At 67.8% G+C, this 56,938-nt stretch carries 47 protein-coding genes and 1 pseudogene (2 of these 48 cut by a window edge); 31 read left to right on the top strand and 17 right to left on the bottom strand.

Annotation, left to right across the window (positions count from 1 at the left end; genetic code table 11):
- From CDO44_RS16420 to CDO44_RS16410, 3 genes are all read right to left on the bottom strand, one after another.
- Positions 1-865, bottom strand: partial view of a benzoate-CoA ligase family protein gene (locus CDO44_RS16420; protein WP_233146220.1) — the 5' portion only. It extends 731 nt beyond the left edge of the window; only the first 865 of its 1,596 coding nucleotides appear in the window; its start codon is at positions 863-865; its stop codon lies beyond the left edge, outside the window.
- Positions 866-958: 93 nt separating this feature from the next.
- A complete protein-coding gene (locus tag CDO44_RS16415; RefSeq protein WP_087781336.1) occupies positions 959-2,518 on the bottom strand; it encodes a 3,4-dehydroadipyl-CoA semialdehyde dehydrogenase in 1,560 nt (519 codons plus the stop codon).
- Positions 2,515-2,979 (bottom strand): DUF4863 family protein, encoded by a 465-nt coding sequence (locus CDO44_RS16410; protein ID WP_087781335.1) that lies wholly within the window; start codon positions 2,977-2,979, stop codon positions 2,515-2,517. The genes CDO44_RS16415 and CDO44_RS16410 overlap by 4 nt, the downstream gene beginning before the upstream one ends.
- Positions 2,980-3,151: 172 nt before the next feature.
- Here CDO44_RS16410 and CDO44_RS16405 point away from each other — a divergent pair, with 172 nt between their 5' ends.
- The 7 genes from CDO44_RS16405 to CDO44_RS16375 all read left to right on the top strand — a co-directional run bounded on the left by CDO44_RS16405 (position 3,152) and on the right by CDO44_RS16375 (position 11,146).
- Positions 3,152-4,081 (top strand): helix-turn-helix transcriptional regulator, encoded by a 930-nt coding sequence (locus CDO44_RS16405; RefSeq protein ID WP_087781334.1) that lies wholly within the window; start codon positions 3,152-3,154, stop codon positions 4,079-4,081.
- A 416-nt stretch (positions 4,082-4,497) separates the two neighbouring features.
- Positions 4,498-6,177, top strand: coding sequence for a 2,3-epoxybenzoyl-CoA dihydrolase (boxC, locus tag CDO44_RS16400; protein ID WP_087781333.1), 1,680 nt, complete (start codon positions 4,498-4,500; stop codon positions 6,175-6,177).
- A gap of 30 nt (positions 6,178-6,207) precedes the next feature.
- Positions 6,208-7,635, top strand: a complete 1,428-nt coding sequence (gene boxB / locus CDO44_RS16395; protein ID WP_087781332.1) for a benzoyl-CoA 2,3-epoxidase subunit BoxB — start codon at positions 6,208-6,210, stop codon at positions 7,633-7,635.
- A gap of 14 nt (positions 7,636-7,649) precedes the next feature.
- Entirely contained in the window at positions 7,650-8,936 is a 1,287-nt protein-coding gene (boxA, locus tag CDO44_RS16390) for a benzoyl-CoA 2,3-epoxidase subunit BoxA (protein WP_087781331.1), read from the top strand.
- An 11-nt stretch (positions 8,937-8,947) separates the two neighbouring features.
- Positions 8,948-9,733, top strand: coding sequence for an enoyl-CoA hydratase-related protein (locus CDO44_RS16385; protein WP_087781330.1), 786 nt, complete (start codon positions 8,948-8,950; stop codon positions 9,731-9,733).
- A gap of 125 nt (positions 9,734-9,858) precedes the next feature.
- A complete protein-coding gene (locus CDO44_RS16380) occupies positions 9,859-10,659 on the top strand; it encodes an enoyl-CoA hydratase/isomerase family protein (protein ID WP_087781329.1) in 801 nt (266 codons plus the stop codon).
- 43 nt (positions 10,660-10,702) lie between these two features.
- The gene (locus CDO44_RS16375) at positions 10,703-11,146 is read left to right on the top strand and encodes a MaoC family dehydratase (protein WP_087781328.1); all 444 of its coding nucleotides are present in this window, start codon (positions 10,703-10,705) and stop codon (positions 11,144-11,146) included.
- 57 nt (positions 11,147-11,203) lie between these two features.
- Here the strand turns inward: CDO44_RS16375 and CDO44_RS16370 are convergent, their stop codons facing one another.
- Genes CDO44_RS16370 through CDO44_RS16360 form a run of 3 tightly spaced genes read right to left on the bottom strand, consistent with a single transcriptional unit; the run spans position 11,204 to position 13,594 of the window.
- Positions 11,204-11,482 (bottom strand): DUF6587 family protein, encoded by a 279-nt coding sequence (locus tag CDO44_RS16370; RefSeq protein WP_087781327.1) that lies wholly within the window; start codon positions 11,480-11,482, stop codon positions 11,204-11,206.
- 17 nt (positions 11,483-11,499) lie between these two features.
- A complete protein-coding gene (gene feoB, locus CDO44_RS16365; protein ID WP_087781326.1) occupies positions 11,500-13,347 on the bottom strand; it encodes a ferrous iron transport protein B in 1,848 nt (615 codons plus the stop codon).
- A 4-nt stretch (positions 13,348-13,351) separates the two neighbouring features.
- Positions 13,352-13,594, bottom strand: coding sequence for a FeoA family protein (locus CDO44_RS16360; protein WP_087781462.1), 243 nt, complete (start codon positions 13,592-13,594; stop codon positions 13,352-13,354).
- A 224-nt stretch (positions 13,595-13,818) separates the two neighbouring features.
- Between CDO44_RS16360 and CDO44_RS16355 the strand changes: the two genes are divergently transcribed.
- Positions 13,819-14,037 carry a hypothetical protein gene (locus CDO44_RS16355; RefSeq protein ID WP_087781325.1) on the top strand — a complete coding sequence of 73 codons (219 nt, stop codon included), beginning with the start codon at positions 13,819-13,821 and terminating at the stop codon, positions 14,035-14,037.
- Positions 14,038-14,139: 102 nt separating this feature from the next.
- Here the strand turns inward: CDO44_RS16355 and CDO44_RS16350 are convergent.
- From CDO44_RS16350 to CDO44_RS16330, 5 genes and pseudogenes are all read right to left on the bottom strand, one after another.
- Positions 14,140-14,983 (bottom strand): annotated as a pseudogene (locus CDO44_RS16350) (UDP-2,3-diacylglucosamine diphosphatase); the annotation flags it as partial.
- Positions 14,984-15,061: 78 nt separating this feature from the next.
- Positions 15,062-15,973: a triacylglycerol lipase gene (locus CDO44_RS16345; RefSeq protein ID WP_158213310.1), complete on the bottom strand. Its 912-nt coding sequence runs from the start codon at positions 15,971-15,973 to the stop codon at positions 15,062-15,064.
- Positions 15,974-15,984: 11 nt separating this feature from the next.
- Positions 15,985-16,758, bottom strand: coding sequence for a tetratricopeptide repeat protein (locus tag CDO44_RS16340; protein WP_087781322.1), 774 nt, complete (start codon positions 16,756-16,758; stop codon positions 15,985-15,987).
- Positions 16,759-16,950: 192 nt separating this feature from the next.
- A complete protein-coding gene (locus tag CDO44_RS16335) occupies positions 16,951-19,215 on the bottom strand; it encodes a TonB-dependent receptor (protein ID WP_369824685.1) in 2,265 nt (754 codons plus the stop codon).
- Positions 19,216-19,557: 342 nt separating this feature from the next.
- On the bottom strand, positions 19,558-19,995 hold the full coding sequence (locus CDO44_RS16330) for an RDD family protein (protein ID WP_087781320.1): 438 nt from the start codon (positions 19,993-19,995) through the stop codon (positions 19,558-19,560).
- A 462-nt stretch (positions 19,996-20,457) separates the two neighbouring features.
- On the opposite strand from CDO44_RS16330, the gene CDO44_RS16325 reads away from it, so the two are divergent.
- The 6 genes from CDO44_RS16325 to gfa all read left to right on the top strand — a co-directional run bounded on the left by CDO44_RS16325 (position 20,458) and on the right by gfa (position 26,177).
- Positions 20,458-22,179 carry an acetolactate synthase 3 catalytic subunit gene (locus tag CDO44_RS16325; RefSeq protein WP_087781461.1) on the top strand — a complete coding sequence of 574 codons (1,722 nt, stop codon included), beginning with the start codon at positions 20,458-20,460 and terminating at the stop codon, positions 22,177-22,179.
- Positions 22,180-22,188: 9 nt separating this feature from the next.
- The gene (ilvN, locus tag CDO44_RS16320) at positions 22,189-22,680 is read left to right on the top strand and encodes an acetolactate synthase small subunit (protein WP_087781319.1); all 492 of its coding nucleotides are present in this window, start codon (positions 22,189-22,191) and stop codon (positions 22,678-22,680) included.
- 187 nt (positions 22,681-22,867) lie between these two features.
- Positions 22,868-23,884 (top strand): ketol-acid reductoisomerase, encoded by a 1,017-nt coding sequence (ilvC, locus tag CDO44_RS16315; protein ID WP_087781318.1) that lies wholly within the window; start codon positions 22,868-22,870, stop codon positions 23,882-23,884.
- Positions 23,885-24,096: 212 nt separating this feature from the next.
- Positions 24,097-24,372 carry a formaldehyde-responsive transcriptional repressor FrmR gene (gene frmR, locus CDO44_RS16310; RefSeq protein ID WP_087781317.1) on the top strand — a complete coding sequence of 92 codons (276 nt, stop codon included), beginning with the start codon at positions 24,097-24,099 and terminating at the stop codon, positions 24,370-24,372.
- Between the two features lie 47 nt (positions 24,373-24,419).
- Positions 24,420-25,529 carry an S-(hydroxymethyl)glutathione dehydrogenase/class III alcohol dehydrogenase gene (locus tag CDO44_RS16305; protein ID WP_087781316.1) on the top strand — a complete coding sequence of 370 codons (1,110 nt, stop codon included), beginning with the start codon at positions 24,420-24,422 and terminating at the stop codon, positions 25,527-25,529.
- Positions 25,530-25,598: 69 nt separating this feature from the next.
- On the top strand, positions 25,599-26,177 hold the full coding sequence (gene gfa / locus CDO44_RS16300; protein WP_087781315.1) for an S-(hydroxymethyl)glutathione synthase: 579 nt from the start codon (positions 25,599-25,601) through the stop codon (positions 26,175-26,177).
- On the opposite strand, the gene CDO44_RS16295 is transcribed toward gfa, so the two are convergent.
- Complete coding sequence (locus CDO44_RS16295) at positions 26,178-27,107, bottom strand: LysR family transcriptional regulator (RefSeq protein WP_087781314.1); 930 nt, start codon at positions 27,105-27,107, stop codon at positions 26,178-26,180. It abuts the gene before it with no gap.
- A gap of 101 nt (positions 27,108-27,208) precedes the next feature.
- Here CDO44_RS16295 and CDO44_RS16290 point away from each other — a divergent pair, with 101 nt between their 5' ends.
- Genes CDO44_RS16290 through CDO44_RS16280 form a run of 3 tightly spaced genes read left to right on the top strand, consistent with a single transcriptional unit; the run spans position 27,209 to position 29,608 of the window.
- Positions 27,209-27,811, top strand: coding sequence for an amino acid synthesis family protein (locus tag CDO44_RS16290; protein WP_087781313.1), 603 nt, complete (start codon positions 27,209-27,211; stop codon positions 27,809-27,811).
- On the top strand, positions 27,808-28,599 hold the full coding sequence (locus tag CDO44_RS16285) for an alpha/beta fold hydrolase (RefSeq protein ID WP_087781312.1): 792 nt from the start codon (positions 27,808-27,810) through the stop codon (positions 28,597-28,599). The genes CDO44_RS16290 and CDO44_RS16285 overlap by 4 nt, the downstream gene beginning before the upstream one ends.
- A gap of 37 nt (positions 28,600-28,636) precedes the next feature.
- Positions 28,637-29,608: a tripartite tricarboxylate transporter substrate binding protein gene (locus CDO44_RS16280; protein WP_087781311.1), complete on the top strand. Its 972-nt coding sequence runs from the start codon at positions 28,637-28,639 to the stop codon at positions 29,606-29,608.
- 93 nt (positions 29,609-29,701) lie between these two features.
- Here the strand turns inward: CDO44_RS16280 and CDO44_RS16275 are convergent, their stop codons facing one another.
- Positions 29,702-30,349 (bottom strand): TetR/AcrR family transcriptional regulator, encoded by a 648-nt coding sequence (locus CDO44_RS16275; RefSeq protein ID WP_158213309.1) that lies wholly within the window; start codon positions 30,347-30,349, stop codon positions 29,702-29,704.
- A 125-nt stretch (positions 30,350-30,474) separates the two neighbouring features.
- On the opposite strand from CDO44_RS16275, the gene CDO44_RS16270 reads away from it, so the two are divergent.
- Positions 30,475-31,737 carry an ABA4-like family protein gene (locus tag CDO44_RS16270; protein ID WP_087781309.1) on the top strand — a complete coding sequence of 421 codons (1,263 nt, stop codon included), beginning with the start codon at positions 30,475-30,477 and terminating at the stop codon, positions 31,735-31,737.
- Positions 31,738-31,795: 58 nt separating this feature from the next.
- On the opposite strand, the gene CDO44_RS16265 is transcribed toward CDO44_RS16270, so the two are convergent.
- Positions 31,796-32,758: a LysR substrate-binding domain-containing protein gene (locus CDO44_RS16265; RefSeq protein WP_087781308.1), complete on the bottom strand. Its 963-nt coding sequence runs from the start codon at positions 32,756-32,758 to the stop codon at positions 31,796-31,798.
- A gap of 55 nt (positions 32,759-32,813) precedes the next feature.
- On the opposite strand from CDO44_RS16265, the gene CDO44_RS16260 reads away from it, so the two are divergent.
- Together CDO44_RS16260 and CDO44_RS16255 are read left to right on the top strand one after the other, a co-directional pair.
- Entirely contained in the window at positions 32,814-33,935 is a 1,122-nt protein-coding gene (locus CDO44_RS16260) for a D-serine ammonia-lyase (RefSeq protein WP_087781307.1), read from the top strand.
- Positions 33,932-34,903 (top strand): tripartite tricarboxylate transporter substrate binding protein, encoded by a 972-nt coding sequence (locus tag CDO44_RS16255; protein ID WP_087781306.1) that lies wholly within the window; start codon positions 33,932-33,934, stop codon positions 34,901-34,903. The genes CDO44_RS16260 and CDO44_RS16255 overlap by 4 nt, the downstream gene beginning before the upstream one ends.
- A 52-nt stretch (positions 34,904-34,955) precedes the next feature.
- Here CDO44_RS16255 and CDO44_RS28405 read toward each other — a convergent pair whose 3' ends face one another.
- On the bottom strand, positions 34,956-35,195 hold the full coding sequence (locus CDO44_RS28405) for a hypothetical protein (protein ID WP_144389539.1): 240 nt from the start codon (positions 35,193-35,195) through the stop codon (positions 34,956-34,958).
- A gap of 113 nt (positions 35,196-35,308) precedes the next feature.
- Here CDO44_RS28405 and CDO44_RS28400 point away from each other — a divergent pair, with 113 nt between their 5' ends.
- On the top strand, positions 35,309-35,593 hold the full coding sequence (locus CDO44_RS28400) for a membrane dipeptidase (RefSeq protein ID WP_144389538.1): 285 nt from the start codon (positions 35,309-35,311) through the stop codon (positions 35,591-35,593).
- A gap of 33 nt (positions 35,594-35,626) precedes the next feature.
- On the opposite strand, the gene CDO44_RS16245 is transcribed toward CDO44_RS28400, so the two are convergent.
- A complete protein-coding gene (locus CDO44_RS16245; protein ID WP_087781304.1) occupies positions 35,627-36,595 on the bottom strand; it encodes a tripartite tricarboxylate transporter substrate binding protein in 969 nt (322 codons plus the stop codon).
- A 4-nt stretch (positions 36,596-36,599) separates the two neighbouring features.
- Positions 36,600-37,514, bottom strand: coding sequence for an alpha/beta hydrolase (locus tag CDO44_RS16240; protein WP_087781303.1), 915 nt, complete (start codon positions 37,512-37,514; stop codon positions 36,600-36,602).
- 454 nt (positions 37,515-37,968) lie between these two features.
- Here CDO44_RS16240 and pssA point away from each other — a divergent pair, with 454 nt between their 5' ends.
- From pssA to CDO44_RS16190, 10 genes are all read left to right on the top strand, one after another.
- A complete protein-coding gene (gene pssA / locus CDO44_RS16235; protein ID WP_087781302.1) occupies positions 37,969-38,727 on the top strand; it encodes a CDP-diacylglycerol--serine O-phosphatidyltransferase in 759 nt (252 codons plus the stop codon).
- A 20-nt stretch (positions 38,728-38,747) separates the two neighbouring features.
- Complete coding sequence (locus CDO44_RS16230; RefSeq protein WP_087781301.1) at positions 38,748-40,289, top strand: 2-isopropylmalate synthase; 1,542 nt, start codon at positions 38,748-38,750, stop codon at positions 40,287-40,289.
- A gap of 2 nt (positions 40,290-40,291) precedes the next feature.
- Positions 40,292-40,810, top strand: a complete 519-nt coding sequence (locus CDO44_RS16225; RefSeq protein WP_233146218.1) for a GNAT family N-acetyltransferase — start codon at positions 40,292-40,294, stop codon at positions 40,808-40,810.
- Between the two features lie 222 nt (positions 40,811-41,032).
- Entirely contained in the window at positions 41,033-41,776 is a 744-nt protein-coding gene (locus CDO44_RS16220; protein ID WP_158213308.1) for a serine protease, read from the top strand.
- Between the two features lie 33 nt (positions 41,777-41,809).
- A complete protein-coding gene (locus tag CDO44_RS16215; protein ID WP_087781299.1) occupies positions 41,810-42,307 on the top strand; it encodes a hypothetical protein in 498 nt (165 codons plus the stop codon).
- Between the two features lie 52 nt (positions 42,308-42,359).
- Positions 42,360-43,700, top strand: coding sequence for a Do family serine endopeptidase (locus CDO44_RS16210; protein WP_198951376.1), 1,341 nt, complete (start codon positions 42,360-42,362; stop codon positions 43,698-43,700).
- A gap of 387 nt (positions 43,701-44,087) precedes the next feature.
- Positions 44,088-44,753: an STN domain-containing protein gene (locus tag CDO44_RS16205; RefSeq protein WP_087781298.1), complete on the top strand. Its 666-nt coding sequence runs from the start codon at positions 44,088-44,090 to the stop codon at positions 44,751-44,753.
- The gene (locus CDO44_RS16200) at positions 44,750-45,346 is read left to right on the top strand and encodes an RNA polymerase sigma factor (protein WP_087781297.1); all 597 of its coding nucleotides are present in this window, start codon (positions 44,750-44,752) and stop codon (positions 45,344-45,346) included. The genes CDO44_RS16205 and CDO44_RS16200 overlap by 4 nt, the downstream gene beginning before the upstream one ends.
- Positions 45,347-45,404: 58 nt before the next feature.
- On the top strand, positions 45,405-46,361 hold the full coding sequence (locus tag CDO44_RS16195) for a FecR domain-containing protein (protein WP_233146216.1): 957 nt from the start codon (positions 45,405-45,407) through the stop codon (positions 46,359-46,361).
- Positions 46,362-46,716: 355 nt separating this feature from the next.
- Positions 46,717-56,938, top strand: partial view of a filamentous haemagglutinin family protein gene (locus CDO44_RS16190; RefSeq protein WP_087781296.1) — the 5' portion only. Its footprint extends 3,242 nt past the window's final position; only the first 10,222 of its 13,464 coding nucleotides appear in the window; it begins with the start codon at positions 46,717-46,719; its stop codon lies off the right edge, out of view.

Here is a 56,938-nt window from a genome sequence, read left to right as displayed (position 1 = left end):
CGGCCCGCGCCGGCAGCGCGGGGCTGGCGAGCATGCCGGCATAGCCGGTGGGGGCGCCGCAGAAGATGGTCGGGCGCAACCGGGTCAGCCGCGCGAAACAGGCTTCCGGCGTGGGACGCTCGGCCATCAGCACGACCGAGGCGCCGACGCTGAGCGGGAAGGTCAGCGCATTGCCCAACCCATAGGCGAAGAAGAGCTTGGCTGCCGAGAATACCGTGTCGCTTTCGCACATGCCCAGGACCGGCTTGGCGTAGAGCTCGGCGGTCCAATAGGGATTGGCGTGGGTGTGCACGGTGCCCTTGGGCTTGCCGGTGGAGCCCGACGAGTACAGCCAGAAAGCGGGCTCGTCCGCGAGCGTCGCCGCCGGGGCCGCCAAGGGCTCGCGCCCTGCCAGCCACTCGTCGAAGTCCAGGGTGCCGCCCAGGTCGGCGTCGGCGCCGTCGCGCGACACGATGATGTGCTGCACGCAGTGCCGGCACGTGCCGAGCGCGGCCGAGACCTTGGCCAGGAGGGCGCGCGAAACCAGTACCGCGCGAGCGCGGCTGTGTTCGAGCATGTAGGCGTAGTCGGCAGGCGTGAGCAGCGTATTGACCGCCACCGGCACGACGCCCGCATAGAGCGCCCCCAGGAAGGTGACGGGCCAGTCGGTGCAGTCGTTCATCAACAGCAGCACGCGATCCTCGGGCCGGATGCCCAGGCCCAGCAGGGCGGCGGCGGCGCGGCGGACCTTCTCGTCGAGTTCGCCGTAGGTCAATCGGCCGCGGTCGTCGATGTAGGCGGTCTTGGCGGCGCGGTCCGCATTGATCGCCAGCAGGTGGCCGGCGAAATTGAAATCCGCCGGCGGGGCGGCACAATCGGCAGGCATGGTCGTCTCCTCGTTCATCCAATCAGTGCTTGGCTCCCGGCGGCCTCTTGGCGGACCTTGCGCCGGATGCGCTCCAGATCTTGCCTCGCGGCGCTAGGCGCCGCCGCTCGGGTTCAGCCCGTCCAGCACGGCGCCGGCGCCCTGGATCGCGGCGCGGCGGTGGTAGAACTGGAGCGCCCGCAGGCCCCCCAGCTCTTCGCCGCCGCCGGCCCTGCCTGGACCCCCGTGCAGCGACATGGGCATGACATTGCCGTGGCCGCTGTGCGTGGCGCCCACCTCGGGGGTGACCACGTGCAGGCGGCCGTGGCTATCGGCCAGGTCCAGGGCGGTCCGCGCGGCGAGCCCGGCATCGCCGGTGTAGAGCGATGCCACCAGCGAACCCTGCCCCAGCCGTACCTGGCGCATCGCGTCCGGCAGGTCACCGTAGGGCAGCAGCGTGGCCACCGGCCCGAACACTTCGACATCGTGGACGGCGCTTGCAGTGCCGTCCGCCGCGCCGAGCAAGGTGGGCCCGACGCAGGCGGCCACCGCCGGGTCGGCATCCACCAAGGGCGTCGCCGCGCCGTCGTGGAGCACCTCGGCATGGCGGCGCAGTTCGGCGATGCCGGCGCGCACGCTTTCCCATTGTTGGCGGCTGGCGAGGGCGCCCATCCGCACCGCCTCGTTGCGCGGGTTGCCGACCGTGACCTGGGCAAGCCGCGCGGCAATGGCCTGGCCGGCCGCGGCGTAGCTGGCGGCCGGCACGAAGACGCGCCGGATGGCCGTGCACTTCTGGCCCGACTTGACCGTCATCTCGCGCACGACCTCGTCGACCAGCAGGTCGAACGCGGGCGAGCCGGGCTGCGCATCGGGGAGCAGCAGGGCGCTGTTGAGGCTGTCGGCCTCGATATTCACGCGCACCGAGCGCCGGACGACGGCGTCGTGCGAACGGATCGTGGCGGCAGTATCGGCCGAGCCCGTGAACGACACCACATCGAAGGGCTGCAGCGGCGAGAGCAGGCCCTGGGCGCTGCCGCAGACGATGGACAGGGCGCCGGACGGGAGGACGCCGGCGGCGATCACGTCGGCCACCATGGCTTGCGCCAGCCACGCCGTGGCGGTGGCCGGCTTGGCGATGACCGGCACGCCCGAGAGCAGCGCCGGCGCGGCTTTTTCCCACAAGCCCCAGGCCGGGAAATTGAAGGCGTTGATGAAAAGGGCGAGGCCGCGGGTGGGCACCAGCACGTGCCGGCTGCGGAATGAACCGTCCTTGGCCAGCGGGACGGCCTCGCCATCGACCATCCAGCGGGCATCGCCCAGCGCCGCGCCCCACCGGGCGTACTGGCCCAGGGTGAACAGGGCGCCGTCTATGTCGACGGCGGAATCGCGCCGGGTGGTGCCGGAGTTGGCCAGCGCGATGTCGAAGTAGCGGTCGCGGTTGGCCTTGAGCACGTCGGCCACCGCGGCCAGCAGGCCGGCTCGCTGGGCGTAGGTCAGCGCGCGCAGGGCGGCGCCGCCTTGCTCGCGAGCGTGGGCATAAGCGGCCTCCAGGTCCAGGCCGGCGCTGGAGACGCGCGCCAGCTCGGTACCCAATACCGGGTCGAGCAGCGGCGTGCCCGGCCCGGTGCCTGCCTGCCAACGGCCGGCGACATAGTTAGGTAGCAATTCGCTCATGATCGGGTGAACTCGATGGCGCCCTCGGGCAGCAGATAAAGGACCAGTGCACGTCCCCCCGCCACGGTGGGACGGTGGGCGCTGCCGGGCGGATAGACCTTCCAGCCCGCCGGGGTGCCATCGAAGCGGGCATCCGGGGTCTGGGGCATGACCATGTCGATCTCGCCGTTCGGGTGCACGTGATGCGGGCCGGCCAAATCGGCCATGTCGACCACGTCGACCGAAAAGCCGGCGGATTCGGGGCCGGGCTTGACGATGCGTCCATAGCGCACCCCGCCTGCTTCGCGGTTGCAGAGCCAGCCCTCGCGCACGCCGGTCTCACAGGCGCGGGTCATGTCCCGGAACCAGTCCGAGCCGGGACCGTGGTGCCGGTTGAGGTAGTCTTCGAGCGTGCCGTCCACGGGGCGGCCGGCAATGGACTGCGTTATCGTCCGGACCAGGGATTCAAATGAATCGCGCATGAATTCGTCTCCTCAGGCATACTGGATTTCATGTTGTGTGATCACGGTTCATGAAGTATCGTGCATGTCTGCGTGTCGAGACAATACGCGGCATGGTCGGGTCATGTCAAAAAGAAAACTGCATCCTGCGGGTAAATCCCAGGGGCGCGCATCATCTTGCGAGTGAGTTTCGATGAACGAAGAGGCGGTTTCCGAAGCAGGCCGCGTCGCCGCCAACGACGCGCCGGCCAAAGAGCCTTTCCTGGTCACCCTGGGCGAACGCATCCGTACGCTGCGGGCGCGGCGCGGCCTGACGCGCAAGGCCACGGCCTCGGCGGCAGGCATTTCCGAGCGCCATCTCGCCAACCTCGAGCTGGGTACGGGCAACGCATCCATCCTCATCCTGCAGCAGGTGGCCCAGGCCCTGCAGTGTTCGCTGGCGGAAATCCTGGGCGACGTCACCACCACGAGCCCCGAATGGCTGCTGATACGCGAATTGCTGGAGGGAAGGTCCGAAGCCGACCTGCACCGTGCCCGCAATGCGCTGACCGAGATGTTCGGCTCGCGCCGTGACAGCAGTTCGCGCCTGTCGCGCATCGCGCTGGTGGGGTTGCGCGGCGCCGGCAAGTCCACCCTGGGCCGGATGCTGGCCGAGGACCTGGGCTATACCTTCATCGAGCTCAGCCGGGAAATCGAAAAGGTGGCCGGCTGCAGCATCGTCGAAATCCATTCCCTCTACGGGGCCAACGCCTACCGGCGCTACGAGCGGCGCGCGCTCGAAGAGACCGTGCAGATCCATCCCGAGGTCGTGATCGCCACGCCGGGCGGGCTCGTGTCAGACGTTTCGACCTTCAACCTGCTGCTCACCCATTGCTACACGATCTGGCTGCAGGCCGATCCCGAGGACCACATGCGCCGCGTCGTGGCCCAGGGCGATTTCCGTCCGATGTCGGGCAGCCGCGAGGCGATGGAGGACCTCAAGCGCATTCTGTCCGGCCGCGCCGCGTTCTACGCCAAGGCCGACGCCCGCTACAACACCAGTGGCCATTCTCTGGACGAGGCCTTCGCGGGCCTGCGCACCCTGGTACGCAATGCGGCGGGGTTGATGGATTGGAGTATGTGATGGAGCCCCCCCCTACGCGCTGACGCGCGCCCCCCAGGGGGCGGCACTGGCGGACCGGCGGAGCCGGATCCGCTGTGCCCTGGGTCTGGGAGAGTTTCTCGGCGTGGAGCGTCGGGCTCTTGCCGAATCCGGGTCTGGGGGACCTCTGCTGGCGGACCGGCGGAGCCGGATCCGCTGTGCCCTGGGGGGTAGAGCTAGGCTGTTGTGGGGCGGCGTTCTTGGGGCGCCGTTTTTTCGTGCTGGCTTCCGGCGGGGGCTTGTCCCGTTTTGTTTTGAGATGGCGCGTGCTAAGAAGGGAGCGGGCCGCTCAGGGTTGATCCTGAGTGGATGGCTATTGACGCACCTGTTTTCATGAACTATCGTTCATAAAACAGTTGGGTAATGCATTAATTTGCATAACGCGTCGAGGAGATGTCATGAACGCTGCCGTTTTGGCCGATCAGGCCCCGGGCAAGGTGGATTACCGCACCGATCCCTCCCAGTACCGGCACTGGAAGCTGAGTTTCGATGGCCCGGTCGCCACTCTTGGCATGGACATCGCCGAGGACGGCGGTTTGCGGCCCGGGTACAAGCTCAAGCTCAATTCCTATGACCTGGGCGTCGACATCGAGCTGCACGATGCGCTGAACCGCATCCGCTTCGAGCATCCCGAAGTGCGCACGGTGGTCGTCACCAGCATGAAAGAGCGCATCTTCTGTTCCGGCGCGAATATCTTCATGCTGGGGTTGTCCTCCCACGCGTGGAAGGTGAACTTCTGCAAGTTCACCAACGAAACCCGCAACGGCATCGAGGATTCCAGCCGCCATTCCGGCCTGAAATTCCTCGCCGCCATCAACGGCGCCTGCGCCGGTGGCGGCTATGAGCTGGCGCTGGCGTGCGACGACCTCGTGCTGATCGATGACAAGTCCTCCTCGGTCTCGCTGCCCGAGGTGCCGCTGCTGGGCGTGCTGCCTGGCACCGGCGGCCTGACCCGGGTAACCGACAAGCGCCACGTGCGCCACGATCTCGCCGACATCTTCTGCACCACCAGCGAAGGCGTGCGCGGCCAGCGCGCGGTGGAATGGCGCCTGGTCGATTGCGCGCCCAAGCCCTCGCAGTTCGCCCAAGTGGTCCAGGAGCGCGCGCGGCGCCTGGCCGAGGGCAGCGATCGCCCGGCCGACGGCAAGGGCATTGCGCTCGTGCGGATCGAGCGGACGGAAGAGGCCGACGCGGTGCGCTACCGCCACGTGGAAATCCGGATCGATCGCGCCAACCGCAGCGCCGTCTTCACCGTCAAGGCGCCCGATGCCGCGCAGCCGGAAGACCTGGACGGTATCGTCGCCGCCGGCGCCGCATGGTGGCCGATGGCGATGGCCCGCGAATTGGACGATGCGATCCTGCACATGCGGACCAACGAACTGGACATCGGCACCTGGATCTTCAAGACCGAGGGCGATGCCGGCCGCGTGCTGGCCTGCGACGCCGCATTGCGGCGCCACGCCGGGCACTGGTTCGTGCGTGAAGTCACGGGCCTCCTGCGTCGAACGCTGGCGCGGCTGGACGTGTCCTCGCGGACCTTGTTCGCGCTCGTCGAGCCCGGTTCGTGCTTTGCCGGCACGCTGGCCGAACTGGCTTTCGCCGCCGACCGCACTTATATGCTAGCCCTGCCGGACGAGCCCGAGCGCGCGCCCCGGCTGACGCTGTCCGAACTCAACTTCGGCTCTTATCCGATGGTCAACGGGCAATCGCGCCTGGCGCGCCGGTTCTATGAAGAGACCGAGCCGCTGGAGGCCGCGCGCGCGCAGGTCGGCAAGGCGCTCGACGCCGACGCGGCCTACGGCCTGGGCCTGGTCACCGCGGCGCCCGACGATATCGACTGGAACGACGAAATCCGCCTGGCGATCGAGGAACGCGCCGCCATGTCGCCCGACGCGCTGACCGGACTGGAGGCCAACCTGCGCTTCGCCGGCAAGGAAACCATGGAGACCCGGGTTTTCGGCCGCCTGAGCGCATGGCAGAACTGGATCTTCAACCGTCCGAACGCGGTGGGAGAAAAGGGCGCTTTGAAGGTGTACGGCAAAGGCGAGAAAGCCGCCTTCGATCTGAACCGAGTCTAACCATCGCAGTCCGCACCACGGAGTCGAGACATGTCGAGCATCAACTACAGCGAGAAGATCCCCAACAACGTCAACCTGTCGGAAGACCGCACCCTGCAGCGCGCACTGGAGCAGTGGCAGCCGAACTTCCTGAGCTGGTGGGGCGACGTGGGGCCGGAAGGCAGCACCAACTACGACGTCTACCTGCGCACGGCCATCAGCGTCGATCCCCAGGGTTGGGCCCAGTTCGGCCACGTGAAGATGCCGGACTACCGCTGGGGCATCTTCCTGAATCCGGCCGAAAAAGACCGCAAGATCCACTTCGGCGACCACATGGGCGAGCCCGCCTGGCAGGAGGTGCCGGGCGAGCATCGCGCGAACCTGCGCCGCATCATCGTCACCCAGGGCGATACGGAGCCCGCGTCGGTCGAGCAGCAGCGTCACCTGGGCTTGACCGCGCCGTCGATGTACGACCTGCGCAACCTGTTCCAGGTCAACGTCGAGGAAGGGCGCCACCTGTGGGCCATGGTCTACCTGCTGCACCGCTACTTCGGCCGGGACGGACGCGAAGAGGCCGAGGCGCTGCTCGACCGCCGCTCCGGCGACGAGGACAATCCTCGCATCCTGGGCGCCTTCAACGAGAGGACGCCGGACTGGCTGTCCTTTTTCATGTTCACCTATTTCACCGATCGCGACGGCAAGTTCCAGCTGAGCGCGCTGGCCGAGTCGGGGTTCGATCCGCTCGCCCGCACCACCAAGTTCATGCTGACCGAGGAAGCCCACCACATGTTCGTCGGCGAATCGGGCGTCTCGCGCGTGATCCAGCGTACCTGCGAGGTCATGAACCAGCTCAAGACCGATGATCCCGCGCGCATCCGCGCCGCCGGGGTGATCGACTTCGGCACCATCCAGCGCTACCTGAACTTCCACTACAGCGTGACGATCGACCTCTTCGGCGCCGACGAATCGTCCAACGCGGCGGCCTTCTACAGCTCCGGCCTGAAGGGGCGCTACGAGGAAGGCAAGCGCACGGACGATCATCGGCTGCGCAACGAGAACTACAAGGTGCTGGAGGTGCGCGACGGCAAGCTGGTCGAAAAAGACGTGCCCATGCTCAACGGCCTGAACGAGGTCCTGCGCGACGACTACATCAAGGACTCGATGGCGGGCGTGGGCCGCTGGAACAAGGTGATCGAGAAGGCGGGCATTCCCGTGCGCCTGACCGTCCCGCACAAGGCCTTCAATCGCCAGATCGGTTCGCTGTCCGGCGTGCGCGTCTCGCCCGAGGGGCAGGTCGTGTCGCAGGCGGAATGGGACGCGAAGAAAGACGACTGGCTGCCTACGGCCGAGGACCGCGCCTTCGTCGCTTCGCTCATGGGCCGCGTGGTCGAACCCGGCAAGTTCGCCAACTGGATCGCGCCGCCCGTCATGGGCATCAATCGCCAGCCGGTGGACTTCGAGTACATCCGGTTCAACTGAGCAGCGGCTTCATCATGGATACGCCAGTTCAAACGGTCGTCATCAAGCAGCACCTGATCGACCCGGAAATCTGCATACGCTGCAACACCTGCGAAGCGACGTGCCCGGTCGGCGCCATCACGCACGACGACAGCAACTACGTCGTGCGGGCCGACGTGTGCAACGGGTGCATGGCCTGTGTGCCGCCGTGCCCCACCGGCGCGATCGACAACTGGCGGTCCGTGCCCAAGGCTGCGGCCTACGGCATCGAAGAGCAGTTCACCTGGGACACGCTGCCCGACGAGCTGACTCCCGAGCAGCTCGCGGCGGCCGGCGCCGAAGCGATCGACGAGCTGCCGGCCACGGCCGAAGCCGAGCCGGCCGCCGGTGCGCCGGATGACGCCTCCGCCGGCGAGGCGCCGTTCAACTCCGCGGCCTACGGCGCCACCACGCCGCCGTGGTCCGCCGCCCATGCCTATACGAACCTCTACGGACCCCGCAATCCGATCACCGCCACGGTGGTCGGCAACGTGCGGGTCAACGAGCCAGGTACCCAGAACGAGACGCATCACATCGTGCTCGATTTCGGCTCCATGCCGTTCCCGGTGCTGGAGGGCCAGTCCATAGGCATCGTGCCGCCCGGCGCCGACGCCCAGGGGCGCGCGCACCACGCGCGCCAGTACTCCATCGCCAGTCCGCGCAACGGCGAGCGGCCCGGCTACAACAACGTGTCGCTGACGGTCAAGCGGGTGACCGCCGACCACCAGGGCAACCCGGTGCAGGGGCTTTGCTCCAACTACGTGTGCGACCTCAAGGTGGGCGACAAGGTCCAGGTCATCGGGCCGTTCGGCGCATCTTTCCTGATGCCCAATCATCCGCGATCGCACATCGTCATGATCTGTACCGGCACCGGCAGCGCGCCGATGCGGGCGATGACCGAATGGCGCCGCAGGCTGCGCGGCAAGGGCCGTTTCGAAGGCGGCAAGCTGATGCTCTTCTTCGGCGCGCGCACGAAGGAAGAACTGCCGTATTTCGGCCCGCTGATGAGCCTGCCCAAGGATTTCATCGATATCAATCTCGCGTTCTCGCGGGCGCCCGGCGCGCCCAAGCGCTACGTTCAGGACCTGATGCGCGAACGCGCGGCCGACCTGGTCGAACTGCTGCAGGACGCCAACGCCCATTTCTACGTGTGCGGCCTCAAGAGCATGGAGGAGGGCGTCGTCCTCGCACTGCGCGACGTGGCGCTGCAGGCCGGCCTGAACTGGGAGGCGATCGCCGCCGTGCTCAAGCGCGAAGGACGCCTGCATCTGGAAACCTACTGAAGCATCGCAACATGGAAACCCTGCAGATAACGAAAAACGAAGCGGGCGTGGTGCGGGTGGAGATGGCACGGCCCGAGGTCTTCAACGCTTTCGATGAGCGGATGATCGGCGAGCTGGCGCAAGCCTTCACCGAGCTCGGGGCGGACCCGGCGGCCCGGGTCATCGTCCTGTCCGGACGCGGCAAGGCCTTCAGCGCGGGCGCGGATCTGCAGTGGATGCAGCGCGCCAGCCAGGCGAGCGAAGAATGGAACCTGGAGGATGCGCGCCGCTTCGCGGCGATGCTCGACGCCATCGCCTCCTGTCCCAGGCCGACCATTGCGCGCGTGCACGGCGTGGCGCTGGGGGGCGGCGTGGGACTGGCCTGCGCCTGCGACATGGCAGTGGCCAGCGGCGACGCGCGCTTTGCCGCCAGCGAGGCCCGCTTCGGGATTCTTCCCGCTGTCATCAGCCCCTATCTCGTCAACGCGGTCGGCAAGCGCCACGCTTTGCGACTGGCATTGACCGCCTCGCGCATCGACGCCCAGGCGGCCCTGCAGATGGGCCTGGTACAGCATGTGGTGGAAGCGGCGGAGCTGGATGCCGCCGTCGACGCCATCGTGGCCGACCTGCTGGCCAACGGTCCCCAGGCCCTGGCCGAGATCAAGACCCTGTTCCGGCAATTGGAAGTCGGCCCCGTCACTTCCGACGTCCGCGAGCTCACCGCCCGCACCATCAGCCGCGTGCGCGGCACCGGCGAAGCGCGCGAAGGCTTCGCCGCATTTCTCGAGAAGCGCCCCGCGGCCTGGAACCGGTCGTAGGCGGGGCGTCAGCTCAGCTCCCGCCATGCCGGCGCTCGCCTTGCCCCGCGGCGCATCGCCATCCAGGACGGGATGGCGCGCGCCTCCTCCCAATCAGGAACGGCCACCATCGAAGGAGACTTCCCATGCCTCGCCAATTGAGCGTAGACACGCCCGACTTCCACATCGACATCGGCGACGATGGTGTCGCCGAACTGGTGCTGGGCAAGCCCGGCGGCATGCCCGTCCTGGCCGCCCAGGGCCATGCCGAACTGGCGCGCATCTGGTCCCGCCTCGGCCGTGAACCCGGCGTGCGTTGCGTCCTCGTGCGCAGCGAAGGCAAAGGCTTCTGCGCCGGCGGCCACATGGACGTCGTGCAGGGCATGCTGGAACGCGAAAGCGAGCGGCTGCGCGTCATGCAGGAAGCGCGCGACATCGTCCAGGGCATGATCGACTGCGATCTCCCCATCGTCTCGGCCATCAACGGCGCGGCCGTGGGCGCCGGAGCGGCGCTCGCTCTGCTGGCCGACGTCTCCATCGCGGCACGCGGCGCGAAGCTGATCGACGGCCATACCAAGCTGGGCGTGGCGGCCGGGGACCACGCCGCCGTCATCTGGCCGCTGCTTTGCGGCATGGCCAAGGCCAAGTACCATTTGCTGACCTGCGCGCCGCTCGATGGCGAAGCCGCCGAACGCATAGGGCTGGTCAGCCTGTGCGTGGACGATGCCGAGCTGCTGTCCACGGCGCGCGGCATCGCCGCGCAACTCGCGGCGGGCAGCCCCACCGCCCTGGCCTGGACCAAGCGCAGCCTCAATCACTGGCTGCGCGCCGCCTGGCCGGCGTTCGAGCATTCGCTTGCCATGGAGATCATGGGGTTCGCGGGCGCGGATGCGCGCGAAGGGCTGGCGGCATTGAGCGAGAAGCGCGCGCCCCGTTTCGGCGCGTGACGGACGGCAGGCGCATGGCGCCAACGACAAGGAGAACGATGCAATGAGGTTTGCCGATTTCCTGCCCGGCATGATCATCGAAGCCGGCCCCCGGCGGATCGAGGAAGCGGAGATGCTGGCCTTCGCGCGCAGCTACGACCCGCAATGGTTTCATGTGGACAGGGAAGCCGCCGGCGGCGGACGCTTCGGAGCGCTGATCGGCAGCGGATGGCAGACCTGCGGCATCGCGATGGAATTGGCCGTGCGGGCCGCGCTGCACGATTCCGAGTCGTTCGCGTCGCCCGGCGTGGAGCAGGTGCGCTGGCCCAACCCCGTGTACGCCGGAGACGAGCTGCGCTTGCGGGCGGAGGTGCTGGAAGTCAGGACCTCGCGCAGCCGGCCCGAGCTGGGCGTGCTGCGCTGGCGATGGCATTTGCTGAACCAGGACGGCAGGGAGGTCCTGGAGTTGACGGCCACCAGTCTTTTCGACTTGCGGCCTCGAACTTAGGATCCGGGCTTCCAGGGGCGGCGGGTCTTCGGTCCTCGCGAGATCGCGCGCGGGTGGCTACTTGCGCACGTGGAGCTGCACGGGCTTGGTTTCGCCGGGACCGCAGGTCCCGCACGTATCGCAGCCGCTGCCGCATCCGGCGTCAGGCGTGGCCGAGCCCAGCTTCCTGCCGAACGCCCGCAGCCAGGCCGCCTGGCCCGGACGATCCAGGCGGCGCGCCAGCCAGGACTGCAGGCGCATGCGCGTCTTGGGCGCGAACCGGCCGAAGGCCTTGATCGCGCACGCGGCGACGATCACCGCCACCAGGGCGACTTCGAACAGGGAATAGGCGCTCATGAAAGCCTCCCGGGAAATCAGGTCAGCATCCTCGTCACCTGGTAGGTGATGAACGATGCGATGTAGGCGAGCCCGAACAGGTAGCCCGCGGCCAGCGCCACTACCTTCCAGGAATTGGTTTCGCGCCGGATCACCGCCAGCGTGGACAGGCACTGGGGCGCGAAAATGAACCAGGCAAGCAGCGAGAACGCAGTGGCCAGCGGCCATTGGGCCGCGATCAGCGGCGTGAGCATGGTCGAGGCGGCCTCGTCGTCCGCTGCCGACAGGGCGTACACCGTCGCCAGCGCGCCCACGGCGACCTCGCGCGCCGCCAGGCCAGGAATCAGCGCGATGGAGATCTGCCAGTTGAAGCCGATGGGCGCGAAGACGGTCTGCAGGGCCTCGCCGATGCGGCCCGCGAAGCTGTATTCGATGGCGGGGCCGGTGGCGCCCTCGGGCGGCGACGGAAAGCTGGACAGGAACCAGATCAGCACCGTCAGCGCCATGATGATGCCGCCCACGCGCGCCAGGAAGATGCGGGCCCGTTCGACCAGCCCGGTGGCCACGTCGCGCAGGTGGGGAATGCGGTAGGAGGGCAGCTCCAGCAGCAGCGAGTGTTCGGTGGTGTCCCGACGCAGCAGCTTCATGACCCAGGCCACGGCGAGCGCGCTGACGATGCCCGCCACGTACAGCACGAACAGCGTGACGCCCTGCAGATTGAAGACGCCGAGCACCGTCCGGCTGGGGACGAAGGCGCCGATGAGCAGCGTATAGACGGGCAGGCGTGCCGAGCAGGTCATCAGCGGCGCCACCAGGATGGTCGCCAGCCGGTCGCGCGGATCCTGGATGGTGCGGGTGGCCATGATGCCGGGAATCGCGCAGGCGAAGCTCGACAGGAGCGGAATGAAGGAGCGCCCGGTCAGGCCGGCGCCCACCATCATCTTGTCGAGCAGGAAGGCGGCGCGCGGCAGATAGCCCGACTCCTCCAGCAGGAGGATGAAGAAGAACAGGAACAGGATCTGCGGCAGGAACACCAGGACGCTGCCGGCGCCGGCGATGATGCCGTCGACCAGCAGGCTGTTGAGCATGCCTTCGGGCAGCGCCTCGCCTACCCATGCGCCCAGGGCGCCGACGGACGACTCGATCAGTTCCATCAGCGGCTCGGCCCACGAGAACACCGCCTGGAACATCAGGAACATGACCGCGGCCAGCGTCACCAGGCCCAGCACTGGGTGCAGCACCCAGCGGTCGATGGCATCGTCGACCGCCGCGGTGCGGCGCGGCATCGATACGGCCTCGCGCAGCAGCCGGTTGACTTCCTGGTGCAGGTCGGCATCGGGCGCCGGCCCGGGCGCCACGGCCGGCACGCCGCCGTCGAGGCGGGAAAGGAGCTGCGCAGCGCCGTCGCGCCGGATGGCGACCGTCTCGACGATGGGGATGCCCAGCGCGTTCTGGAGCTTGTCGCGGTCGATGTGGATGCCGCGGCGGGCCGCCGCGTCGACCATGTTCAGCGCCATCACCATGGGCAGCCCCAGGCGCTGGAGTTCGAGCACGAAGTGCAGATGCAGGCGCAGGTTGGTGGCGTCCACCACCGCCACCAGCAGGTCCGGCTTCTGTTCGCCCGCCAGGGTGCCCATGCAGACGTCGCGGGTGATGGCTTCGTCGGGGCTGGTGGCGTGCAGGCTGTACGCCCCCGGCAGGTCGAGCACGCTGACCTGCAGGCCCGACTGCGTGACGAACCGGCCTTCCTTGCGTTCGACGGTGACGCCCGCATAGTTGGCGACCTTCTGGCGGCTGCCCGTCAGCAGGTTGAACAGTGCGGTCTTCCCGCAGTTGGGGTTGCCCACCAGGGCAACGCGCAGATTCGACAAGGTAGTGGCGGACATGGGATCAGGAAGCGAGCGGTTCCACCACGACCCGCGCGGCCTCGGAGCGGCGCAGGGCGAAACGGGTAAAACCTATCTGGATCAGCAGGGGATCGGCGCCGATCGGGCCGCGCGCGACGATACGTACGCGTTCGCCCGCGACGAACCCGAGGTCGCGCAGGCGGACGGCGATGGGATCGGTCGGGAGGGCGTCTTCGACGGCGTTGACGGCGGCTTCATGGCCAAAAGGTAGCTCGGAGAGGCGGATAGCCATGGTGCTCGGTCGGCAGAAGAAAATGAAAACGATTACCAATTATAAAAGTTTTGCACCGTTCAGGGGCAAATGGCGAGGGAGCGAAGGGGAATTGCGCGTCCGGCCCCGCAGCGGCACGCGCCAGGGCGTAAGGAAATGCTACGCCCGCGGAATTTGGCGCGGCGGCGCGGCAGAGCATCGGTTATCTTGATGCCGTTACATCATCCAAGGGGGAAGACATGAAAGCATCCGTGGTGGTCGGGCTGTTGCTCATCGTGCTGGGCGTGGTGGCCCTGGGTTACCGCACTTTCTCGTACACGTCGGAAGAAACGCTGCTCAAGGTCGGCCCGGTCGAGGCCACGGCCGATACCAGGAAAACCGTGGCCATTCCGGTATGGGCCGGCGTTGCCGCCATCGTGGTAGGCGCGGCCGTCATCGTGCTGGGACGCCGCCGCTGATCGGGCTTCTTCCGGCCGGTTTCCGGTCTGTGCGAGGCTCCTTTAGGAGGAACAGGCCCTAGACGTCCGCGGTTTCGGGCCGCGGGCTTTCGCGGGCCGGCTGGGGCGCCGGCCGCGGCGCCAGCGCCGACGGCAGGGCTGGCAATTCCAGCGGCCGCCGGCGCTTGGTCTTGGCCGGCACCGGTTCGCCCGCGTCGGTCAGGTGCGTCCAGTAGATCAGGTGCAGCTGACCGTGCTCGTCCTCCACCAGGGCCGACAGGCTTTCCACCCAATCGCCGTCGTTGCAGTAGAGCACGCCGTCCACTTGCCGGATCTCCGGCTTGTGGATGTGTCCGCACACGACGCCGTCGTATCCCTGCCGCCTGGCCTCGTTGACGAGGACTTCCTCGAAATTGGTGATGAAGGAGACCGCGTTCTTGACCTTGTGCTTCAGGTACTGCGAGAGCGACCAATAGTGCAGCCCCATGCGGCGACGCACGCGGTTGAAGTGCAGATTGAGCCAGAGCGCGAAGGTATAGAGCGTGTCTCCCAGGTGGGCGAGCCACTTGCTGTGCTGGATGACGCCGTCGAACTGGTCGCCGTGCGTGACCCACAGCCGCTTGCCGTCGGCGGTCACGTGCACGGCGTCCTCCTGGACCTGGATGTCGCCGAAGGCGTAGCCGATGAACTGCCGCGCGAACTCGTCATGGTTGCCCGGTATGAAGACGACGCGGGTACCCTTGCGCGCCTTGCGCAGCACCTTCTGCACGACGTCGTTGTGAGCCTGCGGCCAGCTCCAGTTCTTGCGCAGCTGCCAGCCGTCGATGATGTCGCCGACCAGATACAGGGTCTCGGCTTCGTTGTGCTTGAGGAAGTCCAGCAAATGCCTGGCGTTGCAGCCAGCGGTTCCCAGATGCAGATCCGAGATCCAGATGGTGCGCCATTGGGTAGGGGGCGAGGTCGTCACGCTGGCAGGGAGGACGTTTCCATAACATGAATGGAAACATGGCGCGATGACGTGTTTGTGACGGCGCCCGGGCCGTCGTCAGGCCGCGTCGCTTTTCGCCGACGAGGGGTGCGGGTGCAGTTGCTCGAGGCGCTCTTCGAGGAAGGCGCGTACCGCGGGATCGTGCACCAGCGCCATGTGGGCCACGCGGCTCACCACCAGCGTGGCGGCGGCGCCCGGCAGCAGCGCCCGGCCGACCGGGCAGACGATGTTGTCGTGATGCGACGCGATGCAGGTGCAGCGATCGGCCACGTCCGGCCGTTCGGCGGCGCACAGCGCCGCGAGCCAGGGGTTGTCGGGCACCATCTGGGTGGCGCACACGCCGCGCCCGAAGCGCGCATGCCAGGTGCCGCGGTGCGGCGTGCCGATGGTGACGACGTGGCCGATGGGCGCGTCGGGCGCATGACGCAGCGCGGCCCGCGCCGCAAGGCCGCCCATGCTGTGGGCGATGACGGTAATCCGTGGGCATCCCGTGCGTGCCGCCAGCGCCGCGGCCTCGGCGGCGACCAGCCTGCCGAAATCGTCGATACCCGCCCGGGGCGGTTCCAGGTCGAGCGCGGCCACGGCCCATCCGCGCGCCGCCAGCCACGTATCCAGGTTGCGCCAGATGCCGCGGTTGCATCCGTAGCCATGCACCAGCAGCACCGCGCCCCGCGGGTGCGCAGGCAGGCGGGCAGGCCAGCGGTGGCGCCACGGGATGTCCACGTACATGTTGCGCATCGACAAGAGGATCTCGGCCGGCATGGCCGCGAGCCACCCGGGCGGGGCGGGTTCGCCGGAGCGATCGATGCACGCCTTGGCCAATCCGAAGCCGGCTGCGACGATGGCGGCGTGGACCAGCGCCGCGATGGCGAGGCTGGCGGCGAGCGCCGCGGGCCATGGCAGCCACGCCGACAGCGCCCACGCGGTCAGCCCGACCAGGATCGCCACTGCAAGCGTGAAGCCGCGCATGCCCCGCGCCATCATGCGGGTGCGCCTCCCGGCGCGCCTCGTCCGGCGGCGCATCGCTGCAGTTCCGCGGCCTGGGCGCGCACGCGCGGGTCGGAGGCCTGCGCGAAGAAGGCGCCTGCCTTGGCGAGGAAGGCGGGGGTGGCCGTCTCGGGCAGGCGTGCCAGCCATGGCAGCGCGGATTCGATGTCGCCGCGTTCGATCAGGAGCCGCGCGTAGTTGAACTGGCCGCGGAAGTCTCCGCCTTGCGCGGCGCGGCGGTAGTGGTCGAAGGCCAGGTCTTTGTCCACGGGCACGACCCAGCCGTCTTCATGGAAGCCGCCGAGGATGTTGATGGATTTCGCATGGCCGAGGGCGGCTGCGCGTTCGAACCATTCCAGGGCCTGGGCGCGATCGGCCGGCACGCCTTCGCCAAGGGCCAGCGCCGTGGCGTAGTTGTACATGCCCCAGTCCAGTCCCTGTTGCGCCGCGAGCCGGTACCAGTAGGCGGCCAGGACGAGGTTGGCGGGCACGCCCCAGCCGTGGCGATGGCATTGGCCCAGCATGTTCATCGCCATCGCATGGTTGGCGTCGGCGGCGCGCTTGAACCAGTACACGGCTTGTTCGCGGTCTGCCGGCATGCCGTGGCCGTCGAGCAGCATTTGTCCGAAGACGGCTTGGGCTTCGGTGACGCCGCCTTCGGCGGCGGTGCGTATCCAGGCCGCGGCGCGCTCACGGGGGCCGCGGAGGATTTCGGCGATGTCTTCTGCGGTGGCGGCGTTCAGTTGCCGGGGGGGAATGGGCTCCATCGGGCGCCGTGTGTTGGGATGACTGCCTGCGATTGTGCACCAGAACGTGGGGACGGGAGCACCGGTGGCCAGCGACAGCCCCACGCCACGTCCCACGAAACCCGTACTAGACCCAGGGCACAGCGGATCCGGCTCCGCCGGTCCGCCAGTGCCGCCCCCTGGGGGGGCGGGCGTCAGCGCGTAGGGGGGCTTCTAATACTTCAAGTTGACGCTCAGGACCGCCGCCCGGCCGGCGCCCACCGACGCGTAGTGCGTCGAGTAGGTCGAGGTGAAGTAGCGCTTGTCCGTGAGATTGAACAGGTTCAGCTGCAGGCTCACGTTGCGGTTGATGCGATAGGCCGCCATCGCGTCGAAGCGGGTGTAGCCGGGAATGTAGCGGCGCACGCCGCTAGTCGCGCTACTGTTCGAACCATACTGCTTGCTGGCGATGAAGACGCCGCCGCCGATGGAGAAATCGCTGTTCACCGCGTAGGTGGTCCACAACGTGGCGGTATGCCGGGGAGTGTTGGGGAACGCCTGTCCCCGCGCGGCGGCAGTGTCCCTGCCCAGGTCGCGGACTTCACTATCCAGGAAGGTGTAGCCTCCGAACACTTGCCAAGCCTTGGTGATGTTGCCCGAGGCGCCGAATTCGAAGCCGTTGATGCGGCGGTTGCCGGACATGGCATAGGTGCCGTCGGGCTGCGTCACGCGCGCGTTGGTGGTGTCGATGCGGAATATGGCGCCGGACAGTGCGAGGCGATTGTCCAGTACATTCCATTTGGTGCCCAGTTCCAGCGAACGGTTCTTCTCGGGGGCCATGTCCTTGGCGTTGATTCCCACGCCGTTGCGTCCCGGAGTCAGGCTCTGCGATTCAGCGCCTTGCCCCAGGCTGGAATTGGCCGGCGTCGAGGATGTGCCGTACGACACATATACGCTGCCGTTATGCGCCGGCTTGTAGATCAGGCCGAGCTGGTAGTTGAACAGCGTGTCGCTTCGGCCAACGTCGGCGGTCGGGCTCACCAATCCTGTCTTGTAGTTGTCGACGCGCAGCCCGAGGTTGGTCAGCCATTTCTCGCTCAGCTTGATGGTATCGAAGCCGTAGACCGAGAAGGTGGTGGACTTGAAGTGGTTGTTGCGTTCGCCTTCGACCGTGGAACCGCTCCACGGATCGTTCGGGTTGGGGTTGTAGAGGTCCGTGCAGTTGTAGCCGGAAGCTGCTCCCGTGCCCGCTGCGCAAGTCGTGGCGCCGGTGCCGCCCGGCAGGGTACGTGCCACGGTGTAGGAGCCGGTATCGGATTTTTCGCGGGACATCTCGATGCCGGTGTTGAAGCTGTGTTCGTAGCCGCCGAGGTTCGCCTTGCCGAACAGTTCCGTCTGGTTGGCGATCGTGTGCACGCCACTGGTGCGGGACTTCGCGCTGCGCCAGACACGACCATCGTTCACATTGCCTTGACTGTCGTCCGGGTTGGTCCAGACGTAACGCTGATCCACGGCCGTATAGCGCAGCGTGTTGCGTACCGTGAGGTTGCTGCTGATGTCGTGTTCGACGCGTGCGGTGGCCACGTCCGAACGGGTCTTGAAGAAATCGCTGGTCAGGCCGTAGAAGTTGTTCATGTCCACGGTGACCGGCCGGATCGCTGTCACGCCGGCGGGGACCTTGTTGCCGTACATGAACGGAATGCCGGAGTCGGGCGTGTCGTCGGTCTGCAGGTGAGAATAGCTCAGCGTGACACGGGTAGGTGTGTTCAGGCCCCAGGTGAAAGAGGGCGCGATGCCCCAGCGCGATACGTCCACCGAGTCGCGGCCGGGCACGTCGGCATCGTGAGCCATGGCGTTCAGGCGGAAGGCCATGTTCTCGCCCAGCAGCCAGTTGCCGTCCACCGTGGCGCGCTTGTAGCTGTCGGTGCCGAGGCCCAGGGTGGCATTGGTGAAGTTCTCAGCCTTGGGCGTCTTGGTGATCAGGTTGATGCTGCCGCCCGCGCCGCCGCGTCCGCCATAGGCGCCGTCCGGGCCCTTGGTGACCTCGATCTGTTCAAGATTGAAGACTTCGCGCGTCGTGGCGCCGATGTCGCGCATGCCGTCGACGTAGGTGCTCGACTGCGCATCGTAGCCGCGGATGAATGGCCGGTCGCCCAGCGGATTGCCGCCTTCCCCCGCTCCGAAGGAAATACCCGGCGTCAGGCGCAGCGCTTCGGTCAGCGTAGTGGAGGCGGAGTTCTCGATGACTTCCTGCGGAATGACCGTCACGCTCCTGGGCGTGTCCACCAGCGGGGCAGTGAATTTCTGCGAGGCCGATTGGTCGGCTTTGTAAGGCGTATCGGCTTGTCCGCGCACCGTGATCGGCGCGAGCTGACCGCTGGAGCGCGGCGCGTCTGCCGGGTTCGTGTTCTGCGCCTGCGCCTGGACCGCCGGCACGAAAGTCAGGGCGCCGATGGCGGCCGCCAGGGTATTGAACCGGAACGGGTTCGTAGGTGTCACCGTGAAATCCCCCGAAGGTGGGCGCGTTGCGCCCGGATGCGGGGCGGGTGTGGAGTCCCCGCCCTCGGTAGATGGACAGAATTGGAACGAAGAATGATTCGCATTCATCCGCAGCGGGGACAATAGTGTCGAGCACCTTACAAACGGCTGAACCAGGAGGCGCGAAGGAGAGAATTCGGGAGAAAAGCAACACTCGAGGCCCGGCGGGATCGCGGGCCGTCGGCGGGTAAAACCGACGAACGGAGAGCCATCGGCAGCACAACGCAGCGCACGATGGCGCTACGTCCTCGGCGCGGGCGCGGATTTGCGGTCGCCGGGCCTGGCGCCGTCGATTGCTGGCCGCTAGCGGGTGGAAACCAGCCGCGTGCCGAGCAGCCGGTCCTGGGGAAATTGCCGGTCGCGGTCGAAGAAGGTCCAGACGAAACCCAGGCCGGTCAGGGTGAACGGCCAGGCCAGCACGTAGCGCAGGATCGCCTTCCACAGCGGCGGACGGCCGCCGTCCGCGTCGGTCAGCCGGATATGCCAGGTCTTCATCGGCAGGGTCTGGCCGCCCAGCCGCCAGCACAGGACGAAATACACGCCGATGACGAAGAACAGCCAGGCCTGCCGCTCGTGCCGCAGCATCAGCGCATGCTTGCTCTGGGTGAGCGTGTCGAACAGGTAATCGGCCACGAACACCACGCCGAACAGCAGGATGGCTTCATACATCATGCAGGCGAATCGGCGCCAGCGGCCGGGCGTGGCAAGGAGAGCGGGAGGGGCGGAAGGCGTTTCGTTCATGGGGCGCTACGATAACCCGAGCGCAAGGGGGCGCGCCCCGCGCGCCTGGCCGACCGCGGGAAAGTCCCGGGGGCGGGCGGCAAATCTTGACCGCACCGCAACATTCCTGATAGCCTAGCGGGCTCGCCGAAAGCGATACCAAAGTCGACGGCAGAGCGCTTCGTCTGGCGTCCGATACCTTCGGCGCCATGCTTTGCAGTAAATCAAGCCCAGGTCCGCGCCAAAAGCGTTGCGGCGGCCTATGCCCGAAGGGGCGCAGGCGGTCCGGTCTTGGCCTTCCGTTTCAACCTTCAGTGCTCGTTCCGGTGAACGTGCGCGAGGTCGGCAGGGTGGGCGAGTGGAGCGGTTCCGTGAACCGTGAAGCGTCGCCGCATGTTGCCGGTGCCCGCGCAGGTTTGGTTTCCCTGCCAGGAGGCAGTACCGCCCGGGGCGTCAGCGCGAACTTGAATGGACGACAATCCAATGGAACTCACAGGCGCCGAGATCGTCGTGCGCAGCCTTGCCGATGAAGGGGTCGAACATGTGTTCGGCTATCCGGGCGGCTCGGTCTTGTACATCTACGACGAGATCTTCAAGCAAGACAGATTCAAGCACATCCTGGTGCGTCACGAGCAGGCCGCCGTGCACGCCGCCGATGCCTATTCGCGCGCATCGAACCGCGTCGGCGTCGCGCTGGTCACCAGCGGCCCCGGCGTGACCAACGCGGTCACCGGCATCGCCACCGCGTACATGGATTCCATCCCGCTGGTGGTGCTGACCGGGCAGGTGCCCACCACCGCCATCGGCCAGGATGCCTTCCAGGAAGCCGATACCGTCGGCATCACGCGGCCGTGCGTCAAGCACAACTTCCTGGTCAAGGACGTCAAGGACCTGGCGGAGACCATCCGCAAGGCCTTCTACATCGCCCGCACCGGCCGCCCCGGCCCCGTGCTGGTCGACATTCCCAAGGACATCACGATCGCCCGGTGCAAATACACGGCTCCGGCGGGCGAGATCAAGATGCGCTCCTACTCGCCGGTCGTGAAGGGCCACCAGGGGCAGATCAAGAAGGCGGTGCAACTGCTGCTGCAGGCCGAGCGCCCCATGATCTACACCGGCGGCGGCGTGATCCTGGCCGATGCCGCGTCCGAGCTCACCAAGCTCGTGCAGATGCTGGACGTGCCCTGCACCAACACCCTGATGGGCCTGGGCGCGTTCCCGGCGGACGATCGCCGCTTCGTCGGCATGCCCGGCATGCACGGCACCTATGAAGCCAACATGGCCATGCAGCACTGCGACGTGCTGGTGGCCATCGGCGCCCGCTTCGACGACCGCGTCATCGGCAATCCCAAGCACTTCGCGCAGAACGCCCGCAAGATCGTCCATATCGACATCGACCCCTCGTCGATCTCCAAGCGCGTGAAGGTCGACGTGCCCATCGTCGGCGACGTCAAGGACGTGCTGCAGGATTTCGTGGCCCATGTCGAGGCCGCGCTCAAGGAAACCCGCCGCGATCCCGAGCAGATCGCTTCCTGGTGGAAGCAGATCGGGGCCTGGCGCGAACGCGAGTGCCTGAAGTACAAGGCTTCGAACGAAGTCATCAAGCCCCAGTTCGTGATCGAGAAGCTGTGCGAGATCACTCGCGGCGAGGCATTCGTCACCTCCGACGTGGGCCAGCACCAGATGTGGGCCGCGCAGTACTACCGCTTCAACAAGCCGCGCCGCTGGATCAACTCCGGCGGCCTGGGCACGATGGGCGTGGGCCTGCCCTATGCCATGGGCGTGCAGATGGTGCATCCGGATGCCGACATCGCCGTCATCACCGGCGAAGGCTCGATCCAGATGAACATCCAGGAGCTCTCGACCTGCCACCAGTACCACCTCAGCCCCAAGATCCTGTGCCTGAACAACCGGTACCTGGGCATGGTGCGGCAGTGGCAGCAGATCGACTACGGCTCGCGCTATGCCGAGTCCTACATGGATTCGCTGCCGGACTTCGTCAAGCTGGTCGAGGCCTACGGCCACGTCGGCATGCGCATCGAAAGCCCGCGCGACGTCGAGGGCGCGTTGCGCGAAGCCTTCACCACGCACAAGAAGCGCCTGGTGTTCCTGGACATCATCACCGACCGCACCGAGAACGTGTGGCCGATGGTGAAGGCCGGCAAGGGCCTGACCGAGATGCTGCTCGGTTCGGAAGACCTCTGAGGAGCACACATGAGACACGCCATATCCGTGCTTCTTGAGAACGAAGCAGGTGCACTTTCCCGCGTGGTCGGCCTTTTCTCGGCCCGCGGCTACAACATCGAAACCCTGACCGTCGCGCCGACCGAGGACGCCACGCTGTCGCGCATGACGGTCGTCACGTCGGGCTCCGATGACGTCATCGAGCAGATCACCAAGCACCTCAACCGCCTGGTCGAGGTGGTCAAGGTGGTCGACCTGACCGAGGCGCCGCACATCGAGCGCGAACTGATGCTGATCAAGGTTCGCGCCGTGGGCAAGGAGCGCGAGGAAATGAAGCGGATGGTCGATATCTTCCGCGGCCATATCGTCGACGTGACCGACAAGACCTATACCGTGGAGCTCACCGGCGACAAGAGCAAGCTGGACGCGTTCATCGAGGCGCTGGACCGCGCCAGCATCCTGGAAACCGTACGTACCGGCAGCTGCGGCGTGGGGCGTGGCGAACGGGTACTGAAGATTTAGCCCCCCCTGATTGGTAGTCCCCCCTACGCGCTGACGCGCGCCCCCCAGGGGGCGGCACTGGCGGACCGGCAAAGCCGGATCCGCGGTGCCCTGGGCCCCCCGGATTCACCCCCGGGAGGCTGAGGTGGGGTGGTAAGTGTTTTGACTGAATTTGAACTGATTCTGAATTGAATCTTGGAGAGCATCCATGAAGGTTTTTTACGATAAAGATTGTGATCTGTCGCTGATCAAGGGCAAGACCGTCGCCATCATCGGCTATGGCTCGCAGGGCCATGCCCACGCCCAGAACCTGAACGACTCCGGCGTCAAGGTCGTGGTCGGCCTGCGCAAGGGCGGCGCATCGTGGGACAAGGCCGCCAACGCCGGCCTGACGGTCAAGGAAGTGAACGAGGCGGTGAAGGAAGCCGACGTCGTCATGATCCTGCTGCCCGACGAGAACATCGCCAAGGTCTACGCCGAGAACGTCGGCCCCAACATGAAGAAGGGCGCCGTGCTGGCCTTCGCCCACGGCTTCAACGTCCACTACGGCGCCGTCGTGCCGCGTGAAGACGTCGACGTCATCATGGTCGCGCCCAAGGCGCCCGGCCACACCGTGCGCTCCACCTACACCCAGGGCGGCGGCGTGCCCCACCTGGTGGCGGTGTACCAGGACAAGTCCGGCGCCGCCCGCGACATCGCCCTGTCGTACGCCATGGCCAACGGCGGCGGCCGTGCCGGCATCATCGAGACCAACTTCCGCGAAGAGACCGAAACCGACCTGTTCGGCGAGCAGGCCGTGCTGTGCGGCGGCACCGTCGAGCTGATCAAGGCCGGCTTCGAGACGCTGGTGGAAGCCGGCTACGCGCCCGAGATGGCCTATTTCGAGTGCCTGCACGAGCTCAAGCTGATCGTCGACCTGATCTACGAAGGCGGCATCGCGAACATGAACTACTCGATCTCGAACAACGCGGAATACGGCGAATACGTGACCGGCCCGCGCATCGTGACCGAGGACACCAAGAACGCCATGCGCGCCGTGCTCAAGGACATCCAGACCGGCGAATACGCCAAGAGCTTCCTGCTGGAGAACATGGCCGGCGCCCCGACGCTGAAGTCGCGCCGCCGCCTGACGGCCGAGCACGAGATCGAGCAGGTCGGCGGCAAGCTGCGCGAAATGATGCCCTGGATCCGCAAGAACAAGCTGGTCGATCAGAGCAAAAATTAAGCCCCCCCATACGCGCTGACGCGCGCCCCCCAGGGGGCGATGCGGGTGGACCGGCGGAGCCGGATCCACCGCATCCTGGGTTTTTGGCCCTCACGGTTGCGTGGGGGCTTTTTCTTTTGGGGGCGGGCGGGGTTGCTGCGGGTCAACCCCTGTCCCAATTCCTCCGTGGCGGGAGTATCATTGCATACTCCTACCCAGTATGCCGAAACCCCATGCCGCACACCGTTGAAGAGAAAAAGCGCGTCCTGGCCCGTGTCCGGCGCGTGCGCGGGCAGCTCGATGCCCTGGAGCGGGCGCTGGAGGAGGGGGCCGAATGCGGGCCTGTTCTCCAGCAGATCGCGGCCGTGCGCGGCGCGATCAACGGTCTCATGGCTGGCGTACTGGAGAGCCATCTGCGCGAGGAGTTCACGCATCTGGCCGAGGCCAATGGCACGCCGCACAAGCCCATCGATGACGTGGTCTCCCTCGTCCGCTCCTATCTCCGATGATTCCCGCCTAACCGCGACCCTATGACTTTCCGTACAAAGGACTCCTCATGAAATCTCGCGCCGCTGTTGCATTCGGACCTGGCAAACCGCTCGAAATCGTCGAGATCGACGTGGCCCCGCCCAAGAAGGGCGAGGTCCTGGTGAAGATCACCCATACCGGCGTTTGCCACACCGACGCCTTCACCCTGTCGGGCGAGGATCCCGAAGGCCTGTTCCCGGTCGTGCTCGGGCACGAGGGCGCCGGCGTGGTGGTCGAGGTGGGCGAGGGCGTGACCTCGGTCGCGCCTGGCGACCACGTGATTCCCCTCTACACCGCCGAGTGCGGCGAATGCCTGTTCTGCAAGTCGGGCAAGACCAATCTTTGCGTGGCGGTGCGCGCCACCCAGGGCAAGGGCGTGATGCCCGACGGCACGTCCCGTTTCTCGTACAACGGCCAGCCCGTTTATCACTACATGGGCTGCTCGACTTTCAGCGAATACACGGTGGTCGCCGAGGTGTCGCTGGCCAAGATCAATCCCAAGGCCAATCCGCAGCACGTCTGCCTGCTCGGTTGCGGCGTGACCACCGGCATCGGTGCGGTGCATAACACGGCCAAGGTGCAGGAAGGCGATACGGTCGCCGTGTTCGGCCTGGGCGGCATCGGCCTGGCCGTCATCCAGGGGGCGCGCCAGGCCAAGGCCGGCCGCATCTTCGCCATCGATACCAACCCCGCGAAGTTTCCTCTCGCCAAGACGTTCGGCGCCACCGACTGCATCAATCCGAAGGACTACGACAAGCCCATCCAACAGGTCATCATCGAGATGACCGGATGGGGCGTGGACCACTCTTTCGAGTGCATCGGCAACGTCAACGTGATGCGCGCGGCGCTCGAGTGCGCACACCGCGGCTGGGGGCAGTCGGTCATCATCGGCGTGGCCGGCGCGGGCCAGGAGATCTCCACCCGTCCGTTCCAGCTCGTCACCGGCCGCACATGGAAGGGCACGGCCTTCGGCGGCGTCAAGGGCCGCTCGCAGTTGCCCGGCATGGTCGAGGACGCGATGCGCGGCGACATCGAGCTCGAGCCCTTCGTGACGCATACGCTGCCGCTGGACCGAATCAACGAAGCCTTCGACCTGATGCACGAAGGCAAGTCGATCCGTACGGTCATCAACTACTGACCGCTTGCGGCCATGCATGACGGCGCGGCGCCCCGCCGCGCCGGCCCATACCAGAACGAGGAGACAAGCATGAGCGCAGTCAGCATTCACCCGGCCGTCGACAACGGCATACGGCCCGAACAGGCAGGGTTCAGCGGCGGGACCTTGCAATGTCTTTGCGCAACGGACAAGGTGGAGGTCAAGGTCGACACCCAGACCTTGCATAACCATGCTTGCGGCTGCACCAAGTGCTGGAAGCCCGCCGGGGCGGTCTTCTCCCTGGTCGCAGTCGCTCCGCGCGACAAGGTCAGCGTCGTCGCCCATGGCGAGAAGCTGAAGATCGTCGATGAAAGCGCCGTCATCCAGCGCCACGCGTGCCGGGAATGCGGCGCCCACATGTTCGGCCGCATCGAGAACAAGAACCATCCCTTCTACGGCCTGGATTTCGTTCATACGGAGCTTTCGCCGCAAAGCGGCTGGGCCGCGCCGGGTTTCGCGGCCTTTGTCTCTTCCATCATCGAGAGCGGCACGCCGCCTTCGCGGATGGACGGGGTGCGGGCGCGCCTGCGCGAGCTGGGGCTGGCGCCCTATGACTGCCTGTCGCCGCCGCTGATGGATGCCCTGGCCACGCATGCGGCCAAGCAGAAGGGCACGTACCGCGACGCGTGATCATAGGCCCGCCGTCCCGGCTTCCGGGATGAGCTCGCCGCCTTTGTCCCTGGCCAGTTCGCGCATCAGGTCGACCAGCAGGTCGTGCATGTGCCGGGCCGCCGGGGAGAGGCTCTGGCCGGGGCGCGTGACCAGGCCCACCGTCCGGGCGATGACCGGACGGTGCAGCCGGACGAAAGCCAGCTTGTGCTTGCGTGCTGGCCGCGCGAGGGTGGGGAGGATGGTGATGCCCAGGCCCGAGCGGACGCTGGCGATGAGCGAGGTCCGGTTAGTGACCGTCATGCCGGGATTGGCCACCCAGGGCGGGATGTCGGGGTGGCGCAGGGCCTCGAAGGTGGCGTTGGCGATGAGACGTTCGCCCTCGAGCGCATTCCAGTCCACGGGTTGCCGCCGTCCGGCCAGCCTGTGCGAGGCGGGGCAAATGATGCCGAACTCATCGCGCGCGATGGGCTGGAAGTCCAGCCGCGGCTCGTCGGCCAGCAGGCCGGCGATACCTATGTCTACTTCACCGCTCAGGACCAACTGCCGTACCGCCTGCGAGGGCATGTCCACCGCGCGCAGGCGCACCTGGGGAAATCGACGGGTGTAGCGGTCCAGGATGTCGGGCAGCCATTCGTCCGCCAGAGAGGGCATGACCGCCAGCGACACCGAGCCATGCCGCGCCTGGGCCAGTTCGTTGGCTTCGAGCCGGACACGGTCGTGCACGGCCAGCAGTTCGCGGAACAGCGGCAGCAGGCTCCAGCCCAGCGGGGTGGGGCGGGCGCGCTTGCCCGGTTCGAACAGCGGACCGCCCACCTGCCGCTCCAGATCGTTCATGGCCGCCGATACCGCCGCCTGCGAGCGGAACGTGGCCTGTGCCGCCGCCAGGAAGCTGCCGCTGTCCACGGCGGTGACGAACTGGCGCAGGTGCTGGATCTTGAAGGCTTCCATGTTCGACGAAGATTCAGGTTTTCCGAATTTTATTTCCACTAATTTAGCTTGGCAAAATTCAGCGCCGGAACGACCATAGTCCCAGACAAGAAGGAGGTCGCATGACGCTGGAAGTGCGCAAGGTCGTTTCGTACGTCGAGGAAACGCGCATAGAGGGAGGCAGGAAGGCCGAGCGGCCCCTGCTGATGGTGCTGAGCGCCGCGGTCTTGAAGAATCCGTGGGCCGGCCTGCCGTTCACCGAGGACCTGAGGCCGGAGATCCTGCGCATCGCGCCGCCGCTGGGCGACCTGCTGGTGGCCGAGATCCTCAGGCACGCCGGCTCCGGCGAGCGGGTCGAGGCCTATGGCAAGGCCGCGGTGGTCGGCGCCGATGGCGAGGTCGAGCATGCCTCCGCGCTCATCCATACGCTGCGGTTCGGAAACAAGTACCGCGACGCCGTGGGCGGCACCAGCTATCTGAGTTTCACCAATTCGCGCGGGGCGATGGGCTGCCCCATCGTCGTGCCGATGATGCACAAGAATGACGAAGGGATGCGCTCGCACTACCTGACGATCCAGGCCACCATAGCCGATGCGCCGGCGGCGGACGAGGTCGTGGTCGCGCTGGGCGCGAGCGTGGGTGGCCGGCCGCACCACCGCATCGGCAACCGTTACCTGGACATGCAGGAGATGGGCCTGCAGCCCGGCGGGAAGGAGGCGGCATGACGACGCGGACCCGCGTGGTCCGCAGCGGCGCGGGCGAGCCCATCGTGCTGGTCCATGGCGTCGGGCTGGACCTCGGCATGTGGGACGAACTCGTGCAGGAGCTTGGCGGCGACTTCGAGCTGATCCGCTACGACATGCTCGGCCACGGCGGCACGCCGCTGCCGCCCGGAGGCGTGGACCTGGATCGGTTCGTGTCGCAGCTCGATGCCGTACTGCGCGACCAGGGCCTCGTCCGGCCGAGCGTGGTGGGCTATTCCATGGGCGGGCTGGTGGCGGGGCGCTTCGCGGCCCGCCATCCCGACGGATTGGGACGGCTGGTGCTGATGAGCACCGTCTCCCGGCGCACCGAGGCCGAGCGCCGTGCCGTGCAGGCGCGGCTCGCGCAGGCCGAGCGAGGCGAGGGGCTGGCCAGCGCCCAGGCATCCATCGAACGCTGGTTCTCGCCGGCTTTCATCGAAGCGGCGCCCGGCCGCGTGGAGTCGATCCGGCAGCGGCTGCTGGCCAACCGGCGCGACGACTTCCTGGCGGCCTACCGCATCTTCGCCGGCGCCGACGACGTATTGCCCGAGGCCGCGCCGCAGATTCGCTGCCCGACGCTGGTGCTCACCGGCGCCGAGGACACGGGCTCCACGCCACGCATGGCCGAGGAACTGGCGCACGCCATTGCCCGGGCCGAGCTGAGGGTCGTGCCGCGGCAAAAGCACATGCTGCCCGTCGAGGGCGCGGCGGTCGTGGCCGCGGCGCTCAGGGGCTTTCTGGGGCCGGGGGCCGAACGCAGGGTGGCCTGACGGCCTCCGGCAACAATACCGAACAAGGAGACAAGACATGCAACGCAGACAAATGCTTGGTACGCTGGCCGCGCTGGCATCGTCGGCCTACCTCGGCAAGGGGTATGCGCAGGCGGGCAGCAATGCGCCCCTGCACGTGGTGGTGCCCTTTCCGCCCGGCGGCGGGACGGACGTGCTCGGCCGGGCCATCGGCTATCGGCTGGAAAAACTGCTGGGACGGCCGGTCGTGGTCGAGAACAAGCCCGGCGCCAGCGGCATCGTGGGGGCCGAATACGTGGCCAACGCCAATCGCGACGGCAACACGTTGCTGTTCTCGGGGCTGGTGCCGTCGGTGCGCTACTACAGCCGTCCGCTGTCGCAGATCGGCGCCGAGCTGGCGGCCGTGTGCGCGATCGCGCGCTCGCCCTATCTCATCGCGGTCAATCCCGGCGTGCCGGCGAAGACGCTGGCCGAATTCGTGCAGCAGGCCAAGAGCAAGCCCGGCACGCTGACTTTCGGATCGCCCGGCAATGCCACGCCCCAGCACCTGGCGACGGAGCGCTTTCGCTCGCAGGTGGGGATCGACATTCTCCACGTGCCGTATCGCGGCACCGGACCGATGATGACCGACTTGCTGGGCGGCCAGATCCAACTGGTGTTCGCCACGGTGGCGGCCGCCGAGCAGCACGTCAAGTCCGGACGGCTGCGAGCGCTGGCGGTGACGAGCGCCGAGAGGCTGGATCGCCTGCCTGACGTGCCGACCGTGGCGCAAGCCGGCATTCCCGATTTCGTGGCCGAGATCGCATTCGGCACCTATGTCCCGGCCGGCACCCCTGCTGCTGCAATCGGCATGCTCAACCGCGCCATCAATCAGGCGCTGACCGACGCCGACGTGCGCGGCAAGCTGGTGGAGCAGGGCTTCATTCCGGTCGGCGGGGCGCCCGCCGACCTGGAGAAGAGCCTGTTTGCCGAGGTCAAGGCCGTGTCCGAACTGGTGAAGTCGGGCAAGGTGCGCATCGACGCTGCTTGAACCGCGAGGCGTGTGCGTACCTCCGGGGGGGGGCGGTCGTACCCGCGCATGAGCATCGAGTATCCTGCCGCGCCGGCCCGGTGCTTTTTTCGCTCAGGACGCTCGTGGACGCGTCTTGGACGGTCGGTCCGGAAACAGCTGCTGCAATATCTCGGGCAAGGTCCGCGCCATGAAGGTCTCGGGCTCGGCTCGCACGTCGCCGAGTTTACCCTCCAGCGCCAGATGGGCGAACCCGTGCACGGTGGACCATGCTCCCATCAACAGGGCCTGGTCTGACGCGCTAAGGGGTCCATCGCGGCGGCCCGCGTATTCGCGCACGCCTTCCTCCAGTTCTCGATACGCCGCCCGGCCCGCCTCTTCCAGCCGCGGCTCGGCCGTCAGCTTGTCCTTGCGAAACATCAACAGGAAGCGAGCGGGGTAGGTCAGGGCGAAACGGACGTAACCCAGGCCTTTGCCGTGCAGCCGGGAGGTTGGGGTCTTGCCGGCCGCGCCGCCTTCGCGCAGGAACCGAGTGAGTTCGTCGAAGCCCAGAATGGCGACCTCGGTCAGCAGGCCCGCGGCCGAGCCGAAGTGGTGCAGCGCGGCCGCGGGCGAGACGCCGACCTGGCGCGCCGCTTCGCGCAGCGTGAAGGCCTCCAGCCCGCGCTCGGCCAGGAGGGTTTCCGTGGCCTCGATGAGGGCCTGGCGCAGGGCGCCGTGATGATAGGGCGCCGGTGCGGCACTTTTCTTGCCGGGGGTCATGTGACGGAGCTCTCGCATTCACGCAATGGCCAAGATTGAACTTTACACCGTTTAAATGCTTTGCTATGTTATCTGAACGGTGTTTAGATTGACGGGTAGCGGCAAGCATATGGGAGGCGGGTGCCATGTTTGATCTTCTTTTCGAGGCAGGGGGCATGATCGTCATGCCTGCCTGGATAGCGTTGGCGGCGGCGCCGTGGCTGGGGAATGCCAAGCCGGCCATCCGCATCGCCACCGGATTCGTCATTCCGGCCGTGTTGGCGCTGGCCTACGTGCTGCTGGTGGCAGTCTACCGGGCAGACGCCGGAGGGGGCTACGGTTCGCTGGACGAGGTGGGGACACTGCTGCGCCATCCCGGCATGCTGACGGCGGGGTGGTACCACTACCTGGCCTTCGATCTTTTCGTCGGCACGTGGCTGGCGCGGCAGGCCGATCGCGACGGGATTTCTCCAGTGGTGATGATTCCGTGCCACGCGCTGACTTTCCTGTTCGGCCCGGCCGGTCTGCTGGCCTATGCCGCGCTCTATGCCGTGCGGCCTGTCCGGACGCTGGTGCGCGAACTCGAGCGGCGGCATCGTCCGCTTGCGCGGTTCGGGCTGGCGCTTTTCGCCGCATTCGCCGTCGCGCTGGTGGCCGAGATGCTGGACTCGCGCACGCTCGGCGGCGTGGGCGTCTGGGTCAAGCCGATGAAGTTCATGGCGTCCGTTGGCCTATATGCCTGGACCGCGGCATGGCTGCTGGGCGAATTGCCGTCCGGCCGTCGCCGCTCGCCGTTGGCCAAGGGCATTGCCGGCGTCATCATCGTTGCGGGCGCGGCGGAGATTGCCTACATCACGTTCCAGGGGGCATTGGGGCAGCCGTCGCACTTCAATTACTCGACGGCGTTCCACGCCTTCATGTACACGTTGATGGGCGTGGGCGCATTGGCGATCACGGCTTGCTCGCTGCCGCTGGCCTGGATGATCGGGCGTTACGCCAAGCACATGGCGCCTGCCTACCGGCTGGGGGCGGTGCTGGGGCTGGTGCTGACCTTCGCGGGCGGCGCGGGAGCCGGCATTGCGATCAGCATGAACGGCGGACCGACCGTCGGCGCGGCGGCCGGCGGCGCGGTGCTGCCGTTGTTCGGATGGTCACTGACGGGCGGGGACCTGCGGGTGGCCCATTTCCTGGGCGTGCACGCCCAGCAGGTACTGCCAGCGGTGGGGATGCTGATCGCGATGGCGACGGCGGCCGTGCCGGGCCGGACACTGGCCATGGCGGGCGGCGGTGTCGTGGCCAGGCCGGGCGTGCTGGGCCTGGGAGCGGTATGGACGGTTGCGCTGGCCTATGCCGCCTTGATCGCCATGGCCTGGATGCAGGCCTTGGCCGGCAGGCCGCTGCTGGGGTGACGCCTGGCAGACGAGCGTTCCGCCACGCGCTCGGTCAGGGAATGCGGCACGCGCCGCTTCACAGTCCCAGGAACGCGCGCCTGGAGGCGTCGAAGTCCGCGCACTCCGCGGCAAGCCAGGCCCTGAACGCGCCGCAGGCGGCGTTGTCGCGGGCTTCGGGCAAGGACGCCAGGAAATAGGCCGCGTCGGCGCGCACGGCGATGCGCGATACGTCGTGCAGGCGGCCGGCGCGCAGTTCGTCCAGAACCAGCGCGCTGCGGCCCATGGCCACGCCCTGTCCTTCCAGCGCGGCCCTGATGGCGAGTTGGGACAGGTTGAATTGGTGGCCCGACAATCCGCTGCGCTCGCTGCCGCTCCCCGTTGCCTTGCCCAGCCAGTCCAGCCATTCGGAGAACGGCGGCGCCCCGTCCCATGGCGAGGCGTCATGCAACAGCGGCAGGGAGGTCAACGCCTCGATGGACAAGGGGAGCGGGCGTCTTTGCGCGAATGGCGAACCGGCCACGGGCAACAGATACTCGGGCATCAGCATGGCCGCATCCAGGCCCGCTGCCGGCGCCGGTTCATAGCGAATGGCGAGGTCGGTCGCCTCGCTGCGCATCCTGGCCGGCTCCAGCCGGTGGAATTCGGCCTTCAGCCGCAATTCGATCTCGGGGTGCAGGCGGTTGAATCCGCTCAACCGGGGAAGCAGCCACATCATGGCGAAGGACGGCGAGCAGCTGATGCACAAGCGGGTTTGCGCGCCGCTGTCCTGCAATTGGAGAATCGCGTCGCCCAGGCATTCGAAGGCGCTGGCTGCCGCTTCGGCAAGCTTCCGCCCGTCCGCGGTCAATACCAGTTCGCGCGGCATGCGCTGGAACAGTTTTGCTCCCAGCCGGTCTTCCAGCAGCTTGACCTGCTGGCTTACCGCACCCGGCGTGACGTGCAATTCGTCGGCCGCCCGGGTGAAGCTCAGATGCCGCGCGGCGGCTTCGAACGCCCGCATGGCATGCAGCATGGGGCCGGATATCGGTGGACGCGTCATGGTCTATCAGCGCAGCTATTGCACGCTCGCAAAAAAACTCGATTGAAAGGGGCGGCTGTACACGCGACTATGCCAGCCGGTCCATCCTATCGGAAAGTCTTCGTGTCTCAAGCAGGATCATGCCCTGCCGGTGGCCGGCTCGATCAAGGCGCGCGGCGGCATCTTCGAGGTGCTGACCATGGCCGAGGAGGTCATGCGCCGGGAAGGCATCGAATGGGCCACTCCCCTGGCGCCGCTGCAACCTGAAGCCAGGCGGCATTTCGAGCGCTACACCATATCGGTGGGCAGCACCGGCAACCTGGGCCTGACCATCGGCGTCATGGCGGCTGCCCTGGGGTTCCAGAGCGTGGTGCATATGGCCCGGGTCGCCAAGGAGTGGAAGAAGCTGCGGTTGCGCGACCGCGGCGTGACGGTGGTCGAACATGACGGCGATTTCGCCCAGACGGTGGACGCCGGGCGCAGGCAGGCGCAGGCCGCCCCTCGCCATTTCTTCGTGGACGACGAACGTTCGGAGGCGCTGTTCCTGGGCTATACGGTGGCGGCGCTTCGGCTGCGCGAGCAACTGGCGGGCGCGGGCATCACGGTCGATGCGCGCCATCCGCTATTCGTCTACCTGCCCTGCGGCGTGGGCGGCGCGCCGGGCGGTATCGCCTTCGGGTTGAAGCACTTGTTCGGCGATGCCGTCCATTGTTTTTTCGCCGAGCCGTGCGCATCGCCCGCCATGCTGGTGAGGCTGGCCTTCGAGCCTCAGGCGCTGTCGGTCTACGACATGGGCCTGGACAACCTCACCGAGGCCGACGGCCTGGCGGTGGGCCGCGCTTCCGAGTTCGTGCAGGCGATGGTGCGCGGCCTCGTTTCGGGTGTTTTCACCGTGCGCGACGACGACCTGTTCCGCTATCTCTACCGGCTGCATGAAGCCGAAGGCATGGCCATCGAACCTTCCGCCGCGGCCGGTTTCAGCGGCCCGCGCATGCTGCTGGGCACCGACGCGGGCCGCCGATACGTGCGGGACCGGGGGCTGCGGCCCGTGCTCGATCAGGCCACCCATCTCCTGTGGACCACGGGCGGCGCCTTTGTTCCGGCCGGCGAGTACCAGCGCATGCTGGCCCGCGGACGGGCGCTCGCGCAGGCGCCCGGCGCGGACTTTTCTTCCCATCCTGTCGAGGAGTCGGCATGAAACGGTTTGCATGGCTGCTGGCGCTGTGCGCGGCCTGGACCTGCGGTCCCGCCAGCGCGCAGCAATGGCCCGACCGCCCGATACGCTGGATCGTTCCCACCGCGGCCGGCGGCCCGCTCGACGCGATCGCGCGCCAGGTGGCGCAGGAAGTGGGCAAGAAGCTGGGCCAGCCTGTCGTCGTCGAAAACCGGCCGGGCGGGGGAGGCTCCATAGGCGCCGGGGTGGTGGCCAAGGCCGCCCCCGATGGCTACACCTTCCTTTTCTCCCAGGCCGACTCCCTGATCAACGTCGTTTCGCTGATCAAGGACCTGCCGTACGACTCGATGCGCGATTTCGCACTGGTCACCCAAGTCAGCCAGACCGGCGCCGTATTGATGGCGAACCCGGACCTGGGCGGCGCCTCTTTGAACGACGTGCTGGCCGCCGCCCGGGCGAAGTCCGCGCCGCTGAGCTACGGATCGTGGGGGCCGGGCAGCTACACCCATATCCTGGGCGAAACGCTGGCCAGCCGCAGCGGCGCGCCGCTGCTGCACGTGCCTTACAAAGGGGGCGCGCCGGCAATACAGGACTTCCTCGGCAGGCAGATCGCGCTGGCCTTCGCGCCGGCCAATCTCGCGATCCAGTTCGCGCAGAAGGGGCAGGCGAAATTGCTGGCGATCTCCGGGCCGCGGCGCTCGCCGCTGCTGCCGGACTTGCCCACGTTCGCCGAACAGGGCTTTGCCGATCCGATTTTCCAGATCTCGATCTGGTTCGGCCTGTCCGCGCCACGCGGCACGCCCGGCGCCGTCATCGGCCGCATGCACGAAACCGTGGCCGCGGCGATGCAGGAACCCGCCGTGGCGAAATTCGTCGCCGAAGGCGGAGGGGAAGTGCTCGCGTCCTCGCCGCAGGCATTCCGGGCCGCTTTCGAGCAGGAATACCGGCTGGTCAACCTGGCCATCAAGCAGGCAGGAGTCGTGGCCGAATGAATCCCTTCCATCGCTTGCCTTCCGACGAGCAACTCGACCGCGCGCGCTCGCTTCACGAGAGCGGTTTCACTTTCGACTTCGTGCCCATCGGCGGACCCATCGTGATGAGCATGCGCCACGAGGCAATCATGCGGCGCGAGCTGGCGCGCGGCGCATCGCTGGGTGCGACGCTGCGGGCAATGATGAACGATCGCCTGGCCGAAGTCGACGAGATCCCCGAGACCCGGCGCCTGCTGGCCGATACCTGGCGCCGGTCGGGCGTGAAAACCATCCAGGCGACGCTGGGCGGCATCGAAGTCGACCCATGCGGCTGGGACGCCATCGTGCGGGACCTTGCATGGTATGCGCATGCCGAGCGCGTGAGCGGGATGCTGAAGATATGCCGCAGCTCGGCCGAACTTGCCCATGCGGCGGCCGGCGGCGTATTGGGAGTGCTGCTCGGAACGCAGGACGCCGGCTGGTGCGACAGCCGCCTCGAGCGGCTGGAGGCAGGCTTTCATCCGCGCCGGTTTCAAGCCGCAGGAGCTGCCCCGCATCGGGGCATCCCCGGCCGGTTTCCAGGCCTGGACGGAATGGCCGCGCATTACCGCGGCGCTGCTGCATGCGGGGTTCAGCGAGGAAACGGTGCGCGGACTCATCGGCGGCAACTGGTTGCGCTTCATGGACCGCCACGCGACGGCGGGGCATTGATGTCCCTGGCCCGCCGCGATCGCAGAGCGGAGGTCAATCGATCCGGATGTCGATGCCGCGGATGACTTCGCCCCACATGGCATTCTCCTGGGCCATGTATTGGGCCAGCTCGCCCGGCGTGGACAGGGCCACGTCCACACCCGCGGCCGCCAGAGCGTCCCGCGCTTCCGGCTTGGACAGCCCGGTGCGTACCGCCTCGTTCAGGCGTGCGACGATGTCCTGCGGCATCCCGGCGGGACCGAGCAAGGCCAGCCAGACCACCGCGTCATAGCCCGCGACCCCTGCTTCCGCCAGGCTCGGCACGCCGGGCATCTGGGCATTGCGGCGCGTGCTGGTCACGCCCAGCGCCTTGATCTTGCCGCTCTTGACGTGAGGCAGGCCGTTCGAGACGGCGGCAAAGCTCGTTTCCACGAAACCCGCGGCAAGATCTTTCATGGCGCCGCCGCTGCCGCGGTAAGGCACGTGTTCGAGCTTGGCGCCCGACTTGGCGATGAACAGCGCCCCCATGAGGTGCTGCGTGCTGCCGTTGCCGGACGACGCGTAGCGGATGGGCTTGGCGCTCGATTTCGAGAGTGCGATGAGCTCCTGCACCGATTGCGCCGGCACCTTCCCATTGGCAAACAGCACGTAGGGGCTGTCGGCCAGCTTGGCGATGGGCGTGAAGCTCTTGATGGGATCGTAGTCCAGGTTCTTGTACAGCCGGTGGCTGGTCACATGATTGGTGGAGACGATCTCGAGCGTGTAGCCGTCGGGCGCCGCCTTGGCGACGAAATCCGACCCGATGGTCGATCCGGCGCCCGGTTTGTTCTCGACGATGAAGGACTCCCCCAGCGCCCCGCCCAGTTGCTGCGCGACGACGCGCGCCACGACATCGGTGAAGCCGCCGGGCTCGAAAGGAACGATGACCTTGACCGGACGGTTGGGGTAGTCTTGCGCGGCTTGTGCCTGCGGCGACAGCGCCAACAGGGTAACCGCCAATGCCATGCCGTGGATGCGCTTCATGGAGTCAACCTCCGTATCGGGCCTCGGGAAGCGTGAGGAAGGCGTGCAGGATGTGGTAGACGCGCAGGTAGTTCTTCTGCTGGAAGCTGGCGTGGGAGATGCCCGACATGACGGTGAATTGCTTGTCCATGTTGGGCAGCCTCTCGAAGAAGCGCAGCAGGTCGTCGAAGCTCGCGATGCCGTCGTACTCGCCGCGCATGATCAGCGTCGGGATGGTCAGGCGCGCGGGATCGACCAGCGGCAGCTTCGAGCACATGTCGACGTAGGTGCCGGTGGGCATCGAGTCGTCCAGGGTGAGGATGGCGTCGGCAAAGGCTTCGATGGTGGCGTCGTCCGCCGTGCCGGGGTGGTCGCGGTTGAAGATGCTGTAGACGAAGGCACGGTCGATGGGGCGGCGCGTCTTCGCGAGGAAGTCGGGCAGCTTCTTGGCGCGCTCCTTCAGGGTGGGGCTGCCCTCGCCGGTCCAGACGAAGGCGTCGAGCGCCAGGCGGGCCACGCGTTCCGGGTGGCGCTGGGCAAAGAGCGCCGCCTTCAGCGCGCCCGATGAAATGCCGTAGACGTGCAGCGGCTTGCCGCCGTTGCGCGCCAGGATGTATTGCGAGCCGGCCTCGAGATCGTCGGCGCCGTTGGCGATGTCGCAGTTGATGGGCCGGTGCTTGCTGGAACGGCCGTAGCCTTCGTTGTCCATGCACCAGGTGTCGAAGCCCCGGCGGGCGAACCAGTCCATGACCGAGGAGTCGGGCCGTCCGGGCACCGTCAGGTCGAAAGTCGGCTGCGACGCCATGGACGAACCGTGCACGAACAGGATCGTGCCGGCGAAAGGCACACCGGCCGCGGCGCGCTTCTCCCACAGGAACAGGCGCACGTCGCCCTTGGTCGTCCAGTGCTCCGTGCCGCCCTGCCATTCGACATTGGGCATGTTGTCTCCAATTGGTACTTATTTGGTTTATTAATGTGAACCAATCTACCAACAGGTTGTGCCGGACGTCAATGGCAGGAAATGCAAGAAATGGTGAGAAATCCCATGGCTATGGGGAAGAAGGAACCGCCCGCAGCCCTGCCATATCCGCTATTACTATGTACCAAATGGTTCTTTATGGTGAAAACCACCATGTCCTGACCGCCAGCGGCAGCACCGCCGCCGCAAACGGAGAAAGCCGCACCAGAGCCAGGGCGCCGCGGATCCGGCTTTGCCGGTCCGCCAGCGCCGCCCCTTGAGGGGGGCGCGCGAGGGGGGGTGGGCTTCCCTGGCCCGCCGGCACCGCATCGGTTAACCTTCGTATCATGCTGATCACCACTCTTTCTCCATATATAAAGGGGAGCATTGCAACGTGGGTGCACCTCGACGTTCCATCTTCAGGCGGAATCCAGTCATGAAAGACCTGGAGCACCGCCACCGCGGCATCTACCTGCTGCCCAACGCCTTCACCACCGCGGCCCTGTTCGCCGGCTTCTATGCCATCGTCCAGGCCATGAACGACCGTTTCGAGGCGGCAGCCATCGCCATCTTCGTGGCCATGGTGCTCGACGGCATGGACGGCCGCGTCGCCCGGTTGACGAACACGCAGTCCGCATTCGGCGAGCAATACGACTCGCTTTCCGACATGACGTCGTTCGGCGTGGCGCCGGCCCTGGTCATGTACGAATGGATCCTGAACGGATTGGGGCGGTGGGGATGGCTGGCCGCCTTCATCTATGTGGCGGGCGCCGCGCTGCGCCTGGCCCGTTTCAACATCAACGTCGGCGTGGTGGACAAACGGTTCTTCCAAGGCCTGCCGAGCCCGGCGGCGGCCGCGATGGTGGCAGGCTTCGTCTGGCTGGCGGTCGACAACAAGCTGCCCATCCGCGAACTGTGGATGCCCTGGGCCGCCTTCGGCCTGACGGTCTACGCAGGCATGAGCATGGTATCGAACGCGCCCTTCTTCAGCGGCAAGTCGTTCGCGCTGGGCCGCAGCGTGCCGTTCTGGACCATCCTGCTGGTCGTGCTGGCCTTCGTCTTCATTTCCAGCGATCCGCCCATCGTGCTGTTCGCGCTGTTCGTGATCTACGGATTGTCCGGCTACGTACTGTGGGCGGTACGCTGGAACAAGGCCCGCCGCCTGCAGCAGCACACACGTAGAACGATCGAGTAGGCGCTGGCCAGGAGATTCTAATGAGCGACAAACTGATCGTTTTCGACACCACGCTGCGCGACGGCGAGCAAAGTCCCGGCGCCTCCATGACGCACGAGGAAAAGGTGCGTATCGCCAAGCAGCTCGAAAAGCTGCGGGTGGACGTGATCGAGGCGGGCTTCGCCGCCGCCAGCAATGGGGACTTCGATTCGGTCCGGGCCATCGGCCTGGCGATCAAGGATTCCACCGTCTGTTCGCTGGCTCGCGCCAACGATCGCGACATCGCGCGCGCGGGCGAGGCGCTGCGCGGCGCCAATAGCGCGCGCATCCATACCTTCATCGCCACCAGCGCGCTGCACATGGAGAAGAAGCTGCGCATGACGCCCGACCAGGTCTTTGAACAGGCCCGGCTGGCGGTGCGTTTTGCGCGGCAGTACACCGACAACATCGAGTTCTCGCCCGAGGACGGCAGCCGCTCGGATCCCGATTTCCTCTGCCGCGTACTCGAGGCGGTCATCGCCGAGGGCGCCACGACCATCAACGTGGCGGACACCGTGGGCTATGCCGTGCCCGAGCAGTACGGCGCATTCATCCGCAACCTGCGCGAGCGCATTCCCAATTCCGACAAGGCGGTCTGGTCCGTGCACTGCCACGACGACCTGGGTCTGGCGGTGGCCAATTCGCTGGCCGGGATCAAGATCGGCGGCGCGCGGCAGGTCGAGTGCACGATCAATGCGCTGGGCGAGCGCGCCGGCAACTGTTCGCTCGAGGAAGTCGTGATGGCGGTGAAAACGCGCAAGGACTACTTCGGGCTCGAGGTCGGCATCGACACCGCGCAGATCATGCCGGCCTCGCGCCTGGTCTCCGGCATTACGGGTTTCGTCGTACAGCCCAACAAGGCCATCGTCGGCGCCAACGCCTTCGCGCACGCCTCGGGCATCCACCAGGACGGCGTACTCAAGGCCCGCCAGACCTACGAGATCATGCGCGCCGAGGATGTGGGCTGGGCCGCCAACAAGATCGTGCTGGGCAAGCTGTCGGGCCGCAACGCGTTCAAGCAGCGGCTGCAGGAACTGGGCATCGAGCTCGATTCGGAGCAGGCCGTGAACGAAGCGTTCGCGCGCTTCAAGGACCTGGCCGATCGCAAGTCGGAGATCTTCGACGAGGACATCCATGCGCTGGTCTCGGGCGAGCAGGTCGAGGCCGGCGAGGGTGCCTACCGGTTCGTCGCGCTGGCGCAGCGGTCCGAGACCGGCGAGCGTCCGCACGCGCGTGTGGTGTTCTCGGAAAACGGCAAGGAAGTGGCGGCCGAGGCCGACGGCAACGGGCCGGTGGATGCCACGGTGAACGCCATCGAAAGCCACGTGCACAGCGACGCCGAGCTGCTGCTGTTCTCGGTCAACGCCATTACCACCGGCACCGAATCGCAGGGCGAAGTCACCATGCGGCTGTCCCGGGCGGGCCGTATCGTCAACGGCGTGGGCGCCGATCCCGACATCGTCGTGGCGTCGGCCAAGGCCTACCTCTCGGCCTTGAACAAGCTGCAGTCGCGGGTCGAGAAGGTGCACGCGCAAGGCATCTGAGGGTGGCCGCCCGTCATTCGGCCGGCTTTGCCATCGAGGCAATGCAGCCGGCCGCCGTCGAGGCCGTGTTGGCCGTGCAGGCCCAGGCCTATGCCGGCGTCGACGTGCTGGAAGATGCCGGATTGTTCCTGAACCGTATCCGCCTGTCGCCGCGCACCTGCTGGGTCGCGCGCGGCCCGGACGGTGTGCTGGGCTATCTCGTTTCCTACCCTTGGCCCCTGGGCGCGCCGCCCCGACTCAACGTACCGCTGCCGGCCCTGCCGGCCGATGCGCGCAGCTGGTTCCTGCATGATTGCGCCGTGGCGCCGGCCGCGGCGGGGCAGGGCGTGGGGACGGCGCTGGTGCGAACCGGGCTCGACCATGCGCGGAAAGCCGGGCTTGCCTGCGCGACGCTGGTGTCGCTGGCCCCGGCGCGAGCCTACTGGGTACGCCAGGGATTCGAGGCGGTAGAGGCCGAGCCCGAGGCGCTCGATGGCTACGGCGCAGGCGCCTGCTATATGAGACGGCTGCTGGAAGCCTGATCTCTCGTTATTCTTCGCTGCCGGCGGTGGAACCGCCTCCGCGACGCTCCGCCATCGTGTGAATTTTTTGTGACAACAGGCGATTTTCGGGCCCCGTATCCGTCTTGGAAGAAGAGGCGGGACGACCGACATATCCCGGCAATCATCCAGAGGCACAGTGTGCGGCCAATTTTCCAGCTGCAGGGGCGCGTTGACATGGCGAGAGGCCATCGTGCGATATCGATGGCGAACACGATGCGCCGGGCGGCGGCCGCCATTGCCGCGGGAGCCTGCGCCGTCGCCATGCCATGTGCTTCGCGGGCCGAGCCGCCCCGGCTTTCCATCGGGGCGGATACCCATGCCACCGGCGTCTTCCTCAATCAACAGGGAGACGTGCTGACGGCCCGTCATGCGGTCGATCATTGCAAGGACGTCTTCGTCGTCAAGGACGGCAAGGTGGCGCAGGCCCGGGTGCGCGCGGTCAGCAATGCGCACGACCTGGCCGTACTCGGCACGGAACTGATCCCTTACCTGAGCGCGACCTTTCCGGCCAAGGCGCAATCCGGCGGCAGCAGCATGGGCGTCTTCGCCGAGGCCTACAGCGTATTGCAACGCATGCCGCACCGTGCCAGCGTGCTGAGCAATGCCATGACCGTGCCGGGAGGCGATGACCTGAACCTGATTTCGGGCGTCAAGCCGGGAACCAGCGGCAGCGCCGTATTGCACGCCGATGGCCTGGTTGCCGGCGTGGTCGTGGAGCGGGTGGCGCGGGGCCCCGGCGCCGCGGGCGTCGTGCTCAGCCGCGCGTCCAGCGCAGCCATGGTGTCCGGGCCGTCCCAGGTTCGCGCCGTCGCAGCCGAACCGGTCAAACAATTCCTCCGCGACAGCGGCATCTCCTTTACCGAAAGCGACACGCCGCAGCTGGCGCCGAACCAGTCGCCCGCCGCCCGCGCCGCGACGCTGGCCGTGGGGATCTTGTGCGGCTAGATGCGGAGTCGTCCTCAACGCGTGACCTCTATCATGGCAAAGACCTCGAACCCATCCTTTACGCGCTCCAGCGGCAGCCCGTTCATTCGCCGCGCCTGGGAGCGCATCGCGCGCGTCGCCGGCGCCCTCGGCCTGGGCCTGACCGCGGCGGCCAGCGCTCCCGCGGCCGCCCAGGCGCCTGCGCAGCCCGTGCCGCAGCACTGGATCAGCTATGCGCAACTGGCCAGCAACCAGTTCCAGGCATGGCTGAGCGATCCGGAGAACGAAACCGTGCAGCGGCTGCATGCCTGGATGCAGGACAGGATGCTGCAGGAAGGGCAGGCCGCGCCGCCCGCGCCGCTGATCGTGCGGGTCTGGGTAGGCGAGGGCGGCAAGGTGGAACGGCTGGAATTCGCGTCGCTGGGCCAGCAGCAAGCCGATGAGGACCTGCGCGCCCTGCTGACCTCGCAGGCATTGTCCGAGCCGCCGCCTCGCGATATGCGCCAGCCCATGGTGCTGCAGCTGGAACTCAGCTTTGTGGCGAAAACCTAGCCCGGGCGCAGGCGGTCGCCTTCCTTTGCTGCGGCACGCGCTGCTGGCGGCGATGCTCGCGGTATCGGCCTGCGCCAACATGCCGCCCGCCACGTGGCTGCCGGCCGCCGATTTCTCGGCCTTGGTGAAGACCTACGGGCCCGCCGTGGTAAATATCGGCGTGGTGCGCGATGGCGCATCGCCAACCGCCGCGATCGACCCGGCGACGGGAAGGCGGCAAGGCCGGCTGCCCCGCCGCGACCAGGTCGACGAACGCAGCCTGGGCTCGGGTTTCATCGTCGGCGCAGACGGCTACATCCTCACCAATGCCCACGTGGTGGCGCAGGGCAGGGACATCAGCGTGCGGCTGGCGGATCGCCGGGAATTCAAGGCGCAATTGATCGGCCTGGACCCCGTGGCCGACGTGGCCCTGCTCAAGATCGAGGCGTCCGGGCTGCCGGTGGTGGCGATCGGCGATCCGGACCGGGCCGACGTGGGCGACTGGGTGCTGGCCATCGGGGCGCCTTACGGCTTCAGCCAATCGGCCACCGCGGGCATCATCAGCGCCAAGGGCAGGGTTCTCCCGGGCGCCGAGTACATGCCATTCCTGCAAACGGACGTGCCCGTCAATCCCGGCAATTCCGGCGGCCCGCTATTCAACCTGCGGGGCGAGGTCATCGGCATCAATTCGCGCATCTACAGCAACAACGGCGGATACCAGGGTCTGTCCTTTGCCATTCCGATCGATGTGGCCATGCGCATCAAGCAGCAATTGCAGGCGGGCAGCAGCATCACGCGTGGCCGTATCGGGGTGGCGGTCCAGGAGGTGAGCCAGGCATTGGCCCATTCGTTCCGGCTGCCGCAGCCCGCCGGCGCCCTGATCAGCTACGTGGAGCCCGGGGGCGGCGCGGACCGGGCCGGCTTGCGGCCGGGGGACGTGATTCTCGAAGTGCGGGGGCGAGCGGTGAAGCAGTCGGCCGACGCGCTGATTTTCGTCGCGGAGCTGCCGCCGGGCCAGACGGCGACGATGGCCGTCTGGCGCGATCGGGAGCGCGTGGCGATGGACGTCCCCATCGATCGTTTCGAAGTTCCGTCCCGCCCGGCCGCGGCCGCATCCGATCCCGCCACCCCGCTGGGCCTGGTCGTGCGTCCGCTGCTGCCGCAGGAGCTCCAGGTCCTGCGCGTCGAGGCCGGATTGCTGGTGCAGCGGGTCAACGCTGCTGCCGCGCGCGCGGGGATGAAAATCGGCGACGTCATCCTGGCCGTCAACGGACAGCCCGTTGGATCGTTGGCCGCATTGGCCGAGGCGGTGACCGAAGCCGAAGGATCCGCGGCGCTGCTGGTGCAGCGCCGGGGGACCAGGATATTCGTCGCGCTGGAGCTTCCCGGCGCGGCATCCCGGGATGCGCGGTAGCGCCGGCACAAAAGGATACAACTTGTTTGTCAGGATCGCTGCAGTTCGCGGCACCGCCATCCGTCCATACTTCAATGGCCACGGGCCGAGCGCCGGGGAATGATGGCAGCAGGACTATGGGAACTGGTGCGCGGGTTTGCGAACCTGGTCCGTACCTTGGGGATAGGCTCGTCGCCGCGCCGGATCGCGGCGGCGGGCCGGTCGGTGCGGCGCGGGCGGTAACGCGGATGTAATCCGGCTGTCACGCCCGCGGGCTACGATGCGGCGGCCTTGCCGCACGCCCGGTCCAGCCGTGCGGTCCATGAAGAACTGCCGCGTTTGGGGTGGAATGTCCTGCCTGCCGTCGCCCGCTTGTCCGCTCGTCGTTCGCACCTGCTTCGTGTGCGCATGATGTTGTGCGCCTGGATCCTGGGGCCGTTCTGCTGCGGCTTCTGCAACGTGGCCGCCGCGTCGGCGCCCGCGCGCGAAGCCGGCGTGGCGGCCAGGAGCGAGCCTGCATCGTTCGCCATCGACAGCCTGCCCTTGCACGACGCGCTGCAGGCCTACAGCCTGGCGACCGGCCGCTCGGTTCTCTACGATGCCGGCCAGGTGGCCGGGTTGAGATCGACGGCGATCCGCGAGCCCCTGGATCCCGATGAGGCCTTGGACACCTTGCTGCAGGGGACCGGGATGCGGGCGCGGTTCGCGTCGTCCGGCGCATTCGTGATCGTGCCGGTCGAGCTCGCGGCGTACCCCGCCGCGGAAGGCGATGGCGGGACCGCTGCCCACGCCGCGTTCTACGGTCGGGTGCAGCGCGTGGCCACCAGTATTCTCTGCGTCGACGCCGGGTTGGCTGTCGGCCAGTACCGGCTGGCTATCAGCGCCTATGTCAGCGGTACCGGAGCGCTGCATCGGGTCAGGGCCGCCGCGCAGGGCCATGCCGACCTCGAGCCGCGCATCGAAGCCCGCCTGGAGGGGGCGCAGCTGGGCATCGAGCCGCCGCCCGCACTCGTCCAGCCCATCGTGCTGCTGGTGACGCCTCAGACCGGCCGCCTGAAGGCTTGCGCGTCATGACGGGCAGCGGCCTGGCCGAATTGAAGCGGCTGTTTACCGAGCGCTATGAAACGCTCAAGGCGCAGCTGGTCCGGCGCCTGGGCTCGGCGGAACTGGCTGGCGAAGCGCTGCACGACGCCTATGTGCAGTTGGCGGACCGTGAAGGCTTGAACGAGGTGCGGCATCCCCAGGCTTATCTGCTGCATACCGCCGTCAACGCTGCCATCGACCGGTTGCGCGGCACCCAGCGCTACCTGAGTGCCGATGAGGTGGCAGACTTGTACGAACTGGCCGATCCCGCGCCCGGTCCGTCGCACGTGGTGCAGGCGCGCTTCGACCTGACCCGGGCCGTCGATGCCCTGGCCGCCTTGCCCGCCCGGCAGCGCGACATTCTCTACTCCGCGCGGGTCGACGGCTTGACGCTGAAGGAGCTGGCCCAGCGATGGGGCGTCTCCACGCGGCTGATCAGCAGGGAGCTGCAGGCCGCGCACGAATTCTGCGCGCGTCACATGGAAGCGGTGGACGCTATTGCCGGCGGCGCTGGGAAAGATGGCAACAAATTGTCAGATTCCCCGAAAAAGCGTGCGCACGTCCGTGTTGCGGAACGTCTATAAGAAGAAGGAAAAACAGGACATGGATACCCGGCTCCACGGCATGATGGCAGGAGAACCTATGAACGATCCCGGTGCGGACGGCGCCGACATCGTGTTGCAGCAGGCGCGGGCATGGGCGCGGCGGCTGGCTGTCGGCCGTCCGACCGCCGCCGATGCCGAGGCGCTGCGCCGCTGGTGCGCACAGAGCGCCACGCATGCGCAGATGTGGCGGCGGGCGAGCGCGGAATGGCGCGAAATGGGCGAGGTCCTGCAGACGGTCCGGCAACGGATTCCGGCAGCGCAGGTGGCGCGGCCGGTCTCGCCAAGCCGCAGGTGGTTCGTCGGCGCCGCGGTCGCCACCGCCGCGGGCGTGGTGGGCATGGTGAATCCGCCCTTGGGGCTGTGGCCGTCCTGGTCCGAGATGGGGGCCGACTATCGCACGGCCGTGGGCGAGCAGCTCAGCGTGGCGTTGAATGCGCATATACAGCTGCTGCTGAATACCCAGACCAGCCTGTCGGTCCGGCGGGCCGACCCCCTGCGGGTCGAACTGATCGCCGGCGAAGCCGAGATCCGCAACGACGGCCAGGCGCCGCTGGAGATCCAGGCCGGCTCGGGCCGCATCCAGCTCGCGGCGGGGTGCGTCGAGATCAGACATCTGGACAACGAAGAAACCCGCGTCCTCTGCACGGAAGGTCAGGCCGAGCTGTACCATGCCGACGGCATCCTGACCTTGGAGGCCAGCGAGTCGGCCTCGTACGGTACGGGGCACACATCCGCCGCCGTGCGCAACACAGGCGCCGCGCCCTCGGATTGGCGCCAGGGGTACATCGTCTTCAACGACACGCCGCTGGTCGATGCCGTGGCCGAGATCAACCGTTACCGCAGCGGCCGCGTGATCCTGATGAACGACCGGCTGGCCCGCCAGCGCATCAGTGGCCGCTTCGCCATCAACGACACCGACCAGGCCATCGATCTCATCCGGCAGCTCTATGCCGTCCATGTCCGCCGCGTAGCGAATGTCGTGATGCTGGGGTAGTCCGGTCCACGACCTCGCCGTCAGCCCCCAGCCCTCAGCCCTCAGCCCCCAGCCCCCAGCCCCCGGGGCCTGGACCGGGATGCGCGAGGTGACCTGTCACCAAAAATTCATGGGGTTTTCTGTTCCACCTTTTTTCCGGGCTGCGTCTATACGGACATAGGGGTGCGCGGCTTGCGCGCCCGAGCTGATTCATCTGTCTAGGATCCGACCCGATATGTCCGTGCCCGCCAAGCCTATCGCTTCGTCCCGCGTTTCCGCCCGGCGACAGGAAACGATGTTCTCAACCCGGTCCGCGCGTCACGGCGCTGCTCTATCCGGAAACGCTGCGCGCGCCGGGGCATGGCGGCGCACGCCGATGGCGGCTGCGATCGCAGCGCTGGCGTTGGCGGGGGCGTTTGCCGAACCCGTCCGTGCGCAGCATGCATTCAGCCCGTCGTGGTTCGCGGCCAAGGGGGCGGCGCAGAGCACGGCCACGGCGACGGGGCGGCTGCCCAACGGCCTGCCGGCCTCGTCGTTGACGGCGCCCCAGCAGCAATCGGCGGCGGCGCGCCAGAAGCTGCAGACCTCGATCGACAACCTGAACCTGGCGGCGCAGGCGATCGCCGCGCAGCAGGCGGCACAGAAGGCGGCGCGGGAAGCGGCACTGGCAGGGGGATCGTCGGTGCCCGACGGCCTGGGCGAAGGCGGCCTGAAGGTCGACACCAACAGCCTGACGGCTGGATGGCTCAACGCCAAGGATCCGGTGCAGACGGTGGCCGCAGGCAAGACCACGGTGACGATCGGGCAGACGGCCGACAAGGCGATCCTGAACTGGGAGACGTTCAACGTCGGCAAGAACACGACGGTGGCGTTCGACCAGCAGGCGAGCTGGTCGGTGCTGAACCGGGTGAACGATCCGCAGGCGCGCCCGAGCCAGATCCAGGGGCAGATCCAGGCGCCCGGGACGGTGATGATCGTCAACCGCAACGGCATCGTGTTCAGCGGGGCGAGCCAGGTGAACGTGCGCAACCTGGCGGCAGCCGCGGTGGGCATGACCGACAGCCAGTTCAAGAAGAGGCTGTACAGCGACGCGCAAGGCAGCGGCCATATTCCCACCTTCGCCAACGATCTGCAGACCACGGCCAGCAGCAACAGCCATGGCGCGGCGACGGGGCAGGTCGTGGTGGAGCGGGGCGCGCGGATCGCCACGCACGTTCCGCAGACGGTGACCGAAGGCGGCGGCTATGTGATGCTGCTGGGTAGCGAGGTGCACAACGCCGGCCAGATCACCACCGCCGGCGGCCAGGCGGTGCTGGCGGCGGGCGATGCCTTCGTGATCAGGAAGGGGTTGAGTACCGACGAGAACCAGAATTCGACCACGCGCGGCAGCGTGGTCGCGACGCAGCGGCTGGACGGCAGCGCCAGCGGCCTGGCGAGCAACACCGGCCTGATCCAGGCATCGACCGGCGACATCACGCTGGCCGGCCACGACGTGCGCCAGGGCGGCGTTGCCGTGGCGACGACTTCGGTGCATACGCGGGGCACTGTCCACCTGGCCGCGAGCGGCGACAACACCGCGCAGGTCAGCCTGCGGGAAGGCGGCGTCACCGCCATCGTGCTCGACGAGAGCGCCTCGACGGCGCTGGACGTGCAGCGCGAGACCCTGGTCCAGGACAGCGACAAGGCGGGCGACGGCATCGCCCACCGGCGCGACCAGTCGCTGGTGCAGATCGTCAGCGGCGGCGATGTCCGCTTCGAAGGCGAGAGCCTGACCCTGGCCACCAGCGGCCAGGTCTACGTCGATGCGCCGGGCACCAGCGAGGTGAAGCACGGCGCCGTGATCGACGTTTCCGGCTACGTCGGCGTGCGCGTGGCGATGGAAGCGAACAATGTCCTGGTCAATGTGCAGGGCTTCGAGCAGCGCGACGCCTCGGTCAACCGCGACGGCGACAAGCTGCGCAACAGCGATATCTGGCTCGACCGCCGCGACCTGGTCCTGGTGCCGGCTGGCACCAACGGCTACGAAACCGATCGCTGGTATACGGCGGGCGGCCTGCTGGAAGTAGGCGGCTATCTCGGCATTACCGGGCACGGCATCGGCGAGTGGTCGGCGCAGGGCGGCACGGTGCAGTTCAGCGGCGGCAACCTGCTGACGCGCCAGGGGTCGCTGATCAATCTGTCGGGCGGCGCCCTGGACGTGCAGACGGGCTACGTGGCGCAGACCTGGTTGAAGGGCTCGGACGGCCGCCTGTACAACGCCTCGACGGCGCCGGGCGACCTGCTGTACACGGGCCTGTACCGCGGTTTCGAAACGGATCCGGCGCGCTGGGGCGACACGGCCAAGGAGAGTTTCTACAACCCGATCATCGCGCCGCTGCGGCGCCTGGAGAACGGCTATACCGTCGGCCGCGACGGCGGCCGCCTGGTGGTGGCGACGAGCGCGGCGACGCTGCAAGGCGACGTCGAGACCAGCACCTACCAGGGCGAGCGGCAACAGCGGGCGCGCGAGGCGGGCCTGGACGGCTACCGCCAGGCGCAGACGGCCGTCGCGCGCAACGGCGAGCTGGTCATCGGCACCTGGACGCCGGTCTACGACGCCGACCGCGGCGACCTGCGCTACAGCCCGGGCGCCGTGGTCGACTCGGTAAAGATAGGCGGCGCCGGGGCCGGAGACATCGCGCTCGAGGCGGCCTGGCTCAACGCGCTGGAGCTCGGCGGACTGCGGGTCTACGCCAAGGGCGGGATCGAGGTCGCCGAGTCGCTCGCGGTCGCCCCTGGCGGGGAGATCGCCTTGCACGCCGCGCAGGTCGACGTCAATGCCGATCTGACGGCGCGCGGCGGCGCCATTGTCCTGGGAAATATGGTCGACCGGCACGTCAGCGCCAGCACGGGTTGGCAGCAGCTTCCGCTGACGACGGCCGTGCCGGCAGGCTATGTGGCGCGCGTCGCCATCGGCGACGGCGTGACGCTGGACGCGCGCGGCCTGTGGAGCAATCTGCTGCGCGACGGCGCCGACATCGGCGGCCTGCCGTACGTCGACGGCGGCCGTATCGACGTACGCAGCAGCGGCGACGTGCTGGTGGGCGCGGGCGCGCTGCTCGACGTTTCATCGGGCGCGGCGCTGATGGCCGATGACAGCCTGCGCGGCGGCAAGGGCGGCGACATCGCGCTGGTCGCAGACGCCTACTCGGCAGCCGGCGGGCCCAAGGGCAAATTGGTGCTGGAAGGCGAGCTGCGCGGCCACGGCGTCAAGGGCGGCGGCACGCTGACCCTGCAAACGGGCAATGCGGTGATCGTCGGCGGCCAGGTCGCCGGCAGCGACGGCGTCCTGCGGGCGGGCGAGACTTCGCTGGTCGATCTGATTACCAGCGAGGCTTTCACCGTCGCCGAAGGCGCGGTGCTGCCGGTGGACTATCACTACGTCCGCACGCACGCCAACCCGGGCGAGGCGGTCGGCGGGGCGCCGCGGATCGTTGCCGGCAATCCGGCAAGCTGGGTCACGCTGGGCGCCGCCTGGACGCTGCCGAAGGCGGCCAGCGAGAACGTCAGCTACAGCGTGACGCTTTCCAATGGCCAGTACCTGACGGTCGACGGCTATAGCTGGAGCACGCCGCCGACGCTGCCGGCCGGCACGGTCATCACGTCAATCGTGAACCCGGTGAATTTCCCCCTCAATTACGTCGTGGATGCCGCCATCCTGCCGAACGGCATGCCGATCGCTCCGACGCCGGGCGTGATCAAGGCCGGCACCGTCGCGGCCAGCGAATTGACCTATGCCGCCGGCACGCTGGTCCGCGCCGGTTCGTCCCTGCCGTATGCGGTGGCGGTCGAGTCCTTGCTGCATCTGGACGCCGCGCGCTTCCAGCAGGGTTTCTCGCGCTACGAGGTGACGGGCGGCAATGGCCTGGCCGTGGCCGCGGGCGCCAACCTGCGCGCGACGATGCCGGTCCTGCAGGCGGATCTTTCCGTGGCGCGCGACGTGGCCACGGGGGCCGATCCGCAAGCGGCGCTGGAACGGCGGCTGGCGCCGCTGTTCGCCGAGGATGCCCGCAAAGGCCGGCTGACGCAGCGCGGCGGGGCCGATCTGGTGCTGACCGCCGGAGATGCGCGCAGCATGGTCGAAGGCGGCGAGACGCCCACGCTCGCCATCGGCGAAGGTGCCCGTGTCGAAGTCGATCCGGGGCACGGCATCGTCTTGAACGGCAACGGCCAGATCAATATCGATGGCGAGCTGCGCGCTGCCGGCGGCCGCATCGGCGTGTATGGCCTGGGTTTTGGCACCGAGAACGCCGGCCACTTGAAGGGCCACGACGGATCGATCTGGATAGGGAGCAAGGCCGTGCTCGACGTGGCGGGCTCTGCCCACTCGGCAGTGGATGTCCAGGGGCGCCGTTACGGCGTGGTGTTGGACGGCGGGCGTATCGAGATCGGCGGCAAGTACCAGGCCTACGCCACCAAGGCCGATGCCGTCGACAATTTCGTCGTCATCCGTCCCGGCGCGCGCCTGGACGCGTCAGGCGCCGCCGCGACGCTGGATTTGCCCGGCCTGGGCGAGACGCGGCTGGCTTCCGACGGCGGCGTGATCCATCTGGCCAGTTTCAACGGCCTCTATCTCGATGGCGACATGCAAGCCGCGGCGGGCGGCGCCGGCGCCGCCGGCGGCACGCTGTCGCTGGCGCTGGAAGCGCCCGCCTATAGGGATGCGGGCAATCCGTCCGATCGCGTGCTGGTGCACCGCGAACTGCAATTGGTGAAGGAACAGGCGCCGGAAGGCCTGGCGGCCGACGTGCGTCCGGGCCGGGCCGATCCGGGGCTGGTCTACGGCCATGGCCGACTCGGCGCGGACCGCGTCCAGGCGGGTGGCTTCGGCAACCTGTCCATGCTGGTCAACGGCGTCCTGTCGCTGGGCGATGGCGTGGACCTCGCGCTGGGCCAGAGCCTGCACCTGGCATCGCGCGCCATCGTTCTTGCGGAAGGTGCGCTAGCCGGCGCCAGCGCGAGCCTGGCCGCGCCCTATGTGCGCCTGGCAGGCACTTCGAGCCTGGGCAAGGACAGGTACACCATGCCGTTCTTGACCGAGCCTACTTCTTACCAAGGCGGCATGGTCGCATTGCAGGACGACACGCGACTGCGTGTCGAAGCCGGCGTGCTGGACGTGCTCAATGCGGTGCGGTTCGGTGCCCATGGCTACTCGATGCAGAGCGGCAAGGCCCTGGTTTCGCGCCACGGCTTCGAGCAATTGGAACTGCGCAGCCAGAACGATCTGCGTTTTCTCAGGCATACGGTCGGCGACCGCACGTCACTGACGACCGAGGGCGACCTGGTCTTGGCCGCCAGCCAGATTCATCCGGCCACCGGCGCGCTGGCCGAAGTGATCGCGGGGCGCAAGGGCGCTTTCGACCAGTGGGGCGTCTATCAGATCACCTACGATCCCGAGCGCGTCCTGCGCATCGAGCGCAGCGGCGATGGCGCTACCCCGCCGGCGCCGTACTCGGCCTTCGGCACCTTGCGCCTGCGGTCGGCCAATATCGATCAGGACGGCGTGGTCCGCGCGCCGCTGGGCATGCTGGAGTTTGGCGTTACCGCGGGGAACCACCAGGAACCGGGCACGATCGTGCTCCGTCCGGGCAGCGTGACGTCCGTCAGCGCCGCGGGCCTGGTCATGCCCTACGGCGGCACGGTCGACGGCCTGAGCTACAACTACGCCGGCGCGGAAGCCTGGTTCTCCGGCCTGGGCGGGGGCCTGGGCAATGTGCAGCTGACGGCGGACAGCATCGAAGTCCGGCACGGCGCTCGGATCGATCTGTCCGGCGGCGGCGAACTGACGGGGGCGGGTTTCCTGACCGGGCGCGGCGGCTCCACCGATGCACGCCTGCATCCGCTGGTGCAAATGACCGGCGATGGTTTCGTGCTGCCGGGGCTGTCCACCAACCCTGTCTACGCCATCGTCCCTGGCGCGCAGCCCGTCGCGGCGCCGATCGCAGCCGAGAACGGCGCCGGCGATCCGATGGTCGGCCGCCAGATCACCGTCGGCGAGGGCGTGCCGGGCCTGGCGGCCGGCACGTACACCTTGTTGCCGTCCACCTATGCGCTGCTGCCGGGCGCCTTCCGCGTGGAGCTGAACGGGCTGGCCGCGAGCCAGGCCGCCTTCGGCAGCGGCACCGCCATGCGCAACGGTTCCTACGCCACGGCTGCGCGCCTGGGCATCGCCAACACCGGCATCGCCGACGCGCAAACCACGCAGGCCGTACTGACACCGGCCGACACCTTGCGCAGCTATTCGCAATACAACGAGACCAGCTACGCGCAGTTCGGCCTGGACTGGGCCGCGCGCGACGGCGCGCCGCGGCCGCAACTGGAGCGCGATGCGCGGCAATTGGGTCTTTCGCCGGGCAGCCGCCTCGACATTGCCGCCGGCACGGCGGACTTCACCCCCGCCGAAGGCGGGCGCGGCGGCACCGCGGTGCTGAACGGCAACCGCATCGAGATCCTTGCCGATGGCGCGGCGCCCACCGAAGGCTTCGACGGCACGTCGGTCTACGCCAGTACGCTCAATGGCCTGGGCGCCGCCGGCATCAGCATCGGCGGTTCGCCGGTGTCCACGTTCGCCGTGCAGAACGACAGCGGTTCGTCGACCCAGAATTCCTGGCAGGTCGGCCTGGGCAACGGTTCGACCGGCGAGCTCATCCTGCGCCAGGGCGCCGTGCTGGAAGCGGCATCGGTCTTCCTGGTGGTCAACGACAAGAACCAAGGCCTGACCATCGAGCAGGGCGCGGGCATCAATACCTTGGGGCGGGGCAAGGCGCCCTGGGATTCGAACGACGGTTATGTGCTGATGCCGGGCCAGACCGGGGTCTTGGCGGTGACCAACGGCTGGCTGGACGTGACCTCGCCTACTGCCGATGACGCTTCCGGCGTACTCGGCGCGGGCTATCTGCACGTCGGCGCCTGCGCCGCGGGTGCGAGCTGCGCCGGCGAAACGGTGCTGTACTCGGAAGGCACGATCACCGCCGCCACCAACAAGTCGTTCGAGCTGGGCGAGTCGGTGCGCTATGGAACCCGCAACCTGGTGCTGGCCATGGGCGGCATCAACGTGGGCAGCGCCGAGGCGCTGGCGCAGGCCGGGGCCGCGGGCATCCTGCCCTCGGGCCTGACGCTGAACCAGGGCGTCTTGGACCGCCTGTTGCGCGGCGATACCCGCACCGGCGCGCCGGCCCTGGAAAACCTCGTCCTGACCGCCGGCGATTCGGTCAATTTCTATGGCAGTGTGGACTTGAGCACCATCGACCCGGCCACCGGCAAGTCGGCGCTGGAGCGCCTGGTGCTGGGCACGCCGGCCATCTACGGCCACGGCGGCGCGGGCGACGTCGCCCGCATCGAAACCGGCACCCTGGTCTGGAACGGCGCGACCACGCCGGCGGGCAATGTCATCGCCGGCGGCGCCGGCACCGGCAGCGGAAAACTGGTGATCGATGCGGACGTCATCGAGTTCGGCTACGGCCCCCAAAGCCAGCCCGATACCGTGGGCACGCACGAACGCCTGGCGCTGGGCTTTGCCAGCGTGGATCTCAACGCGGCCGAACGCATCACGGCCAACCACAAGGGCGCGCTGGCGGTGTACCAATCCCGGGGCGCCTGGGACGACACGGCCAAGGCATGGACCTACAGCGGCGGCGAGCTGAACCTCAACACGCCGCTGCTTACCGGCCGGGCCGGTTCGGTGAACCGCATCAAGGCCGGCGGCGCCATCGCCGTCTCCGCCCCGGCAGGCTCCGCCGCGCCGCTGGCGGACAACGCCACCCTGGCCGACGCCCTGGGCGCCGAGCTGGCGCTCGATGCCGGCACGCGCCTCGTGCTCGGTACCGCGGTGCTGCTGCCCAGCGGCAAGCTGGCATTGTCGGCGCAGAACGACGTGACGCTGGCGGACGGCGCGCAACTGGACCTGGCCGGCCGCAAGATCGATTTCTTCGACGTCAGCAAGTACAGCTGGGGCGGCGACGTGACGCTGTCGAGCCGCCAGGGCAACATCGCCCAGCATGCCGGTTCGACGATAGACCTGGCCGCCGAGAACAACCGCGCCGGCAAGCTCACGGTACTGGCGCTGGAAGGCACGGCGGACCTGGCGGGCGGCGTGCTGGGGGGCAGCGGCGGCCACTACGATGCGGGCGGCACGCAGGTCCCGTTCGCCGCGGGCTATATCGACGTGCGTGCGCAGCGCATCGCCGATTTCGCCGGCCTGAATGAACGCTTGACGCAGGGCGAAGTCTTCGGCGGCCGCAGCTTTCAGATCAAGCAAGGCGACCTGGCCATAGGCAATGAACTCAAGGCCCGCGAGATCAACGTCTCGGTGGACAACGGCAGCCTGACGGTAACGGGCCGGGTCGATGCCAGCGGCGAGCAGGCCGGCAGCATCCGCCTGGCCGCCAACCGGGGCGTCACGCTTGCAGGCAGCGCCGTGCTCGACGCCAGCGCCAGCGTGTTGCGCAAGGACAGCTATGGGCAGGCGATCGACGCGCCTAACCGCGCCGTCATCGAGATCGACTCGGGCAGCGGCCGCCTGGTGCTGGCCGACGGCGTGCGCATGGACCTGGGCGTGGCGGGCGCGAACGCGAACTACGGCACGGTGGCGTTGAACGCCCCACGCCTGGGCGGCGCCAGGGGCAACGACGTCGACATCGACGCCAGCGGCGCCATCGTGATCGCCGGCGCCAAGTCCGTCGCCGTCAATGCCTTCCATACCTACGACGACGCGGCCGCCGGCACCGAGACCACGGTGGACGGCCGAAGCTACCAGACCATCGACCAGGCCTACCTGGACGGCAAGCACGCCGACAGCATCGCCTTCATCGACAACGCGCTGGCCAACCGCGCGCTGATGGACGGCAAGCTCGCCGGCCTGCGCGCCCATGCCGAGCAGTTCCACCTGCGTCCCGGCGTGGAGATCGTCAGCAATGCGGCAGTCAATCCCGACGGCAACCTGCACGTGGACGGCGACATCGATCTGTCCGGCCACCGCTACGCCAGCGTCAATCCGCGCACGCAGAAAACGTCCGTCCATGGTTCGGGCGAAGCCGGCGCGCTGGTGCTGCGCGCCCAGGGCGACCTGGCGATCTTCGGCAGCATCACCGACGGTTTCGACACGAGCAAGCTGGGCGTGACGGCAGACGACAACGGTTGGGTGCTGCCCGCGGGACGCATGCCGTTCGGCGGGGATCTCGTCATTCCGCACGGCGGCATGGCGACGCTGGACGCCGGCACCCAGTTCGCCAGCGGCCGCACGCTGAACTATGACCTGCCGGTATCGAGCCTGACCTTGCCGGCCGGCACGCTCCTGCCCTCCGCCATGCCGTTGGCGCAGAGCCTGACGCTGCCGGCCGGCACGGTGCTGGGGGCGGCGGTGCTCGATGGCCAGGGCAACGTGGTGCACGCGGCCGGCACCGTGTTGCAGGCGCCGGTGACGCTGGACGCCGGCATGCAGCTGGCCGCGGGTTTCCGCCTGCCGGCGCAGGCGCAGATCGGGGCCACGGTGTGGCCGAAAGGCGTGGAGCTGCCGGTAGCGATGAAGCTGGCCCGGCCGCTGGCGCTGGCCAAGGGTGCCATCGTGCCGTCGGAAACCGACGTGGTGCTGCCGGGCGGCGTGGAGATGGTGGACCTGCGTCCCAAGGGGGCCGACGGCACCCAGGGTCGCACCTTGGCGCTGGCGCCGATGCTGGCTCCGGGCTCGCAGTCGTGGGACCTTCGCCTGGTGGCCGGCGCGGACACGACGGCGGCCGACGCACGCCTGACATTGCCAGACCGCACGGCGCGCTTGCTCCTGTCCGACACGCATTTCGGCATGGGGCACGTGCTCACGCCGATCCCCGGCACCGGCACGCCGGCCACGTACGAGGCCGCCACGTCGCCAGAAGCCGAGGCCCTCTTCGCCGATCTCGCGGCGTGGTACGGCATCGTGCTGACACCAGGCCAGGCGATCACCCCAAGCGACGTGCAGAACCTCAAGGACAGCTGGATCATTTCCGAGAGCGTCACCGAGCTCAACGACTGGGGCTATGGTGAAGTCATCCATGTCGTAGATGCCGGGACGCCGCCGGACCTGGAGTTCGCCCCCAAGCTAGCGCGGCAGCAATTGTTCAGCGCGTTGCGCACCGGCACCGGCGACCTGGACCTGGTTTCCGGCGGGGATTTCGAAATGACCTCGCTCTACGGCGTCTACACGGCGGGCACGTCTTCGGTGCCGCCGGGCAGCGGCTATAACCAGGCGCGCGGCCGTTTGACCGACGGTACGGTGCTGCGTCCCGAAGGAGCAATTTTCGAAGCGCTGGTCGATGGCGGCGCCGACAGCCTGTACGCGGCCTGGTACCCAGAGCAGGGCGGTAACGTGTTGTTGCGTGCCGGCGGCGATCTCAAGGGCGACCTGGTTGGCAACAACGAGAACCGCAGCGACGTTGGCGGCTATACCTTCTACAACACGCGCCAGCAGATCGCGACCGCGGCGGTTGGCAACTGGCTGTGGCGGCAGGGTACCGGTAGCGTCGAGGCGGGCACCGACGCGGTGCCGACGGCGTGGTGGATCAACTTCGGCACTTATGTCGCGGGTG

The sequence above is a fragment of the Pigmentiphaga sp. NML080357 genome, from assembly GCF_002188465.1.
GTDB lineage: Bacteria > Pseudomonadota > Gammaproteobacteria > Burkholderiales > Burkholderiaceae_B > Pigmentiphaga.
The sequence above is the reverse complement of the archived record's forward strand: the minus strand, read 5'-3'. Positions and strand labels throughout refer to the sequence as shown.

Bases quoted from the DNA above. Each gene is read 5' to 3' on its own strand.
- CDO44_RS16305 (WP_087781316.1), top strand. From the start codon at position 24,420: ATGAAATCTCGCGCCGCTGTTGCATTCGGACCTGGCAAACCGCTCGAA.
- CDO44_RS16340 (WP_087781322.1), bottom strand. From the start codon at position 16,758: ATGGAGCCCATTCCCCCCCGGCAACTGAACGCCGCCACCGCAGAAGAC.
- CDO44_RS16295 (WP_087781314.1), bottom strand. From the start codon at position 27,107: ATGGAAGCCTTCAAGATCCAGCACCTGCGCCAGTTCGTCACCGCCGTG.
- boxB (WP_087781332.1), top strand. From the start codon at position 6,208: ATGTCGAGCATCAACTACAGCGAGAAGATCCCCAACAACGTCAACCTG.
- CDO44_RS16230 (WP_087781301.1), top strand. From the start codon at position 38,748: ATGAGCGACAAACTGATCGTTTTCGACACCACGCTGCGCGACGGCGAG.
- CDO44_RS16245 (WP_087781304.1), bottom strand. From the start codon at position 36,595: ATGAAGCGCATCCACGGCATGGCATTGGCGGTTACCCTGTTGGCGCTG.
- CDO44_RS16200 (WP_087781297.1), top strand. From the start codon at position 44,750: ATGACGGGCAGCGGCCTGGCCGAATTGAAGCGGCTGTTTACCGAGCGC.
- CDO44_RS16215 (WP_087781299.1), top strand. From the start codon at position 41,810: ATGGCAAAGACCTCGAACCCATCCTTTACGCGCTCCAGCGGCAGCCCG.
- CDO44_RS16195 (WP_233146216.1), top strand. From the start codon at position 45,405: ATGAACGATCCCGGTGCGGACGGCGCCGACATCGTGTTGCAGCAGGCG.
- CDO44_RS28400 (WP_144389538.1), top strand. From the start codon at position 35,309: ATGCGGCGGCCGGCGGCGTATTGGGAGTGCTGCTCGGAACGCAGGACG.
- CDO44_RS16410 (WP_087781335.1), bottom strand. From the start codon at position 2,979: ATGCGCGATTCATTTGAATCCCTGGTCCGGACGATAACGCAGTCCATT.
- CDO44_RS16280 (WP_087781311.1), top strand. From the start codon at position 28,637: ATGCAACGCAGACAAATGCTTGGTACGCTGGCCGCGCTGGCATCGTCG.
- CDO44_RS16220 (WP_158213308.1), top strand. From the start codon at position 41,033: ATGGCGAACACGATGCGCCGGGCGGCGGCCGCCATTGCCGCGGGAGCC.
- pssA (WP_087781302.1), top strand. From the start codon at position 37,969: ATGAAAGACCTGGAGCACCGCCACCGCGGCATCTACCTGCTGCCCAAC.
- CDO44_RS16275 (WP_158213309.1), bottom strand. From the start codon at position 30,349: ATGACCCCCGGCAAGAAAAGTGCCGCACCGGCGCCCTATCATCACGGC.
- frmR (WP_087781317.1), top strand. From the start codon at position 24,097: ATGCCGCACACCGTTGAAGAGAAAAAGCGCGTCCTGGCCCGTGTCCGG.
- CDO44_RS16265 (WP_087781308.1), bottom strand. From the start codon at position 32,758: ATGACGCGTCCACCGATATCCGGCCCCATGCTGCATGCCATGCGGGCG.
- CDO44_RS16380 (WP_087781329.1), top strand. From the start codon at position 9,859: ATGCCTCGCCAATTGAGCGTAGACACGCCCGACTTCCACATCGACATC.
- boxC (WP_087781333.1), top strand. From the start codon at position 4,498: ATGAACGCTGCCGTTTTGGCCGATCAGGCCCCGGGCAAGGTGGATTAC.
- CDO44_RS16355 (WP_087781325.1), top strand. From the start codon at position 13,819: ATGAAAGCATCCGTGGTGGTCGGGCTGTTGCTCATCGTGCTGGGCGTG.
- CDO44_RS16270 (WP_087781309.1), top strand. From the start codon at position 30,475: ATGTTTGATCTTCTTTTCGAGGCAGGGGGCATGATCGTCATGCCTGCC.
- CDO44_RS16405 (WP_087781334.1), top strand. From the start codon at position 3,152: ATGAACGAAGAGGCGGTTTCCGAAGCAGGCCGCGTCGCCGCCAACGAC.
- CDO44_RS16210 (WP_198951376.1), top strand. From the start codon at position 42,360: ATGCTCGCGGTATCGGCCTGCGCCAACATGCCGCCCGCCACGTGGCTG.
- CDO44_RS16345 (WP_158213310.1), bottom strand. From the start codon at position 15,973: ATGCGCGGCTTCACGCTTGCAGTGGCGATCCTGGTCGGGCTGACCGCG.
- CDO44_RS16285 (WP_087781312.1), top strand. From the start codon at position 27,808: ATGACGACGCGGACCCGCGTGGTCCGCAGCGGCGCGGGCGAGCCCATC.
- gfa (WP_087781315.1), top strand. From the start codon at position 25,599: ATGAGCGCAGTCAGCATTCACCCGGCCGTCGACAACGGCATACGGCCC.
- CDO44_RS16205 (WP_087781298.1), top strand. From the start codon at position 44,088: ATGATGTTGTGCGCCTGGATCCTGGGGCCGTTCTGCTGCGGCTTCTGC.
- CDO44_RS16290 (WP_087781313.1), top strand. From the start codon at position 27,209: ATGACGCTGGAAGTGCGCAAGGTCGTTTCGTACGTCGAGGAAACGCGC.
- ilvN (WP_087781319.1), top strand. From the start codon at position 22,189: ATGAGACACGCCATATCCGTGCTTCTTGAGAACGAAGCAGGTGCACTT.
- CDO44_RS16325 (WP_087781461.1), top strand. From the start codon at position 20,458: ATGGAACTCACAGGCGCCGAGATCGTCGTGCGCAGCCTTGCCGATGAA.
- CDO44_RS16415 (WP_087781336.1), bottom strand. From the start codon at position 2,518: ATGAGCGAATTGCTACCTAACTATGTCGCCGGCCGTTGGCAGGCAGGC.
- ilvC (WP_087781318.1), top strand. From the start codon at position 22,868: ATGAAGGTTTTTTACGATAAAGATTGTGATCTGTCGCTGATCAAGGGC.
- CDO44_RS28405 (WP_144389539.1), bottom strand. From the start codon at position 35,195: ATGCCGCCCAGCGTCGCCTGGATGGTTTTCACGCCCGACCGGCGCCAG.
- CDO44_RS16375 (WP_087781328.1), top strand. From the start codon at position 10,703: ATGAGGTTTGCCGATTTCCTGCCCGGCATGATCATCGAAGCCGGCCCC.
- feoB (WP_087781326.1), bottom strand. From the start codon at position 13,347: ATGTCCGCCACTACCTTGTCGAATCTGCGCGTTGCCCTGGTGGGCAAC.
- CDO44_RS16330 (WP_087781320.1), bottom strand. From the start codon at position 19,995: ATGAACGAAACGCCTTCCGCCCCTCCCGCTCTCCTTGCCACGCCCGGC.
- CDO44_RS16370 (WP_087781327.1), bottom strand. From the start codon at position 11,482: ATGAGCGCCTATTCCCTGTTCGAAGTCGCCCTGGTGGCGGTGATCGTC.
- CDO44_RS16385 (WP_087781330.1), top strand. From the start codon at position 8,948: ATGGAAACCCTGCAGATAACGAAAAACGAAGCGGGCGTGGTGCGGGTG.
- boxA (WP_087781331.1), top strand. From the start codon at position 7,650: ATGGATACGCCAGTTCAAACGGTCGTCATCAAGCAGCACCTGATCGAC.
- CDO44_RS16255 (WP_087781306.1), top strand. From the start codon at position 33,932: ATGAAACGGTTTGCATGGCTGCTGGCGCTGTGCGCGGCCTGGACCTGC.
- CDO44_RS16240 (WP_087781303.1), bottom strand. From the start codon at position 37,514: ATGCCCAATGTCGAATGGCAGGGCGGCACGGAGCACTGGACGACCAAG.